At 43.2% G+C, this 47,842-nt stretch carries 27 protein-coding genes and 1 pseudogene; 11 read left to right on the top strand and 17 right to left on the bottom strand.

Annotated features, from left to right (window positions below):
* The 14 genes and pseudogenes from Q0502_RS03165 to Q0502_RS03100 all read right to left on the bottom strand — a co-directional run.
* Positions 1–344: pseudogene (locus Q0502_RS03165) on the bottom strand (DUF4961 domain-containing protein); the annotation flags it as partial.
* Positions 345–552: 208 nt separating this feature from the next.
* Positions 553–1,908 carry a DUF4185 domain-containing protein gene (locus Q0502_RS03160; protein WP_298647033.1) on the bottom strand — a complete coding sequence of 452 codons (1,356 nt, stop codon included), beginning with the start codon at positions 1,906–1,908 and terminating at the stop codon, positions 553–555.
* A gap of 79 nt (positions 1,909–1,987) precedes the next feature.
* Entirely contained in the window at positions 1,988–4,699 is a 2,712-nt protein-coding gene (locus tag Q0502_RS03155; protein ID WP_298647031.1) for a glycoside hydrolase family 2 TIM barrel-domain containing protein, read from the bottom strand.
* Positions 4,700–4,717: 18 nt separating this feature from the next.
* The gene (locus tag Q0502_RS03150) at positions 4,718–6,988 is read right to left on the bottom strand and encodes a GH92 family glycosyl hydrolase (RefSeq protein WP_298647028.1); all 2,271 of its coding nucleotides are present in this window, start codon (positions 6,986–6,988) and stop codon (positions 4,718–4,720) included.
* A 65-nt stretch (positions 6,989–7,053) separates the two neighbouring features.
* On the bottom strand, positions 7,054–9,420 hold the full coding sequence (locus tag Q0502_RS03145) for a GH92 family glycosyl hydrolase (protein WP_298647038.1): 2,367 nt from the start codon (positions 9,418–9,420) through the stop codon (positions 7,054–7,056).
* A gap of 11 nt (positions 9,421–9,431) precedes the next feature.
* Positions 9,432–11,990: a glycoside hydrolase family 38 C-terminal domain-containing protein gene (locus tag Q0502_RS03140; protein ID WP_298647025.1), complete on the bottom strand. Its 2,559-nt coding sequence runs from the start codon at positions 11,988–11,990 to the stop codon at positions 9,432–9,434.
* A 36-nt stretch (positions 11,991–12,026) separates the two neighbouring features.
* Positions 12,027–13,412, bottom strand: coding sequence for an SGNH/GDSL hydrolase family protein (locus Q0502_RS03135; protein ID WP_298647023.1), 1,386 nt, complete (start codon positions 13,410–13,412; stop codon positions 12,027–12,029).
* Positions 13,413–13,471: 59 nt separating this feature from the next.
* Positions 13,472–16,114, bottom strand: coding sequence for an alpha-L-rhamnosidase (locus tag Q0502_RS03130; RefSeq protein ID WP_298647021.1), 2,643 nt, complete (start codon positions 16,112–16,114; stop codon positions 13,472–13,474).
* 25 nt (positions 16,115–16,139) lie between these two features.
* Positions 16,140–17,552, bottom strand: a complete 1,413-nt coding sequence (locus Q0502_RS03125; protein ID WP_298647020.1) for a DUF5005 domain-containing protein — start codon at positions 17,550–17,552, stop codon at positions 16,140–16,142.
* A gap of 23 nt (positions 17,553–17,575) precedes the next feature.
* Positions 17,576–18,643 (bottom strand): DUF4361 domain-containing protein, encoded by a 1,068-nt coding sequence (locus Q0502_RS03120; protein ID WP_298647018.1) that lies wholly within the window; start codon positions 18,641–18,643, stop codon positions 17,576–17,578.
* A gap of 16 nt (positions 18,644–18,659) precedes the next feature.
* Positions 18,660–20,660, bottom strand: coding sequence for a RagB/SusD family nutrient uptake outer membrane protein (locus Q0502_RS03115; protein ID WP_298647015.1), 2,001 nt, complete (start codon positions 20,658–20,660; stop codon positions 18,660–18,662).
* A gap of 19 nt (positions 20,661–20,679) precedes the next feature.
* Positions 20,680–23,772, bottom strand: a complete 3,093-nt coding sequence (locus Q0502_RS03110) for a TonB-dependent receptor (protein ID WP_298647013.1) — start codon at positions 23,770–23,772, stop codon at positions 20,680–20,682.
* A gap of 18 nt (positions 23,773–23,790) precedes the next feature.
* Entirely contained in the window at positions 23,791–25,167 is a 1,377-nt protein-coding gene (locus Q0502_RS03105) for an IPT/TIG domain-containing protein (RefSeq protein WP_298647010.1), read from the bottom strand.
* 55 nt (positions 25,168–25,222) lie between these two features.
* Entirely contained in the window at positions 25,223–26,335 is a 1,113-nt protein-coding gene (locus Q0502_RS03100) for a glycoside hydrolase family 130 protein (RefSeq protein ID WP_366521743.1), read from the bottom strand.
* Between the two features lie 737 nt (positions 26,336–27,072).
* Here Q0502_RS03100 and Q0502_RS03095 point away from each other — a divergent pair.
* From Q0502_RS03095 to Q0502_RS03060, 8 genes are all read left to right on the top strand, one after another.
* On the top strand, positions 27,073–29,064 hold the full coding sequence (locus Q0502_RS03095; RefSeq protein WP_298647007.1) for a glycoside hydrolase family 97 protein: 1,992 nt from the start codon (positions 27,073–27,075) through the stop codon (positions 29,062–29,064).
* A 177-nt stretch (positions 29,065–29,241) separates the two neighbouring features.
* The gene (locus tag Q0502_RS03090; protein WP_298647004.1) at positions 29,242–29,778 is read left to right on the top strand and encodes an RNA polymerase sigma-70 factor; all 537 of its coding nucleotides are present in this window, start codon (positions 29,242–29,244) and stop codon (positions 29,776–29,778) included.
* 407 nt (positions 29,779–30,185) lie between these two features.
* Positions 30,186–31,112, top strand: a complete 927-nt coding sequence (locus Q0502_RS03085) for a FecR family protein (RefSeq protein WP_298647002.1) — start codon at positions 30,186–30,188, stop codon at positions 31,110–31,112.
* A 162-nt stretch (positions 31,113–31,274) separates the two neighbouring features.
* Positions 31,275–34,697, top strand: a complete 3,423-nt coding sequence (locus tag Q0502_RS03080; protein ID WP_298646999.1) for a SusC/RagA family TonB-linked outer membrane protein — start codon at positions 31,275–31,277, stop codon at positions 34,695–34,697.
* Positions 34,698–34,737: 40 nt separating this feature from the next.
* The gene (locus Q0502_RS03075; RefSeq protein ID WP_298646997.1) at positions 34,738–36,276 is read left to right on the top strand and encodes a SusD/RagB family nutrient-binding outer membrane lipoprotein; all 1,539 of its coding nucleotides are present in this window, start codon (positions 34,738–34,740) and stop codon (positions 36,274–36,276) included.
* A gap of 9 nt (positions 36,277–36,285) precedes the next feature.
* Positions 36,286–37,284, top strand: coding sequence for a metallophosphoesterase family protein (locus Q0502_RS03070; protein WP_298646995.1), 999 nt, complete (start codon positions 36,286–36,288; stop codon positions 37,282–37,284).
* Between the two features lie 244 nt (positions 37,285–37,528).
* On the top strand, positions 37,529–38,857 hold the full coding sequence (locus tag Q0502_RS03065) for a GntP family permease (protein WP_298646993.1): 1,329 nt from the start codon (positions 37,529–37,531) through the stop codon (positions 38,855–38,857).
* Between the two features lie 9 nt (positions 38,858–38,866).
* The gene (locus Q0502_RS03060; protein ID WP_298646990.1) at positions 38,867–40,249 is read left to right on the top strand and encodes a glycerate kinase; all 1,383 of its coding nucleotides are present in this window, start codon (positions 38,867–38,869) and stop codon (positions 40,247–40,249) included.
* On the opposite strand, the gene xylE is transcribed toward Q0502_RS03060, so the two are convergent.
* From xylE to Q0502_RS03045, 3 genes are read right to left on the bottom strand one after another with little or no spacing between them, the layout of a single operon-like run.
* A complete protein-coding gene (gene xylE / locus Q0502_RS03055) occupies positions 40,175–41,566 on the bottom strand; it encodes a D-xylose transporter XylE (protein WP_298646988.1) in 1,392 nt (463 codons plus the stop codon). The two genes, Q0502_RS03060 and xylE, sit on opposite strands and share 75 nt — an antisense overlap.
* Positions 41,567–41,588: 22 nt before the next feature.
* Positions 41,589–42,920: a xylose isomerase gene (gene xylA, locus Q0502_RS03050; RefSeq protein ID WP_298646985.1), complete on the bottom strand. Its 1,332-nt coding sequence runs from the start codon at positions 42,918–42,920 to the stop codon at positions 41,589–41,591.
* Positions 42,921–42,958: 38 nt separating this feature from the next.
* On the bottom strand, positions 42,959–44,431 hold the full coding sequence (locus Q0502_RS03045; RefSeq protein ID WP_298646983.1) for an FGGY family carbohydrate kinase: 1,473 nt from the start codon (positions 44,429–44,431) through the stop codon (positions 42,959–42,961).
* Positions 44,432–44,787: 356 nt separating this feature from the next.
* Here Q0502_RS03045 and Q0502_RS03040 point away from each other — a divergent pair, with 356 nt between their 5' ends.
* The 3 genes from Q0502_RS03040 to Q0502_RS03030 all read left to right on the top strand — a co-directional run.
* Positions 44,788–45,552, top strand: coding sequence for an NUDIX domain-containing protein (locus tag Q0502_RS03040; RefSeq protein WP_298646980.1), 765 nt, complete (start codon positions 44,788–44,790; stop codon positions 45,550–45,552).
* Between the two features lie 187 nt (positions 45,553–45,739).
* Positions 45,740–46,681, top strand: a complete 942-nt coding sequence (locus Q0502_RS03035) for a sugar phosphate isomerase/epimerase family protein (protein ID WP_298646978.1) — start codon at positions 45,740–45,742, stop codon at positions 46,679–46,681.
* A gap of 105 nt (positions 46,682–46,786) precedes the next feature.
* On the top strand, positions 46,787–47,842 hold a 1,056-nt coding region (locus Q0502_RS03030), incomplete at its 3' end, for a Gfo/Idh/MocA family oxidoreductase (protein WP_298646976.1).

Below are 47,842 nucleotides of genomic sequence, written 5' to 3'. Positions count from 1 at the left end.
ACAACACTTTTATCCTTATTTGTGAAATGAACCTGAATACCTAATATATCGTCATCTTTGGATAAACCAAAGAATTCTCTTGGGTAAATGTATTTCTGGAAAGAAGTCACTACGCCCAGATCACCCAGTGATTCCATAAGGGTTTTATCGGAAATCTCGTCCACGATCTTTTCTTTCTCTACTCCACCTTCTAGGTACTGTACCTTTGCATACAGATGAACATCGCCCTCTTTCAGACCGCCTTCGGTTACGTAGTTCGGTTCGTTATAGCGGATGGAGAATATATCGCCGAAACCGAAAGTAGCAGGAACGAAAGACATCGCAGGATCAGCAGTGAAGTTCATTTGAGGCTCATCACCACCCTCATCGTATTGGTAGACATGGAAAAGCCATAATTTATATCATAGTCAGATGGGTAATCTTATGATATTCTTGTCCGGTTATCATCTTTGCAACTCACGATGACGAACAAAACCGAAACTACTGTAAGTATCAATGCATATTTTTCATCATTTTAATTTTTAAGTTTATAAGTTATTATTTTTCAGTATATTAATCTATAATTTTATCTATATCGACCCAGAAGAACCGGGGGCGATAAGTACTTACATCACTGAACTGCTCCGCAAATACTTCAGTATTCACGTTGTAGCTGACAAGTATCATCCCGTCTTTCTCAAACTGCGGATGAGCCATGGCATTGTAAGTCAATAAATGGGGAATGTTCTGTTCGTAGGTACTGAATATGAGTTGTTTATTTCTCCAGGGCCCGGTAGGGCTATCGGCAACGAACGTGTATATCTCACCGGAATTAAAAGTTTTCTTTTGTGTAAGCAATACATACTTGCCCCGCAGTTTGAATACATTGAACTGTGACGAAACGGGTACAGTTGATAAGCCTTCCAGCTTCACGGCATCTGATGAATTTGCACTCCAACCCGAACCGTTGTAATATTGCCAGTTGTCGTATAGATTGCCTACGGCGGTCCGTGCAACCAGTACTTCGGTGATGGGATCCATATCATTTCGTACATCCACTTGCGCATAGATATAGTTATAATCGCCATCGTTGAGTGCAGCCATTCCGTAATGAATATCTGCTGAGCCGTTAAATGGTATGGGCGTTATCTTATTCAATTCTAAACCGGGGAGGTTATACTCCAGTATATGGGTGGTTTCATACATGAATCCCCACATACCCTCACCTCCCTGATACATCAGGGTTTGAAAAATGTACAACTTATCGCCATTCACAAATCCGTGTCCGGGCCAGTACCATTTCTGCTCGTCGGGATAATCGGGAGGTACTGCTGCAGAAGCATTCTTGTTGCCCCCGTAGCCGTAAATGGCACTCACCTTCCCATTGTCATATACAATATAGGTATTGCGATACATACGATCGGATGTTGGACGTTGTCCGCCTGTAACTATTCCTACGTAGGAGTCGCCCATCAGGAAGATACTCCTGCCATCGGGCAAGGCAATGGAATACATTCCATCGCCCGCGGTTACGCTTCCCTGGTCAGGAATGATAACGCCTGCAATCACCTTGTCGAGACCATCAATCTTTGCCTGGGTAGTATTGGAGCTTATAACTTCGTCGCCCTTCATCAATGAAAGAGTTACAGATACAGGTTCATTATAAGGCACATGGGTGAAATAGAACGTAGTTTCGTCTCTTCCTGCCGTTTTAGCTGTGGCCGGTTTGCTCAACTCAATACGATAATTATCAAAACTGACGTCCGGGTTGGTTAGTTCCCACGACAGGTATAGCGTATCAGCATTGAATGTAGTGGCGATCTTAATATAGGGATGGTCGCCATCAGGTTCAAAGGGATTCTTCTTTGTATGGTTATCACTGTCGGAACAAGAGACGAGGAGACAAAGTAAGAACGATAATAATATCATATGGTCATAATTGTTTTTTATACTAACTACTTGTAATTAATATGTTCTTAAAAGGGGCGACTCTGCAACCTTTATCACATTAAAAATGAACAGATAATCTCTTTTTCTCCTTGTGATTATATTGCTTAACGAGCAAATCAGCGCCATTCCTGCACATATCAAGATCTGCCTCAATAGTAATAACCTTCTCTTCACCGGGCATTAAAGTGAAATAATTATCGTTCATTATTACGGGAAGTATCCGCTCTCCACTTACGCTGTCTATCAATCTCAGGCGATTACCAAAGGCAACGGTCGGGGAATTGTTTATTATTGTCAGACTTACTATCCCATTGCTATCGTTTTCATTCGTTGTCTTGCTGGCTACATTCACTGAAAGGTCAGCTTCCGGAAGTTTGTTCAAATCAGTATAATCCAAATCATTCTTTCCGTTCCGCCAATAAAAATTCTCGGAGATCAAATTTCCTTCAGCATCACTCAATTCAAGAAGAATGAAATGAAGCGGAGTCAATACTGTACTGGAAGCAGAATCATCATTGAAATTCAAGCAAAAGGCCTCTTTCAGATCGGCAGCAGGCACATCCAACTGTACTGAATTGGCATACAATGGAATTTCTTTTCCATTCAGATCGAAAATGCGGACAGATGCCATAACCTGTTTCATATCCTCAGAAGAGGAATTTATCACCTTGACACTGTTACTGGAAGAATTCCATTGAATATGAAGTGGCTCACATGCTTTCTTGGCACCCCAGTAAGATCCCGTGGCATCATAATAATAGTCGTATGTTTGCCATACAAACGAGGGATAGGCCGACTGGCTCATCCAAATCAGGATTCCCGTGGCATCATTCCACATCTTGTCGTTCCAGGCCTCGTACATACCCTTCATCACTTCAATATTCAGGAACTGTGCCTTTTCACAAAACGTCTCCAGGTTATCGGATTCTCCAAACTGTTCATTCACCGCTTTCTTGTAATTGACAGGATTGGCGTTGGAGGCTTCTTTTCCAAAGAAATGCTTGTTCCATACAGTCTCGTCATCCTCCTTCAACTGTTCATCGGTAGGCAGCGGCCATAACTCGTTTTCAGGCATAAATAATTTCACACTTTCATACACCGGAAAAGTAACCGTACCAATCTCCGTGCGCAAACCATAGCCCCGGTCAGATCCGTACGGATAAGGAGGGTTGTTCCATGCGAGGTTACTGCCGGAAGTCTCAAAATGATGTCTGGGAGGTTGGTTACCCCACCATCCGCTACCGGACAAACCATCCTGGTTTGATGACGATTTATACATCCTATCGTTATGATCTTCCGATGCAACTATCCCTCTGAGATAATGATCCAGTTCAGGGGAAGGATAGGTCTCATTGGCACCACACCACAGCGCTATCGAAGGGTGATTTCTCAAACGCCTTACCTTGTCCAGTGCATTTTGTTTAAAATGTTCTTCATCCTCCACCTCATTATAGGCTACATAGAGCCAGAAATCATCCCACACCATTATTCCATACTGATCACAATACCTATAGAATGCATCATCGGTGACACAACCCGTCCACAATCGGATCATATTATAGTGCATATCTTTGTGCAGGCGAATCTTTTGCTCATACTCTTTATCGCTGGTACGGAGCAGATATTCACTCATTCCCCAGTTTCCTCCTTTGATAAAGAGTTTCTGTCCATTGATATAAAAAGTCAACACCGGCCAATCGATAGCATTTCGCTCGAAACGGTATTCATAATTCCGGATGCCAAAAGATATCTCCCGGCTATCGGTCACCTTTCCATCTACTTCGCAAGTCACTTCACAGCTATATAAGTTGGGCTCTCCATATCCATTGGGCCACCAGAGTTTTGGCTCCTTTACAATCAACTCCTCAAATTGTTTCCGGTTCATATACACCTTTCCGGTCTGTCCCGCATCAAGCGACATATTTTGAGAGACTTGAATATCACCCGGCTGTATTGTAATGGTCACCTTTGCCTCTTTCTTTTCCCGCGAGGTGTTATTGAGAGTGGTCTCAAAAGCCAGATAAGCAATATCATCCGATTCCAGTTCAGAACGAATCCAGGGGTCTTCCATAATGACCTCGCCGGTTACCCGAAGATATACATTTCCGGTGATACCATTCAACCTTCCCGGCACATAAGGCATCCAGTCCCATCCGGCAGCAGAAAGATAAGTAGGACTGGCCGATATGCCAAACCCCTCCTTGGCATCCCGGGTCTTTTTCTGATTAGCGTCGTAGATCAAAACGGCTATAGCGTTTTTCCCTGATTTGTTTATCAGGTCAGTAACGTCAAACTTCGAACGTAACATATGTCCACTCACATCTCTGGTGGATGTAGCAGTACCGGAAATCTTTTTGCCGTTAAAATAGAAGTCGGCATATCGGTTCGTGTTGTTAAAATGAAGCCATATACGCTCCCCTTCCTTAACGAATAATGGCGCTGTAAATTCCATCCTGTACCAGAAAGAACGATTATAAAAAGACTCATCTACCTGATAAATATTATCTGCGTAATTGGGATCTTTTTCCAGTCCGGCCTCTACATAAGCTGTAAACACAACGCCGGGGACAACCCCTTCCACATGATCTTTCATCTGAAAACCGGGTGTAGAAACTCTAAATCCTGACTGTTTCACTTCTGCTTCAGGCTTTAGTTCCCACCTGATATCGGGATTGGAACTGTCTAACGCGAACTCTCTGTTCTGCGCATGAGAGTTGAAAAACAAAATCGATATTAACCAGATTATAAGTGGAAGCGTTATCTTCTTCATAAAAAATAAGTATTTATTTTATTTACGAGATACAGAATAAGGGCGATCCTCGTGGAGGGTTCCTCGTTCCTTGTTGGGTTTGTTGCTCATCACGAATGTCAATTTTCCTCCCTCCACAATGTCGGAATAGGTGATCCAGTTCTTAGAAAATTCCTTGCCGTTTAATGAAGCTGACTCTATATAAACATTCTCTGCACTGTTATTCTTTGCTTCTATAATGAACTGTTTCCCATCCTCAAGTGTAATCGTCGCTTTTTGAAATAAAGGACTTCCTAACACGTATTGGTCGGTACCCGGGCAAACGCTGTAAATACCCAGTGCATTCAGTACATACCACGACGAAAGGCCGCCCTGATCTTCATCTCCCGGATACCCTCGGGGTGATGCGTTATAGAGTTGTGTCATCACTTTACGTACGCGCTCTTGCGTTTTCCAGGGTGCTCCCGCGTAGCTATACAGGAAGGGAACATGCTGGCAGGGCTGGTTACCGTGCGCATACTGTCCCATACCGGCAACAAGCATCTCTTTTATTTCGTGGATCACATCCGGATACGAGCCTTTATCGAACTCGTTTGTGCCGGTGAAGAAAGTATCCAGGCGGGTAATGAACTTTTCCTCGCCCCCCATTAATGCTATCAGGCCTTCCACATTGTGAAATACCGACCAGCTGTATTGCGCGGAGTTACCTTCGGTAAACGGATTTCCCCATCGATAGGGGTTGAAATCTTCAAATACCCAACTGCCATCGAGCTTTCTTCCTCGCATGTATTCCGTTTCAGGATCCCAAAGATTCTCATAGTTATCGATGAGCCGGCCGAAAATTTCTTCGTATTTCTTGTTGCCGGTCGTTTTTGCAAGATAATAGGCACACCAGTCATTATACGCATATTCCATCGTCTTGGCCGCGCTCTCACTCACGTCAAAAGGGATGTATCCCTTTTCAAAATAGTGCTCATGACCTTCCCGGCCGCTGGAACCTTTCCAAAATCCTACGTTGGTTATCTCGTGATAATAGAGTTCCAGCGTTTTTTCAGGATCGAAATTGCGGATTCCTTTTGCCCAAGCATCTGCCAACAACGAGATAGCATGATTCCCAATCATGATACCCGACATTCCCGGGCAGGACCAGGTAGGGAAAAAACCGCACTGTTCTTTGGCATCCAACAACGACTGCATATAGCGTCCTTGCATGGTTGGATGCAGGATATTGGTCAACGGGAACTGAGAACGGAACGTATCCCAGAATCCGTTGTCGGTATACATATAGCCCGGATACACTTTGGAATCATACGGGCTTCTGTAATAGGGCTCTCCTTCCTCGTTTATGTCATAGAACTTATGGGAGAATAGGTTGGAACGAAACAGGCAGGAATAAAATGTCGCTTTATCTTCCTCGCTACCGCCTTCCACTTTTATTCTTCCCAACAATTTATTCCAGAGCTGTCCGGCAGCATTTTTCACCTCGTCCAGATCCTCCAATTCACCCAACTCTTGATTCATGGTTAGCTGTGCTTGCTCAGGACTGATATAGGACATCGATATCTTAACCTGTACGGTGCTACCCGGTTCAAATTCAATGTAAGCCCCTTTTCCCTCTCCTTCATCGATACGATTTCGCGGGATGACTTCATCTTCATGATTTTCCCACGTACCATACGAGAGGAAGGGTTGATCAAAGGATAGGACAAAAAAACCTTTCATATCTGCCGGAAAAAGGAAGCCGCTGTGAACCCACCCGATGATCCTTTGTTCCTCGGGCAATATTTCGATACGACTCTTACCAATGTAACCATCCAAGACAAGGTAGGAGTTTTCCGATTCAGGGAAAGAAAAGCGCATCATGCCTCCTCGTTCCACGGGCGACATCTCCACGTACACTTGATTCTCCAAAGCTACGGCATAATAATGGGGGCAGGCTATTTCATTCTCATGCGAGAAACCAACGGCACGCTCTTCTTCATTTACCTTTAATACCCCGGTCTGGGGCATCAGGCTAATGGTCGCGTAATCCCTTACCCAGGGACTGCACTGGTGGGTTAACTGGAATCCCCGGATGGTGGTAGCCGAATACTGGTACTTCCATCCATCTCCATTCCTGCCGGTTTGCGCGGAGAACGCATGCATGGGATAAGGTACAGCCACGGTGGGATAGGTATTCCCGTAACTGAAGTCCGGTTTCGAATCGGTTCCTTGCAATGTATTCACGTAATAAACTAAATCTGCCTTCTCTTCCTTAAGAGGCGACCAAGCAAGTAAATTGATTAGGATCAATGCAATGATTATTCTCATTTTGTTTCTTTTTTAGTTAAGTTTCGTACGTGTTTCAAGAACTACACGTGAAAGTTCAGTTCTTATTATATCCCCCAATTCCGATTGGGTTCCGGCCCCATCTCTATCTCTAAAATTCCTCCGGAAGTAATTTCCTCATGATTGAGATAGCATCTCTGCAGTTGTTCTCCATTCAACTTCACACTTTGAATATAGATATTTTCTTTAGAATTATGGATGGTCTTTATTGTAAATGAATTTCCTGACGCATAGTCATCATCCAACTGAATGGTTATCTCTTCGAAAACGGGGCTGGTAATTTCATAGCGCAAGTCGCCCGGACAAACCTGATACAAGCCGATAGATGCCAATACATACCAGGCCGACATTTGTCCCACATCGTCATTCCCTACCAAGCCATTTACGCTGTTATTATATGCTCTGCGACATATTTCACGGCTCCATTTCTGTGTGAGCCAGGGATATCCCAAACGGTTAAACAGGAAAGGAACATGATGTACCGGTTCATTCGCGTGGTTATAGTAGTCATTCCACATCATATCCTCCGGCACGTTTTCGAAAAATTCAAGCAAATCGGCCAGCACCTTCTCACGACCTCCCATCAATGCTACCATCCCTTCCACATCATGGGGTACAAACCATCCCTGTTGATAAGGGTTACTCTCCACAGTACCGTACCCGTCCCGGAGGCGGCCTCTTGCCGGCCACTCTTTCCATGTACCGTCTTCATTCTTTGCCCTGAACCAACCCACCTCGGGATCAAACACATTTTTATAACTTTTGGAAAGCGCAAGATATTTTCCATAATCTTCCTGCTTGCCCAACTTCTCAGCCAATTGAGACATACACCATTCGGTATAACTCAATTCAAGGGTATTGGATATGGAAAAATCACCGACGGCATATCCCGCGCTTCCCGAATCGAGGGCATCACTACGAACAGTAAAACCAAGCTTCTCGTTGCCACTCCTTTCACTGGTATTAAGCGCTATCTGATACGCTTTTTCGATATCGTAATCATCAATACCCTTGAAGAAAGCGTCGACAAGTACCGATATGGCAGGATTTCCAATCATGCAGCCACTATACGCATTCAATAACTCCCATCTTTCAAAGTAACCTTTGCCACTCTCCTCCGCAAGCGTGACAAGCGACTGGACCATGTCGTTTACAAGTGTAGGATTGATCAGTGTCTGCAAGGGGAATTGTGTACGAAACACATCCCACCCGCTAAATACGGTTCTTTTGGTGAAATTATCAGATTGACGGATCTCGCCATCTCCTCCGATATAATTACCATTCACATCTTCAAAAGTTCTCGGGTCTATCATCGTGTGATACAGGGCAGTGTAGAATATCTTTTTCTCGTCGTCATCCCCACCCTTCACTTTTATTTTTTGTAATGCGCTGTTCCACGCATCATACGCCTCCTGATGTACCCGGTCGAAATCCCAATCCGGGATCTCCTTCTCCAGGTTTTGCCTGGCTCCTTCAATATCCACGAATGAAATACCCACTTTGAGTATAACCTCTTCATTCTCCTGGGATGCGAAATTGGTAAAGAATCCCAAGTGTTTGCCTTTTATCCCGGTTACTCCGTTTTCTATATTGGCATTGGACACCAATTCCCGATATGCATCTGATGTGACAACTTCCCGCTTACGCGACATACCATCCGGGATTTCGGCATTCCAAAAACCATAATCTTCGAGCGGCTTGCTGAATTGTGCATAGAAATAAACAGTGTAATCGGATTTACCGTCACCATTTCCCCAACCACCTCCTTCAGGAGGACATTCCATCCATCCTTCGATAGTATGATCGTCAACCATCTTTATAAACTGTCGCGTGGATGTTCCACCAACCCTCCGTGCCAGATCAATTTGAACGCGTGATTGTGGATTTTCAGGGAAAGTGAAGCGGTAAACACCACTATGTGTGGCTGCAGTAGCCTCCACTTTTATTTTATAGTCATCCAAAAGCACGGAATAATAACCTGCCGATGCAATTTCACTCTCTTTCGAATAACGGGAACGATAACCATCATCAGGATTTGCCTCAGTGCCGGCAACCGTTTTCAGTTCACCGGTCGTAGGCATGATCAGGAAATTACCCAAATCACCATACCAGCCAATACCGCTCAACTGGGTCATAGCAAACCCTTCTATGGTAGTATGTTCATAACTATAACCCGATCCGTTATCACCTCCGGTAATCGTGTTGGGACTACACTGCACCATCCCGAAAGGAGTAGCAGCCCCGGGAAAGGTCTTACCAAGGCCGTGGTAAGCCCCAGCAGCATCCACACTCGTACTTGCGCCGATAAAAGGATTCACATGCGAGGCATAATCATCCTCGCTTTTATTATTATTCGTGCAGGAAAAGTGTGTCCACACTAATAACAAGAGTATTACCGGGTAATATTTATTCATCATCATCAATTTTAGATTTGCACATCAATTAACCGCAATGTCACGAAGCCGAATTGGGGTATTGTTATTTTTGTGATTAACCGACCATCGGCTTTATAGGCGGGTGACAATTCACGGATAAGATCACCTTTCAGGTCCACCTGTTCTATTTTTCCCACACTACTGTTCCAGATTACTTCCCGCAGAATCTCCCGGGAAGAAGTGTTATAGATACGAATAAGCAGATGGCCGCTCTCTACGGTCATGGAAGATATCTCCAGATTGTCACCGACCGTTTCGAGTATGGATCTTTCCGGCAGTTCAGTAGAAGATGATGTAAGTTGCGCGACCATGGGCTCATTCCATTGGCCGCTCGCTTTTTCCACTTCTCCCCTCTCCCAGTCGCCGGAATGAGGCAGAAGCGCATACCGTATGTCTGTGGGTCTATGGATCCTGTAATTCCTTCCCCATAAAGCCCTGCCGGTATATTGAACGGTCAGTCCCAGCGGCAAACTGTCGGATTGCAGATAACTCGTAGTATGGTCTGAGAACAGTGCCACCCCGTAATCCCGCTCCCTTCCGGTAATATCTACCCAATTCAGGATCACGTTGTGTTTGATACTGTCCCAGCTTGAATAAAGTGTATTGTCAAGCTGGCTTTCAGTGACATCAAACGGTGCATTCTTATATATCTTCCGGCCTATATCATTGAACGGGAAACGCAGATGAAGTTTATAATCATCATTATAGAACGCCTTATTGCGGTCGGTGGCTTCATAATCATCGCTTTGATCATACGCGCCAATTCCCGGCTGTCCATTCCAATCGATATGCAAGGCGAAATCGATGCGGGGATTGTTCTTATAAAAAGTGATCAGTTTGGAGTAGCTATGCCCCGCAATCTGATTTTCAACCTTTATCCGGGTAAATATCTCCCCCTCTTCAATGATCGAGGCCATAGCCCGGTTTTCAGACCCCTGATGAAATCTGTCTTCCTGATAAAAAAAGCCTCTCAGGTCGTTCAGATATTTCCCGCTTTGTACCAACTGCCTGTTCCCGTTTTTTTTATCAATCAGGCTTGTGATCGTACCACCATGCGCAGGATCAACAATTACCGAATAGTAGTCTGTTTCTATGGTGAGTTTCTCTGAAGAAAGCTTAGTATCTCTTTCAGAGAGTAGTTTCTTGTCGCTGCATATCAACCGATAAGTAGCATAACCCATTCCCGGGACAGACGCCTCAAAGAACAGTTTCACATCACCGTTAGCATCTTCTGATAGTTGATGAGGAACAGGCTCTCCCTGAATGTTGAGGACTGCCACCTCCCGGCCTCGAATATCCTTCGGTAAAATCAGGGTCACTTCTTCCTTTCGTCCCGACCCCAGCGTATTATACACTCGGATGTATGCAGGATTGTCCGTACCGTCAAAGAGATTTGATATCTTATCGGATGCAATCTGGTTTGTGGCATCGGTCCACCGGACTACTTTATCGGCCCAGGTATCTCCCGGCCTGCCGTTATAAGGAACGATCCAGCAATCGTGGTGCTGGGCAAGCATCAACGTCCTCCATGCTTCGGCAAAATCCTTTTCCGGCCAACTTTCACGGTTGAACAGATAATCCATCGCTGCCATCTTTTCTGCCGTGACGAGCAGGTTCTCGCTCACGCGTACCTGCCGGGCAATTTCCTGCATTACCTGTGCCCCCCACACCAGTCCCGGTTTGATATCTTCCTGGGTGAAATGCCAGTCCTCAGGCTCCACCTTCCCTTTGATCATTTCACAATAGTTGGTCCAGGTAGTATAGTGTGTAGGTTTGTATTCACTGCCCCAAGGGCCTCCGTTCCATCCCGCATCCTGAAAACACATCCCTACCGGGTATTGTATACCATTGGCAAAGCACTTTTCGATGAAACGGTTGGAATTGGTCCACGACTCGGTCTGCCAGGTAGATTCCGTGGATAACTCCTCAATAGCATATCTCGGTACAGCCGGAATGGAAGTCCCGTCGGGTCCGATCCAGTTTACCAGGTCTTTTCCAAAAGCGCTGGTGTAACCTCCCCAACAGGTATTGGGGTTTCTCAATACCGCGTATTGAAAGCCAAAACCTTGTAAGATCTGCGGTAAACTACTCGTGAAACAGGGCTCTTCCACGGCATAAGTAAGGAAAGAGGCGCCCGGAAAATATTCCCGGGTCTTTGCCATACCATAATGGAATTGCCGGATGATGCTCTCGCCCAATATGTTATAACAGTATGGTTGCGACCAGGTCGGGTTTACAAACTCGATACGCCCCGACGTGCCTTCTTTTTCAAAATATGCCTGGAACGCTTTGAAGTTCTCCGCATCGGTCACGCTGATGGTATCCCAGGTCTCAGGTTCGATCTCCAGGTTGATCGCCCAGTGAGGATGTTTCTCCAACTGCTCTACCATGAACCGCGCCTGCCACTGCGGGTAATGGCCATACACACCACCATGATAACCATCCGCGAACCAGGCGGTTTGTGACAGAGCAGGAGCCTTCACTATTAAAACATACAACAAAATAAAGATAGATAACCTATACTTCCGGTTCAAATTTCCAAATGCCATACCATTCCTTTCCTCTTACACACTCATACAAACAAATCAGGTCTTTACCAGAACTATCTTTCTCTTTACAGGTTGATTTATCCCATAGATCTCCGAAACGATCATATCTATTTCCGCTTGCCGTATTTCACGAAACGACTGATGCATCATCCGGGCGTAGTTCTCCCTATGCATTCTCAGCCATCCGTTGTTACCCGTTTCCTTATCAAGTGCTTCAAGCGATGCCCTGTTATTGGCAAACAACAATCCCCTCTCCTGAAAAAAGCCGAATTGTATCCAGGCGTAATCCCGGAAATTCCTCTCAATCTCCCAACGCACTTCATTCAGATGCATAATCGACAAAGCCTGCTGGTATTGCGGCGTTTTTGTTTCTGCCGCCAGGTTCACCCCTTTGCTCAAATCCCCGGACGACCATACCCCGATCTCTTCTCCGTCAATGAACATTTTATAATCACCTTTCTCCAGATCCGTGACTTTAATTATCTCCCGGTTCATTTCTTCCATAAACGGTATATACTTTATCGCATCGGCTTGTGATTTTTTTGCATTCCAACCGCGTGGGACCGTATCTAACGGATAGGGCAACGAATAAGCCAGGTAATCAAAAGAGAGCGTCCCTCTGTTTCCCCTTACATTGGATATTTCGCAGTTTTCGGATCGGGCAACTGATTTTTTGGATGCATTGACCTCAAAGTCCGCTACCGCATTGGCATCCAATCCCTGCTCCCTGAGGAAAAGGTAAGCCATCACCATGTGTCCGTCATTTTCAGGGTGAATACGGTCAAGACCGCAAATAGTGAATCCCGGATCACTCGCCTGGAACTTCCGGTTAATTGCTATCATAGGGGCATTCAGGTCCAGAAATTCCCAGTTGTTCTCTTCCGCTGATTTCTTCTGAAATGCCACGATACGTTGCATCACGTCATTTTTCCCTCTCAGTGCGGTATTGTCTTCGATCTTTGCAGTTTCATCATAGGGAGAGCTCCCCATCATTACGATCTTCGTACCGGAAAGTCCTTTCAACCGTTCTTCCATCAGTTTAAAATTTTCATAGGTCTCCCGGTATTTTTTTTCCCCGAAGCTGGCACCGTCATCCCCGTTATACTCAAAATATCCGGAATCGTTCATTCCGAATGTAACGACCAGTGTCGTAGGATTTTTACTGAAGACATCCGCATCCAAGCGTTTATACATATCAAGGGCCGTGTTGCCGCCAATGCCCGCATTCATGATACGCAGATCCCTGTTCGGGAACCTTGTCATATAATACAACCAGATGAATGAATGATAATGTCCTCCATCCGTAATACTGTTTCCCAAAAAAACAACCTTTTCCCCTTCTTTGAAAACAGGAATAGCCTGAGAGTATATGCTATCCACTATGAGGGATAAACAAAAGCATAAGACTACAAATTTCTTCATTATATCAAATCCTTCCATTAAGTAAATATTCCAAATGACTAACTTCCATAAACTTGTTCTTAAAATTCGAATTGAATTTTGTAAGTACCTGTCCGCAATGCTAAAGATTGTCCATCAAAATCAATCTCCCTGTCATCAACAATACAACGGAGAGTTCTATTGGGTATGGCTACATTTGCCCGTACTCCTACAGGCAGAACTACATACATATTCTGCTTGTTATCGTTTATTTCCCAGTTCACAACGATTGTCCCATAAGGTGATTCCTTTGTAGTATGTGCCCATGTGACTCCGTCCGGAATTTGAGGTTCAATAAATACGTGCTGATAGCCCGGATTTTCTTCATCAAGCCTAATACCTCCTACTGCCTGATAGAACCAACTGCCGATTCCATTATAACAATTATGTACGCGGCTGCGTTCTCCACTCCAATACTCCCATGTGGTGGTAGCATTATTGTTGAGCATATATAAATAGCCCGGATAATCCTCTTGTTTTAACATCGAATACATAAAATCAACTTCCTTATTCTGGATAGTCCAATCTGTGAGAATGGGTGCTCCAACCAAACCTACCGCCAGATGACCATTATATTGTTCTTTCGTACGTGCTATTAATTCTCCTTTCACTTTATCATATAACTCTTCAGGGACAACTCCTATTAACATGGGATAAGACATATCAAGTTGCGAACCTGTGGAATAAACATTTCTCTCCGGATCATAAAAAGTTTTATGGATCAATCGATTCAATTTAGTTTTTCTTTCGGCAAATTCTCTGGCTTCTTCTTGTTTGTTCAAAGTGGTAGCAATCTTTTGTAATGTACTTAAACATTCACTAATGAAGCAATTGTTAACCAAATCTATGGAAGACTGTGCGCCGGTATCTACTCCTGCAGGTGCAAGCCAGTCACCTAAATACCAATCACGATACGGGGTATCCGGCCAACGTTTTAACAGTCCATTTACCGTATATTTATCCACATAACTCAGCCATTGCTTCATCGTGTTGTAATAACGGTCCAATAGACGAGGATCACCATAATTCACATAAGTCCTCCAGGGAGCCAACACGATGAATCCGCACCAGTAGGGGCCGCCACCACCTGCACCGGGGTTGGGAGCTACATGAGGCAAACTACCCCCTTCACGCATTACGTCTTTCCATGCCTGCATCCAATTCATGTAGGTAGGAGACACATCATACATTATTTGTAAAGCCTGTGTTGAAGAGTTACCGTCCCCACCATATCCGGTCCGTTCCAGATGGGGACAATCTACCATATAGCCGCTAAAAGTTAAGCAACGCAATGTATAACTAACCATATCATGTATGGCGTTCAACTCATTATCGGAGCACCTGAAAGTAGCGGCCGACTGATAATCGCCGTGTATGAGATAAGACTTTATCTGATTTTTCGAAGGTCTTATTGGCAGATTGGTTATTTTCACATAACGAAAAGCATGGTGGTTGAATTTATTACAGAACACATCATTGGTTTTGCCGGAAGCGATATAAACATCGCTCTCACCCTGTTCCTCAATGTATCCCTCTTTGGTCATATAATCACTGTAAGTCACCCTTATCTCATGCCCTTCAGGCAGCTGAGGAATACGCAATTCAAACCATCCTGTCAGTACCTTTCCCATATCAACCAGCCAGGAATTATTACCCAATGCTTCTATACTCTTAGGGATGAGTGCATCCTGTATTTTGTTTGGCTCACACATCTGTGGAGAGATTTTGTGATTGGGTATTTGAATGATTTTGACAGGCTCCCAGCTCAAATCATCCAATCCTTTTTCCATAAGATTATCAGGGAGCAAACGACCATCTATCCTTTCTCCCCCAAATTGAAGGGCTTGCCATGTTCCGGTATCAGAATACCCGCTTTCGCGCCCGGTCCATGTATTATCCGTAACAAGAATTGATTCCCATTTCCCATTTTGCATGGTATTCATTTCCGCCTTCACTACCGGCCCATCATGATCTGCACCAAAAGTAGTACTCTTATACCATCCTTGTCCCAACCATAGAATAATTTCATTCTGTCCCTGACGCAGATAAGGTGTTACATCATAAGTAACTACTAACGAACGTTTATTTAATTGAGATACTGCCGGAGATAATACATGATCATCGACCTTCCTGCCATTGATATAAAATTCATGATAACCTAATGAATTTACATGAAGGAAAGTTATGCCAAATTCATCGAGAGTAAATGATTTTCTCAATAATGGTGATCTGACGTCTCCGGTAGCCACCCCTATATATTCCCCTTTAAGTTCATCATTTTCTAAAACACCAATGCCAAAACGTTGAACAGGACTCCATGCGGAAGCGTTTCCATTTTTATCCCACACCCGAACCCGCCAATAGCATAACATACGGGATTCCAAGTCCCTTCCTTTATAAGGGACCATCACTGAAGCCGATGATTTAATTCTGGCAGAACTCCATAAATCAGCCCGATCATTTATCAATGGTAAACTGTCCGAAGCAACTTGAATTTCATAATACTGTTGCTCCATTGGAGTATTACTTTGAATCTTCCAACTAAAATGTGGAGAGATATTATCAATTCCATTGGGGTTTACCAAATTCTCACACCGCAAATCGACAAGATCTATTGAAGAAATGCTTAAGAGATTACAACAGAAAATAACTTTCAAAAGTATTGTCAATATTATTCTTTTCATAAATGACAGGGCTGATCATATGGATTTATTCATCCCGATAAACACTCTTCCAGTTGTAAACGCGATAAAAATAAGGACGATAATAATCGGCACTACCCGGCGCGTTGAAATTGTCAAAAAAGTCAGGCGCATCGGTGTTCGTGGAAAATACCAATTCTCCCTCTCTCGACAAACCTGTATGTAAATTGACCATATAAAGCGCGTTCCAGTATTGGTATCCGATCTTATCTATTGTTTTAGGCAATGAGAATAATACCTTCTCATCCCTGAAAGGCCCATAAGGTGTGTCACTTCGATAAATCTTCATATTAAGTGCACTAAATCCGGCCTGGGCAACCAAGTAGTAGGTACCTCCATCATGAAAAATCCAAGGCATTTCACAACTTGCATTATTCAGCAGAATATTTGAACGCATCATTTCATCTGCTGTCGGATAATCATCCTGCCATCCGAACTGGCCGCTCAGGTTCCGTATATAATACTCCCATTTACTTGACAAATCCCGTGTCTGAGTACGTGCAACCAACACAACTTTTTGATCCAATTTATCGCTCGGATTTGGACCTTGTGAAGTCGAAGTGTATAAATAAATATGGTTATCATCTTCTACTCCTTCGAGGATTGTTGAACCATATGTTGAGTTGCCCGGCATGAAGTCATGGTCTACCGTTTCAAGATTCATATAATCACCCGTATGAGGGACATAATCAGGAATATTTAAACCGCTATAGTAATCAGAGGGCATACTTCCACTCAAATTGTAAGTCGCTAAACATGTACTAACACGATTCATGTCTTTGTCTACACCGCCCCATAGTACTTGAAGTTTATTTGTTCCTTCTTTATTAATTACAGTAGCATCGCCTGCCCAATAAAGATAATCTGAATCAATTTCACCATTTTGGATTTGTTCCTCACTTAAAGATGCCCAAGGATGGCGGATATGGGTCCTCGCCTGAAAATATCTTTCTGAATCGGGATCAGTGCTGATATAATCCGCGAGCCACACGAGATCTGCAGGAGTTTCACCCCCGTTTTTCTGAATCATGATATTGTTTCGCGGGAAATTTGAACTATACCGTGATCTGTTTTCAGGGTTAACCCGACCATAAAAACTGTCATTGAAGGACCAAAAAATATTTCCTCCGGGAAGTTCTGTTGTCAAAACGCCATCACCTCCATTCCAACCGGTGGTTCGTTCAAATAATTGATTGTATTTATTATCCTTATAAACAAATACACCGTCTGCATTCTGTCCAATGTTGCGAATGGGAACTAAATTCCATTCCGGATTTATGTTTGGAGCAATAGGCTCTTCACTAATTTTTTCTTTCGCATTCTCATCGTACTCTACCGGTGTAATATCGTAGTCGTTACACCCCAGAACGATGATTGAAGTCAAAATTATACAAAATAACTTTATATAGTTCCTTCTCATCTTTTCTTCTTTTAATTGTTATGTTACTTTAATCTGACAAACTCTTCTCTCACTTTGTGCCACTTATCTGCCTCCACTCTGTTACCAAAAAAATCAAACGCGAATTTTTCATCAGGCATGCGATAGCAATAGTTTAAAACAAACATGTTATTTTTAGGATTGTAGTAACTCGGCAACTTAGTTGGATTATTTTGATCGATACCGTCTGATGCTTCCATAATTTTCACACTGGAATTACTATTCATGTAAGGAGATAAATTCACCTTATAACAAGGGATGGTAATACCCGTGGGTAAACCATCATCTCCCAGGCTATCAACTTGAATAATTTCCTGGGTGACTTCAACTTTAATCCCGGATCTGTTCAATACACCTCTGTCGCGGCTATTCATCGTTGCCGGCAGAATACGAATACTATTTTCAGAAATAGGTGTGACCAACTTAGTAGCATTGACTACGGTTGGATCAGTTGTGCCACAGTCGCCCCATCCAAAATATTCTCTTAGGTCGAGAATGGTTCCATTCATTGAATAATAGGTGTCTGTTTTGGTAGTAGCATAATCATTCTTGAAAAAGACCCGAAAGAGTACATCACTTTTTCTCTCGGAGAATTGATAATCAGAGACCGATTGGATACTGACCGGAATGTAATATCTTTCATCCGGCAACAAATCATTTATATTCACCCTAATAGGAAATAACGAGTAGGGATTTTCAGGTGTAAGCGTTACTTCCCAACCATCCGGTAATGAATAGGCATCTTCGGGTAGTTCCAAAGAATAGGCACTGTAATTGGTCCCATTCACTCTCTTGTTATACTCATTTAATATAGCCTCATTACGCTCCAACAACACTTTTACGTCTTTATCAACGGATATATTACCAGCCGCATATATAGACAAGAAGCCGTCAATTGCTTCTCCGAAAGTAAATTCCTGACCAAAAACATTATTGTTGTCACTTACAATATATATTTCTTTACGGTATTGTTCTTCCTCGTGGAATATCTTTTCACAAGCCGAAAAAGTGGACAGGATAACCAATCCCATTAAGACACTTTTCGCTCTATTCAATAAAATAGTGTATTTCATATTGCTTGATTTTTATTTAATACTCCCAACCGGGATTTTGGTCTAATGTAGCAACCCTTCTTAATTCATCTTTCGATATAGGCAAAAGGATCATCTTAGGCTGGAAATTACGCTCCCTAATTGTCTGGTAATTAATGATTGTAGGAGCGTAATATCCATTCCACTGTCCCATTTCAACATTGCATCCTGTAAGGGGTTCTCTTTCCAGGTTTTCAATTATTCCCCAACGACGTGTATCATAATAACGATGTCCTTCAAAGAACAATTCTATTGCCCGTTCTCTTTGGATTACCGTTTCGAGTTGGCTTCTATCGTTCAGTTCACCTTCCGTAAGACCGGGTAAACCAGCGCGGTAACGTATTAAATTAAAAGCGCCGGCTAAAGCTTCCACGTCACGGCTAACCTCCTCACCATCGATATTATGGGTGGTTGTCAGGTTGTTCAAGGCCTCTGCATACGAGAGTAGAACTTCTGCATAGCGGATAATAGGAAATGTTTTCGTTACCCGGATAGCTCCATTTCCACTACGTGCATCCCTGGGATGCACATACTTCTTAGCAGTGTATCCGGTAATATTGTACTTCCCATTTGACGGATTGCTCATACTCACATTACCACCCCGCCAATAATCAACAATTATATTTTTTCTGCTATTTTCAGTTGTGGAACTCATCCACCACTTGGAACCGGAGAAAGAGATATTAGCATAGAAACGGGGTTCACGGTTTGCATACGATTTATAAACTCCGGCAGGTAATTCATAAAATCCATCTGATATAATGACGGGGTCTGTAATGACACAATTCCTGTCATAAGGGCGATTTTCATATGGATATAAGGCACTGGAATTATAAATATCCCGCCCATCTGCCATATAGTACATATCAATCATTCTTTGAGGTACACAAAGGACATTCGTACCTCCATATCCATTGGGAAAGACGTATTCTGTCATTTCTTCAATATTGTCAGTTGTTCCCCAGATCAGTTCAGGATTGTTAGCTGCGATTGCTTCGCCGGTGAAATTGTCTGAATAGGAACGATAGGGGTCAATGCCTCCCGGTCCATTTGGATAATCTTCAACGCCAGAAGGTAAGAATTTTTCAGCATATGCCCCCCCGTCCTCAACCGTATAGAGCTCATATTGATTCAAATCCATCACTCTTTTAGCAGCCAATGCAGCTATAGCCCATTTTTTCTCATCATATTCCTGGGATATGTAATGTACACCATCCATCTTACGGGTAAAATTCCCATAATATCTTCGTGCCACATCTCCTCCATTAAAGAGGGGAGCCGCCGCGTTAAGTCTCAACCTGGCAACCAATGCCAATGCTGCACCTTTCGTAGGACTCGCGATCAAATCGATAGGTTGCTTCACGGGAAGATTTTCTGCCGCATACTCAAGTTCACTGCAGATATAATCTATGCACTCGTCGTATGTATTACGTGTCAATAGATAATCTGCCGGCGAACCATTTACTTCGAGAATTTCATCGTGCAGTATTATTACCGGTCCGTAATTCCTGATTAACCAAAAGTATGCATACGCGCGTACAAAACGCACCTTAGCTCTGAATTCCGTCCGATCGAAGCTGTTCATCTCCACTTCATCCAGGCGCGATAGAATGACATTCATTTTGCGTATAACTTTATAACATTCTCCCCAAATATTGAAGGACCAATCCCAGCCCCCCAGAGTTGTAAATGAAACTTTATCAGTCATTAACTCTGTTCCGGGAAAAGCTACAGGGACCACGCCATTTGAATATGTTTCAACTGATACCGCTTCATCTGAGCCTGTAACACCCGGTGTACTACCGCCTTTGAATATTTTCCCTTCTCGTGGAAGATAATCTACTGCTGCATTGAAATATCTTTGAATGTTGACTTGGTTGGCAAATATGGAATCTTCAGGAAAGGTATCTTCAAAGTAGCTGTCTACATTCAAGTAGTTGCATGAGCATAAAATACTCAGGATCATCACACATATTGAAAATTTTAATGTATTTTTCATAACTATATACTATATTTATTTAGAAATTTAGATATAATTGCAAGGAGTATCGTGCAGGAATAGGATATACCTGTCCGGTTCTATGGGCTTGTTCCGGATCAAATATCTTTACTGAATCCCAGACAGCCAAATTTTCACCCATTAATTGGATATCCATAGATTGTATTTTCAGCATATTCTGTAGTAAGCGTGAGTTCAACCTGTATGATAAACTCAATTCCTGGAGTCTCAGATAACGGGCATCACCCATCCAGAACGTGGAAGCTCTCGCGTTGTTTTCATTGTTTCCATAATACAAACGCGGAAACCGTGCATCAGGATTCTCTGTAGAAGGATCACCACTGTATTCCGATGAAATCCACCGGTTCCTGGGATCCGAGGCAATCTTAAGTACATTACCCTTCTGCCCGCTATTGAAAGGGATATACCCATCATAATTGCCGTATAAGAAGTGATTTTGGCCGGTTCCTCTTAACAAGACATTCAACGTGAAATCTTTATACTGTAAAGAACCGCCCATACCATACATCAATTGCGGCACACCCGACCTGGGGAATAACGGTACCCTGTCATCATCAGTAATAACCCCATCTCCGTTTATATCCTTGTATTTGATATCTCCGGGACGAACAGTACCAAACTGAGGAGGGCTCATTTCAACATCTCTTTGATCTTTAAAAAGTCCTATGGCTACCAATCCTCGTTCTACATCATGGGGATAACCATTTCTTTCAAGATAAGGATAAGGTTGTTCGTTCTCTTCCCAGTTTAAGATTTTATTTCTTGCAAGGGTGAAATTCCCCCGTAGTGTCAAATATAATTCACTTCCCAGTTTTTGATGAAACTCAATATTTCCATCACCCCCCCAACTTTTCATGCTTCCTACATTCCCATAGGGAAGACTGATAGCACCCACAAACTCGGGGACTTGTGTCCGTTGCTGAAAAATATTTTCACGCCTATCTATAAAATAATCAAAAGTGGCTTTAAACTTATCGTCTAATAAGTGAAAGTCAATACCAAAATCGATTTTTTCCGCCTTCTCCCATACCAGGTTGTCAGCTCCGACCTGACTTTCATCTAGCTTGCCAACAGCTCCCCAACGGTTTCTGGCAGAGTTTTCCTGTCCAATAATCGTCAGGTATGGAAAACGCCTGTCGGATATACGGTCGTTACCTACAACACCATAAGAGGCGCGGAATTTCAAAAATGACAACCAACTAAGGGATTCTTTCATAAAATCATAGGAGGTTGGCACCCAGCTTGCTGCAGCGGCAGGGAAGAAACCATACTGTTTCCCGGGTTGAAAGTTCTCAGACCCATTCAATCCAAAATTCAAGTCCAGGAAATAGGTATCTTTTAAGCCATACGTAAAACGACCGGACAGACTTTGGTATCGTCTCGGTATAGCATTCATACTACTGGAGGCTCCTGATTCCGCGGTGTCTTCAATGTAATAAAACAGTAAGCCTCCTATTCTATGATTACCAAATAGGCGGTCATAATTTATGCTGGCATCCATATAGAGTCTCCTCCAAAAGGAGGAATTATTCGCGTAATTTACTGTACGTTCTTGTACCCGTTCCGACATAATAAGCGAACCGTTAGGTGTGCGACCGGTCGCCATCCACAAAGAGGGCATCTTGTAACGGCTATCCCTGTAAACACTAATATTGTTTAATGAGGTTTGCACTTTTGCGGATAATCCCTCTGTGATCGAGGATAGATCCTGCTCAACGGCTATAGTCGCTAAATTATTTATATTCCTATCTTTAGAATTACCTGTATAATTTAACAAGACATAGGGAGATATATCATCTCCCTCGTCTGATGCGGGAAGGAATCCATTAGAATAGCGTAAAGGAAAAGATAAAGGAGTAGTTTTTGCCTGTGAACTCCAGAGCCAGTCTGTCAGACTAACACCTAATTCATCACTCCCCATACTGGGGCGGGTATTGTCTGACAGAAAGCCGGTGACACCCACGTAAATCTTGCTAGTATTTGTCATGTTAATATCGAGGTTCAGGCGATAATTATACGTGTTATAACCAACTCCATTATTATATTTACTATCCTGAGAAGCTCTATAAGCTGAGGATTCTCGCGACATTCCCAAACTAGTGAAATACTTTGCAGTAGAGCTACCTCCTTGTGCACTGATATAGTATGTCTGCTGGTAGGAGACCGGATTCAAAATTTCTTTTTGCCAATTTATATTGGGGTATAAATCCGGATCTAATTCATACCTAATAATCTCCAATTCAGTATCATTATATATAGAAGGGATACCTGAAGCTACCGCCGATTCATTTGCTAACTGCGCGTATTGATATGCATCCACATATTCAGGCAAGCGTTTCAATTGGGATACAGTATGATTGATACGCGCTGTAATTCTGAGCTTTTGCTCCAAACCTTTTTTTGTCGTAACCAATACCACACCATTTGCACCCCGACTTCCATAAACTGCAGTGGCTGCCGCATCTTTCAAAACAGAAAAGCTTTCAACATCAGCAGCATCAATTGAACTTAGCGAACCTTCCAAACCATCAATTAAAACCAGTGCCCCGCTATTCGCGCCAAATGTACCAATACCGCGTACCCAGAACTCAGAAATATTTTTACCCGGCTCCCCGCTTTGTTGTACCGCGATAATTCCGGCAACACGACCGGCTAAGGTATTAATTATATTGGTAGATGGCACTTCCAATTCAGCAGGCTCAATAGAAGAGATAGCACCTGCCAAGCTAATCCTTCGTTGTGTTCCCATCCCCACAACGACTACTTCATCCAGCGTTTCAGTCTCAAGTTCCAGTTGAACTTCTAAATTCGAGACTACCTGAGTTACACGATATTCATACAGCTTATATCCTATAAATGAAATTATTATCTGATCATACATGGTAACCCCTAATTCAAAATTTCCATTAATATCCGAGGTCGTACCGATGCCCGGACGATCTTTAATATATATGCTTGCTCCGGGGATAGGCTCACTCATTTCATCATAGACAATCCCTTTTAATACAAATTTGTTTTCTTCTTGTGCAATGAGAGTTGAAAAGGAAAACAGAAGCAATAAGGTAAAAATTATTATTCTATTTATGTACATAATATAAATATTTACAAATTATTCAACTGATATACGACGAATAGCACGATTTACAGCATCGCCAATGTATATTACACCTTCATTATTTACAGCAATTCCTACCGGTTCATTAAATCGTGCCACCTCATTGGTACCATCCCGGTATCCGGATTCACCGGGTATGCCCGCGACAGTAGACACATAGCCTGTACCCATTACAATTTTACGGATACAATGATTCATCCGGTCCGCAATGTACATGTTATAATCTTTATCAAAGCTAATTTGATTGGGACGATCAAATCTGGCTTCTCTTCTTTCGCCATCATAAAAACCGGCTTCTCCATTCTCAGATCCCGCGAAAACCGTTATTTCATCAGTAACAAAGTCGTATCGGTAAATACAATGTCTTTCATCCACTGAAAAGTATAAGATATTATCATCTGTCGGGTCAAAAGCAATTCCTCTACAGGTTCCGCTTTTCGTACCAAATCCTTGATTAGTATGTCTTCCCGTGATATTTTTCCCTTTTCCTGTTATAGGGTTTAAACTGGCGAAACTTCCTCCATTTATTCTGAAATAAAATTGGCCGTCACTTGGTCGCATGGCACAACTCTGTCTCGCGCTCCAATCTGCCCAACCGCCGGGTGCCATAGATTCGCCTTCCCATTCAGCTCTTCCAGCCATGTTCTTGGCAAAGTCATTTCTTTTATCATAGAACCAATATTCATTATTGCCTATATTAGCCTGAAACCGGAATATCTGGTCATTTTTAATATCATAACTGACAAAATTGGAATTTAACCACGCACCTGCATCGTTATCTATCAGCCTTAGTCGTTCCACTTCTTCGTTTATTACATAAACATGATCCTTATCCCCTCCGACATGAATACAAAAGTATATCTGCCCTTCGGAGTCAATTTGGATAATCCTTTCCATATTATTATTAAATTGGGCTTCAGATAATGGGACAGTACCTACCGGAAAAGAGGTAGATCCTCTATCACCACCTACTACCGTAGTAACATTTGTCTGGATAATGTAGTCAAATTCATCTTTAAATATGCTCTCCTGACCCCCTATACGAACTTTTATCCTGCAATTCTCTCCCGGTAATCGTGGCGCTAAAACAAGAAGTTTATCTCCTTTCGCCGAAATCACAGGTGCTTCCTTTTCATTAAAAAATACTTTTACACTGTCCGTATTGTAGCCAAAGTTTGAGCCATACAATATTATCTGAGTTGATCGGGCTCCAGTTGTGGGTGAAAAATAATCCACCACAATAGGTAAACGGGGGTCATGTCCCACAGTACCTTCATTGTCACTTTCATCATTACACGAAGTAATAGAAAATAACAAGAAGCATAAGGCAATGTAGATGCACATCTGCCTACTTCCTTTCATTTTTTTCATGATGTTTTGTTTTTTGAGTTTTTGTTGTGTTTTTAATACAGTCTAGTTAAAACCTCTATATAAATGGATCACACACAACGACCGAAACGCGAGAATCGGCGCTGCCGTAATACAGGAACCATTTCTTCTGAAAATAGACCAGGCCTTCTATAAATACAGTTCCCGCAGGATATTGCCCACTTTTCTCAAAATCCTCTTCGGGAATCAGGAAAGGTTTGTCGAGTCTTGTGATCAGTTTCGTAGGATCATGGGCATCGAACAGGGCCTGGCCGGCACAATAAGCATTGGTGACATAATTGGGATCCCCTTCCCCTACTTTGTTTTTTCCGTTATATAATAAGATGACCCCCTTTTCGGTCCAGATCGCAGGGGGGCCGCATTCTGTCAGATCACTGTCGAAATAGCCGTTCCGCGGTTCCATCAGTATTTTTAATTCATTCTTTTTGTCCAATATGGGAGTCCAGTTTACCAGGTCATCGGAAGTAGCCCCATAGATCACATATTCCCCCCAATACATGAAATATTTACCGTTTATTTTTTTGATGACTAACTTGTCATCTTTGAGCGTGGTTAAAATACTCGAAGCTTTTGACCATGTATTGAGAAAACGGCCGTCATACTCTTCCGCGAAGATAGGGCCATGTTTTTCCCAATTGATAAGATCCGTAGATGTAGCCACGCACAGCCGTGCCACTTCCCTATCCCAGGAGGTATAAAAAAGAGTGAACAGTCCCTCCTCAGTAACGGCAATACGGGGATCTTCACATCCTCCGGGCCATTCATACTTCGCGTTATTGTCGTTATCAGGGAACAGGACCGGTGCTGCTCTTCTTTCCATTGACAATCCGTCCGTAGATTCGGCCAGCGCTATCCTTGATACGCGTGAACCTATACCCGTAGCCGAATTATCTTCCGCCCGGTATAAAACATATATTTTCCCTTCTTTCACAACCGCCCCCGGATTAAAAGCATCGCTTTCCTCCCAGCGAACTTCACTCCCATTCATGGGGCAGTAAAAAACAGAAGAGGGATCGGGTGAAATAACGGGATTCACCGACACCGGGCGGATAAACTCACCTAAAGGAAAGGAAGGTTCATAATCCTTTTCCGCACTGCCACATGAAATGGATGCGAAAACGACCGCCGTCAGTATGCATATTTTGATCATTATACACCTCATCATTAGATCTTTAAGTTTATCGATATTGAATGTATATAGGTATTTAAATTAGTTTATTTATATTAGTTTACTTTTTACTCCGGTGTATGCAATGCTTGTGATAAGCTAACAGGCAGAGAATAAGTTTGCGTATGCTATGCCATAGCAGGCAACTATTTCGTTAAGTAAAAGCAGAATAATTCATTTACATTGTCGAACGTAGAATTGAAAATCGAGGAGCGAAGGCGACTCAATTAACAATCGAGGAGCGAAGGCGACTCAAATAGTCTAAAGCATTTGAAATAGTACACCATAAAACTTGAAATAGTAGAATAACATCTAACTTTAATGAACTCATGATACTCCATAAACTTATTAAATATGGTCTTGCAAATATAAAGAGGAAAAATATCTATTCTGATATAAAGTAAGCTTAAAAGTAAATGATCTTAAAATGAAAAAACACATAAATAATTGAATTAAATATACTTATAAAATAACCTGCTAGCTATCATAGTAAATCGATTAGAAATAAACAAGCCTGAAATTATGGGTATAAAGGAACAAAAATCACCCCAAAAAAAATCTAAAAACACAAAATTCATCATTTTTTCATCTTTTTTGCTAAAATAAAGATCCCCTATTATTATAAAAAATAAAGTGTTTATAAACTTTATTATTTATATTTGCACCTAAAGCTCATCTGCTTCAAAAAATAGCATTCATAAACTGAAAATAAATACATAATGAAAAAGATTCTTATAATAGTAGTTCTTTTTTGCTGTATGTCAGGATATAGCCACGCTCAAAAACAGTTTTCCGTGTCTTCACCCGATAATAAACTAAAAGTGAATATAACCGTAGACCAGGCGATTAGTTACACCCTAACGCATGAGAACGACCTGTTGATAGACACATCGCCTATTTCCATGACATTGGCATCGGGAGAGGTCTGGGGTGAAAAAGCCAGGGTACAGAACAGCAAAACAAATAAAAAAAGCGGAACTATTTCATCGCCTTTCAGTAAATCAGCAACAATTAAAGAGGAATATAACGAACTCACCATTCATTTCAGAGGTGATTGGGGATTGACATTCAGAATGTATGACGACGGAATGGCCTATCGCTTCGTTAGCCGGAAGAAAATACCATTTCAGGTAAAATCGGAAGAAGTGGCATTCCGTTTTCCTTCGGATTTCAATGCTTTTATTCCTTATGTGCGGGAGGATGCCAAAGATCCTTTCCAGAGTTCTTTCGAAAACACATATACCCATACTCCCGTTTCCGGAATAGATTCTGAGAAACTTATGTTTTTACCGATTCTTGTCGAAGCAAATAATGGTAAAAAGGTGTGTATCACGGAAGTCGACCTGGAGTCGTATCCGGGAATGTATTTAAGGAAAAGCACTGATACCGTAGCCGGGTTGCAGGGCGTTTTCGCCGGTTATCCATCCAAAACGGAACAAGGCGGACATAATAAGTTACAGCAACGCGTGCAGGAACGCGAGGGATATATCGCCAATATAAAAGGTTCAAGAGAGTTTCCCTGGCGTGTAGCCCTTGTTTCTACGGACGATAAACAACTAGCCGTGTCTGATATGACATACAAACTGGCTTCTCCGTCGCGTGTAGACGATACGTCATGGATAAAAACCGGTAAGGTTGCCTGGGATTGGTGGAATACCTGGAATGTTTACGGCGTGGATTTCAAAGCCGGTATAAATAATGAGACGTACAAATATTATATCGATTTTGCGTCGGAACACGGCATCGAATATGTGATCCTCGATGAAGGATGGGCCGTAAACCTCGAAGCGGATCTATTGAAAGTGGTACCGGAGATCGATTTGCAGGAACTCGTCGATTACGCGAAGCAACGCAATGTAGGCATCATCCTCTGGGCGGGTTACTGGGCGTTCGACCGCGATATGGAAAACGTATGCAGGCATTATTCGGAAATGGGCGTCAAGGGATTCAAAGTGGATTTTATGGACAGGGACGACCAACAGATGGTGGATTTTATTTACCGGGCATCGGAAACGGCTGCACGGTATAAGCTGATCCTTGATTTTCATGGGATGTACAAACCCGCCGGACTGCAACGCACCTATCCCAATGTCCTGAATTTCGAAGGAGTATTCGGGTTGGAACAATTGAAGTGGTCGCCTGAGTCGGTCGATATGGTGACCTACGACGTAACGGTTCCTTTTATCCGGATGGCGGCCGGACCTATGGACTACACGCAAGGTGCCATGCGCAATGCCTCGAAAGGAAATTACCGACCTATTAACTCCGAGCCGATGAGCCAGGGAACCCGTTGTCGCCAACTGGCGTTGTACGTTGTGTTTGAATCACCGGTGAATATGCTCTGCGACAGTCCCAGCAATTACATGAAGGAATCGGAATCCCTTGAATTTATTTCACAAATTCCTACCGTTTGGGATGAGTCGGTAGCATTGAACGGGGAAGTGGCAAAATACGTTACCGTCGCACGCCGCAAAGCGAATGACTGGTATATCGGCGGCATTACGAACTGGGAAAGCCGTGATATGGAAATCGACCTCTCTTTCCTTCCGGAAGGATACTATAGGGTAACGCTTTTCCGCGACGGCGCAAATGCCCATCGTAAAGGGATCGATTATGTGTGGGAAACCCGTCGGATCCATTCGGGAGAAACCCTTTCAGTTCATCTGGCACCGGGCGGCGGATTCGCCATAAAACTGGAAAAGGTGGAATAATTGTTCCATCATAAGCATGTAAAAAGACTCCGATAAGAAAACCGGAGAGATATCCCTGTTGTTGATCGTCCGTACAACAAGAAAGGTTATTTTAATCATGTTGGTTTCATACCAAACATGTCAATCCACCAATCGACACTGCGATAAAATCATCTCAAATTGAGTTCGTGTATCCCAATGGAAAGGTATTCCGACATACAAGCATTTAATCAATTGTTCAATGAATACTACTCCCGCTTTGTTCGTTTTGCGGTGGGATATGTAAAAGACAAATCCGTTGCCGAGGATTTTGCCTCAGAAGCATTTACAAGTTATTGGGAGAACAGGAAAGATCTGTCGCCGGACACCAACCCACTGGCCTACATCATGACCATCATTAAAAACAAATGTCTGAACCATCTGCAACACCAGCAGGTACAGCAACGTGTAGCCTCAGCGTTAAGAGATCATTCCGAGTGGATGCTTCGGACAAAGATCAGTACGTTGGAAGCGTGCGATCCCGACTTTTTCTTTTCGGGAGAGATACAGCAAATCATCGACTCCACATTGAATCAATTGCCGAAAAAAACACGACGGATATTTCTGATGAGCCGCGTCGAAGGGCTTTCATATAATGTGATTGCCGTAAAAATGGATCTCAGCCAAAAATCCGTAGAATATCACATCTCGAAAGCCCTCGACCTGCTGCGTGACTCGTTGAAAGATTTTATGTAAAAGACTTATTCACACCCATGGATTGTCTCCGCCCACCCCCATTTGGGCGTTATCCTCATTGATCCGGACAAAATCTTTTTTCTCTATACTGCCACTATGTTTTCTCTTTATGTCCTACGGAATGTAATCAATATCATTCTGTGAAAAATTCCAGGCCCTTGTGCTCAGCGGTTTTTCCCCTTTAATTAAATACCTTTTTCCATACTATCCAGAAAAGATAACCCTATCTACAGAAGAAACATAACCTCTATGTTTTTCCAAATAAAAAATAGAATAAGGATAATAATATGAAACAAAAGTAAATAAGCGCATATAACAAACCCTGTATAATTTAAAAAAATTTATTCATTCTTTTAGGGTAATTGAATGCTGAAATGTTATATAATATATAAGAACATTTTTAAGCAATGAACAGAGATTTACTATACCGTTTTTTTAAAGGTAATACGAGCTTTGAAGAAGAAAAGCAGATCAGGCAATGGATGGGAGCTTCCGAAGCGAACAAAATCACTTTCATGCAGGAACGTAAAATATACGATGCACTATTGCTCACTTCTCCCGATATCTCAAAGCCGAACCGAAAAGAACAAACTATTTCATGGCATGGTATCGGCACGGTAGCCGCTGTTCTGTTACTCCTTATTGTGAGTATATTGTATATGCGCACCCTGATATATGAAAGTAACACGCCTGAAGAATATAATACGCTTGTTGTCCCCGCAGGACAGCGCATCCACCTGATCCTTGCTGACAATACCGACATCTGGCTGAATGCCAATAGTACGTTCCGCTACCCTTCGGAATTCTCTAAAAAAAACCGGACTGTTTATTTAGACGGGGAAGCATTTTTCGATGTAAGTAAAGACGATAAAAAACCTTTCGTGGTAAAAACGGCCCCGGGAGATATTAAGGTAACCGGAACATCATTCAATGTGGAAGCCTATTCAAAACAGGGAGGTTTCGAGGCCAGTCTGTTCGAAGGCAGTGTAGAGATTTACAGGGATGAGGCAAAGTTGGCCTCTTTACGACCGAACGAAATAGGTGTGATGACTGACAATCAGATTACCATCACCCCAATCTCCGATACCGATAAGTATCTCTGGCGCAAAGGACTGATCGCATTCAGCGACAAAAAGCTGGAAGAGATTCTTCTCACATTTGAAAAATATTTTGCCGTAGAAATTCAGATCAATACAGAGCAACTACCCCAACATACTTATACCGGAAAATTCCGGCAGTCCGATGGAGTGGATTATGCTTTAAGAGTCCTGCAAAAAAGCATCCGGTTCTCCTATGAAAGAGACGAGGAGACAGGGATAGTTTACATAAAATAAACACCATCCAAAAAATGAAAAGCCTATGATGAATGAGATAAACGATTGAATTATCACAGAAAGCAAAAAAGACCGGCAGGCGCTGCAACGCTCACCGGTCGGATGTTTTCGTCGACACAACCTGAAATTATTTATGTATCAACTTAAAACAATTACAAATGTATGAAGAAAAACGACTCAACGGGTAACAATTTAACCGAAAAAGTACCCATTAAACATTTTTTATTGATTATGCGAGTAACTATTATCCTATTATTTGCCAGCGTCTTCTGCGCTATGGCCGAAACAGGCTATGCACAAAACGCCAGAGTTACGATCAACAAGCGTAATGGAACCCTTAAAGAGGTGCTAAACGAAATTGAAAGTCAAACCGACTATCTTTTCATCTACAACAATGAGGTAAATACAAATAAGAAAGTATCGGTAAGAACAAAGCATAAAGCAGTGTCTCAGGTACTCAATTCATTGTTGAAAGACAACGATATCCGTTATTCCATGGAAGGGAACCATATTATCCTGTCTGCCGGCAAACCGGAAGATAATCAGGAAGGGATTGCCACAACTATTGCTCAGCAACAGAAAAAACGAGTAACCGGAACAGTGGCCGATGCCTACGGCGTACCTATTATCGGGGCTAATCTTATAGAAAAGGGAACAATAAACGGAACTATAACGGATGTGGACGGAAACTTTTCATTACAGGTGGAAGACAATGCAAGCCTACGTGTTTCCTATATCGGTTACTTATCACAGGAGATCAACACTACAGGCAAAACCAGTTTCTCAATTGTTTTACAGGAGGATACGAAAACTTTGGAAGAAGTGGTGGTAACGGCATTGGGTGTAAAACGCGAGGAAAAATCGTTAGGCTATGCGGTGCAAAATGTTTCCGGTTCTTCTTTACAGACCGTGAAAGGTGTGGATATGACTGCTTCATTAACAGGAAAAGTAGCAGGTCTTACCATCAAGAATTCAACAGAGTTCAATGCACGGGCAGGCATTGAAATGCGTGGAGAAACACCGCTTTTAGTAATCAACGGCGTACCTTACGGAAATATGAGCCTGCGCGATATCCCGGCAGACGAAATTGAAGATATCACGACACTTAAAGGAGCCACCGCTGCGGCATTATACGGTGCACGGGGTTCGGCCGGAGCCATTATGATCACCACTAAACGGGGAAAAGAAAAAGGCCTTTCCGTGGAATTCAACAGCAATACGATGTTCAGGGCCGGATGGGTTGCCATCCCTAAGGCGCAAACATCATACGGACACGGACTCAACGGAGAGATTGCAGACGACTATGTGTGGGGGCCGAAGCTGGATGTTGGAAACACAGCCCTTCAATGGAATCCGGTTACCAAACAAGAGGAAGAAATGCCCCTCGTGTCAAGTGGAAAAAATAATTTCCGCAACTTTCTCGAATCGGGATTAATTACCAACAACAGTGTCAGTGTTACCCAAACAGGTGAAAACGGTTTTTTCAGGACCAACCTCAATTACGTATATAATAAGGGACAATATCCCAACCAAAAGTTAGATATGTTCAATTATACCTTGAGCGGGGAGATGAAATTGGGTGATAAATTTTCAGTAGAAAGCCAAATGGGATATATGCGCTCCACCGCACCCCAAATATGGGGTGGAGGTTACGGTAACCAGGGATATATTTATCAGATACTGATGTGGACAGGTCCTGATTACGATATCCGTCAGTACCGCGATTATTGGATAACTCCCCACGAAAAACAAAATTGGTTGTATTCTGCATGGTATGATAATCCTTACCTGATTGCGCATGAGAAATTAGTGGGTCTGGAAGAGAACAAGTTAAATGCCAGCCTCACCATGAACTATAATATTCTGAAAGATTTAAAACTCATTTTCAGGAATGGTTACGATTTTTACAAGAATGAAGACGAACTCAGAAACCCTGCCGGGGTATACTCCACAAGAGGCCCTTCCGTCAGCGGTGTGTATTGGGATTGGAGTGGTAAAGGCATGTATGGAATGAATCAAAGATGGGGATACAGCCTTAACAGCGATCTCATGCTCTCTTACAATAAAACGGTCGGGAAATTTGATTTTGACCTGCTAGGCGGAGGCAGTATTTATTATTATCAGGACAGGAACCAGGGAGCAAGAACCGTAAACGGATTGGCCGTGCCCGGCTGGTATTCCCTGGCGAATGCCATTCCGTCTACTGCTGTCGGCGTAAATTCCATACAAAATATTTACGGAACATACGCAAAACAGGTAAACAGTGTATATGGGAAATTGTCCGTAACATGGAACAGTGCAGTATATCTCGATGTAACAGGACGCAACGACTGGAGCTCAACACAACCCCTCGAGGAACGCTCTTATTTTTATCCTTCGGTAGCCGGAAGCGTTGTATTATCGGAATTCTTCAATGCACCTTCGTGGCTTGGAATGTGGAAGGCAAGAGGAGCCTGGACGATTGCCAAATCGCCGCTCGGAGTCTATGATAATAACCTTCCTTATAGCATCTCCAACTCCTGGGGATATCTTGCTGCATCTTATCCCTCTAATTTAATGGGCGCTAACTTATTGCCATCGGAAAGCCGTACCTGGGAAATCGGATCCGCCGCCTATTTCTTCGGAAAAAGATTGTATGTCGATTTTGCGTATTTCGATAAATTGTATTACAACCGGCAGATTCAACAGGATATCGCTCCTTCCTCAGGCTTTGGCACTACTTTAATCAATACAGCCGAAACCTATGCCCGTCGTGGTGTGGAAATTACGGTATCAGGCGATATTATCAGCAATAAGGATTTTAATTGGAATTCCATGCTGAACTATTCGTACCAACACCGTTATTATGTAGATATCGATCCCGTATATTCTAAAAAAGATCAATGGACTCAACCCGGAAAACGATTGGATTACTATGCACAAACCGAAAAAGCGCTCAGGGATCCGCAAGGCAATATCATCCATTCCGCCGATGGGAATGTTTGGTTAAGTGAGTATAATCAATTATACGGATACAGGGATCCCAATTTCACTTTCGGATTTATCAATACGCTGACCTATCATGACTGGACTTTGAATATCAGTATCGACGGACGCGTAGGGGGATTGATGGACAACTACATCTATGGGAAAATGTTTGATACCGGATCTGCCCCTGAAACCGATACGCAATACCGTTACGACGAAGTGGTGAACGGAGCGAAATACGTCGGTAAAGGAGTAAAAGTAGTAAGCGGATCGGTTTCTTACGATACCGACGGCAACATCATTGAAGATACCCGCCAATATGCACCCAACGATATTCCGGTAAGTTATCAGGAATATATGCGACTTTGGGGAAACTCATGGGAAGGCCGTATTCACGACCAGACGTTTATAAAACTGAGAGAATTATCGGTTACCTACAATCTCCCGGCAAAACTGATTCACAAAACATTTATAAACAATGCTTCTGTAGCCTTAACCGGACAAAATTTATTTTTGTGGACAAAAGACTTCAAATATTCCGATCCCGATGTCGGTTCGGAAGATATGAATGCTCCTTCTCAGCGTATGATCGGGTTCAATATTAAACTTGGGTTTTAATTCAACTGACAAATTTTGTCAATCATTAAAATAGAAAATTATGAATAAGAGTTTATTCAATATAATAATAGCTTTATTTGCCATCCTTACTGTCGGTTGCGATAATTTCGAGGAGATCAATACCAACCCCGATAAACCTTCGCAGGCAACCGCACCATGGCTTGCCACAACGATGATTAGGGAAATAACATCCACGGCTACTGAATCGACCAAAGGTTTTACCGTTCCGTACCAACATGGAAAATATTTACTCTTCACGGAACGCAAAGAAGGGTCCCAATATAATAATTTGGGAAGAGCCAGTTTTTCAAATCATCTCACAGGTTTAAAAAATGTCGATCCCATGATCGAATATGCAACTGCCTTAAGCCCTGAACTCGCAAATTCATACCGGGCTTTAGGACATTTTATCCGGGCATGGCAGTTTTTTCAACTTTCCATGCGGGTAGGCGACATCCCTTATTCCGAAGCAATTCAAGGTAATAAGGGCGTCATTAAACCCAAATACGACTTGCAAAAAGATGTATTCAAAGGTATATTGGATGAATTGGATCAGGCAGATGATTTATTTTCGAAAGGCGCCGATATATCAGGCGATTTTATCTATGGCGGCAACGTAGATAAATGGCGCAGACTCGTAAACAGTTTTGAGTTATATGTGCTGATAAATTTGTATAAAAAAACTTCCGATAATGATCTGAATGTTGTAAATAAATTCAAAGAAGTTGCCCAACGTCCGTTGATGAGAGATTATAACGACAATTTTGCTATTACTTACAACGGGACCAAGGGTTATTGCTATCCATGGAGTAATACGGCTGCCGATTTGAATCCGTTTACCCAATATACAATGTTGTCGACCACGTATATTAACTTGCTGAAAGAAAATCAGGACAGGCGTCTGTTTTATGTTGCCGAACCGGCCGAATCGTTATTGGCAGAAGGAAAAATAGAATCGAATTTCGATGCATATATCGGTGTAGAACCATCAGATGAGTACAGCAGCACTATCGATAAAAAAAGTAAAAAGGAATACAGCGACCTGAATAAGCGCTATGTGGATTTGGCAACAGCCGAACCCTTAGGCTTGTTTTGTCATTGGGATGTGGAATTTCTTTTAGCCGAAGCAGCAGTGAGAGGATGGCTCGATAACGATGCCCAAACGCATTATTCCAATGGGATCAAGAGTTCCATGCGTTTTTATACTAATTTTGTATCAGCAAATTATACGCATGGAGCAATGATAGATGAAGCTTACATCAATTCATACCCTTCTTCGGTGGCGCTTAACGGCACTGTGGAGAACAGGATAAAGCAAATCATCCATCAAAAGTATATGGCAGGATTTTTCCACAATGGATATTTGGCCTGGTTTGAATTCCGGCGTACGGGATACCCCGAATTTGTGCTGAATCCCAATTCGAATATGAATCCTACCGACAACACCAAATTCCCCACAAGATGGCAATATCCGCAAAATGAAATTAATTACAATACAGATAATCTTAACGAAGCCGTTCAGCGTCAATATAACGGCCGTGACGATTTTAACGGAATTATGTGGATACTAAAAGACTAAAAGAGAATTATGATGAAACTAAAATGGAGCATTATTTTGCTGCTCGGTGTGATCCCTTTCTCGGTAAATGCCCAAAAGCTTTCCTTTAAAAAAGACGGGACATTCAAGATTGTGCAGTTCACCGATACGCACTATAAGCATGGAGATATGAAATCAGACACCACGTTACTGCTCATCTCAAGGGTACTGGACGCTGAAAAGCCTGATATGGTAGTATTTACCGGAGATATCGTAACCGGAAGGCCGGTGCGGGAAGGCTGGGATGCCGTAACGAAATTCGTGATCGACCGCAAGATACCGTTCGCCGTAACGTTGGGTAATCACGACCATGAACAGGGCGTGACGCGGGAAGAGATCGCCGATATCATCACCGACTACCCTTTCAATATCAACAGGTTGTCTGAAGTTAGCCGGGGCAGAGTAATGGATAATGTGATCCCGCTGTATAGCAGCCAAAAGCCCCTGAAAGAGGCAGCCCTAATATACTGTTTCGATACCGGCGCTTATTCCACAATAGAGGGGGTGAACGGTTACGATTGGATGACAACGGATCAGATACAATGGTACAGGGAGCAAAGTTTACATTATACTATCAGGAATAATTTTCAACCGCTACCCGCTTTGGCCTATTTTCATATCGCTTTGCCCGAATACCGGCTGGCATTCAACGATGAGAAGAATGTACGCTATGGGGAAAGAAAGGAAGACGAATGTCCTCCCGAACTCAACTCGGGTATGTTCCTCTCGATGCGGGAGATGGGAGATGTCATGGGCACCTTCGTGGGGCACGACCATGTGAATGATTATATAGTAAATTATCACGGAATTGCCCTGGCTTACGGTCATTTCAGCGGATGGAAAACCACTTACACCCCTGAAATCAACGGTGTCCGCGTAGTGGTGCTCAAGGAGGGGAAACGGGAATTCGACACCTGGCTCCACCTACTGGACGGAACCATTCGGGATAAGGTTTCCTATCCGGCAGAATTTACCAATCCGGGAAAATAGTTTTTTCATAAAAGAGATACTTATTCGGTGGCAGAATTTATTTTCTGTCACCGAATTTATTGAAGCAAAGTCCTTTTTTGTATCGTACACCATATTTCATTTGAAATAATCTATATATATCATTTGTAATGACGTATATAGGATATTGGGAATGATGTATCTGCTTTGTCTGAAATTTATTTAACAAATACTGGGAATATTGTTCAGTTAAAGTTATATCTGTAACAATTTCAGGTCGAATAAAATGAGTATTGTTACACTTTCTATCCTGGTTCTGCTGAGCATCGTACTTATCGTGATACTCACTTCCGTCACGAAACTAAACGCGTTTGCTTCGCTGTTTATCGTGGCGCTATTGTTAGCCATGATTGCCCTTCCCGATAAAGATGTGGTTCAAATTCTTAAAGAGGGGTTTGGGAGTACTATGGCATCCATCGGGTTTCTGATTATTTTCGGGGCGATTATTGCTGTGGTGCTGGAAAAAACAGGCGGTGCCATAAGCATCGCTAATTATATTCTGTCGAAGACAGGACACGGTAAAGCCGCGTCAGCAATGGGCATTACGGGATTTGTTGTAGGATTGCCCATTTTTTGCGATTCCGGATATATTATCATGAGTGGATTGGCAAAATCATTCAGCACGAAGGCTAAAATTGTATTGCCCTTTATCGCGTTTGTTTTGGCTACTTCGCTATATTCGGTGCACTGCCTCACTCCCACGCACCCGGGAGCATTGGCCGCTTCGGGAATTCTAAACGCGAATATCGGCATGCTGATATTGCTGGGAACACTTTTTGCCATTCCCGCTGCCGTAGCCGCATTTTTTTGGATTAAATGGCAAACAAGGAAAGATACCTACAAAGAAACAGAACCCTCCAAAGGTGAAATTGGGAACGAAGAACAATTACCGCCGGTTAGTCTTTCGTTATTACCTATCGCCACACCGCTTGTTCTTATAGCAATTGGCTCTTTACTCGCGATAATGAAAGTGCCCGAAGGTAATTTTGTATTGAAAGGATTGGCATTTATAGGACAACCTATTATTGCCCTGCTGATTGGCACATTTTTATCGCTGTTTTTATTGAAAAACAGGGCGGTGAAAAGTATCAATTCAATCCTTGAATCCGCCATAGAAAAAGCAGGCCCGATCCTTATCGTAACCGGTGCGGGCGGAATGTTTGGCCTGGTGATTAAAGAGACCGGCGTGGGCGCTTATGCCGGAGAGTTTTTTCTGCAAACAGGATTAGGTCTTGCTGTTCCCTTTCTGATTGCTTCTATACTGAAAACCGCGCAGGGTTCATCAACAGTCGCGATCATTACTGCGGCATCGTTCGTTGCACCCATGTTATCTGCACTGGAATTGGATTCCGAAACCGGAAAACTCCTGGCAATGATTTCGATAGGTGCCGGCTCAATGATGGTGTCTCACGCTAATGATTCTTATTTTTGGGTGATTTCCCGATTTTCCGGAATCAATTCTAATACCACCTTAAAAATCTATTCTACCACTACTATCGTGATGGGAACCGTTACATTCCTGTGTGTATGGTTGACTTCATTTTTTATATTGTGATAAAATAAAATGAGAAAGAAAGCCGAAGAAATATTTCTCGCCGGAGTTGAAAGTGTTTTACCTGAAAAGTTGATTCAAACACGAATAAAACGGAGTGGTGATGTACTGCAAATTGCCGGTAAGTCGTACCTGTTATCCGGATTCAGGCATATTTACGTTTTGGCAGCCGGAAAAGCAGCCGCTTTAATGGCGAAAGAAACCGAACGAATTTTAGGCGACAAAATAACAGGGGGGCACGTTGTTACCAAATACGGGCACGAAACAAATTTAAAATACCTGAAACTCACCGAAGCAGGACATCCGATACCGGACGCCGAAGGCGTGAAAGGGACACGAAAAATGCTGGACATTGCCCGGCAATCCGGTGAAGATGACCTGGTTGTCTGCCTGATATCGGGCGGTGCATCAGCATTGATGGCGGATTTCCCTGAAGGAACCACGCTCGATGACCTGAGATATGCGAATGAACTGCTGGTAAAATGCGGTGCCGATATTACCGAAATAAATGCCGTGCGCAAGCATCTTTCGAACGTGAAAGGCGGACAACTTGCCAAAATGCTTTATCCGGCAACAACAGTTTGCCTGATTTTATCGGATGTTACCGGTGGCCGCCTCGATGTCATTGCTTCCGGCCCTACTCTTGGAGACGCTAGTACATTTGCCGACGCATGGGCGGTCATCAAAAAGTATTCGCTGGAAAATTCTTTCCCGTCTCCCATGCTGAACCATTTGAAAAAAGGATTGACCGGTTTAATTCCCGAAACACCCAAGCCGGACGATGCTATTTTCAGGAACGTCCAAAATTACATAATCGGGAATAACTTACTGGCACTTGAAGGTGCGTCGCGTAAAGCACAGGAACTTGGTTTTAAAACCCATATCGTTACCGACAAGCTAAAGGGAGATTATACGAATGTAGCCGATTTTATTTTGAAGACAATCGAAAATTATCAACAAGCTACCGGTAAAAAGCCCGTTTGCCTGCTTTTTGGGGGTGAACCGACTGTAAAAGTTTCGGGAAATGGATCAGGCGGACGCAATCAGCACCTGGCCTTGTATTTATCTACTAAAATTGATCACGAAAAACACATCACCATCTTATGTGCAGGAACAGACGGTACAGATGGACCGACCGATGCCGCAGGAGCCGTTGTTGATAATGAAACGATAGCTACTGCGGTAAAGAAAAATATCGACCCCCGAATTTTTCTCCAAAATTCCGATTCTTACCGTTTTTTTCAACAAACCGGTGGTCATATTATCACCGGAAACACACGGACGAATGTAATGGATATGGTAGTAGTCGTGATGGAAGCTTCACCGCTTCCACAATTTTTCCATCTCTTCAAGCGATTTACCTTTGGTTTCAGGCACCATCTTCCATACGAATAATGCTGAAATGACAGCCATAAGTCCGTAGAAGCCGTAGGTCAACCCACTACTGAATTCCATCATGGCAGGATAAGTAGAGGATATCAGATAATTGGCGAGCCATTGGAAAGCAACGGCTACCGCTACAGCCTGTCCACGAATTTTGTTCGGGAAGATTTCCGATATCAGCACCCAGCAGATCGGTCCCCACGACATCATGAAAGAGGCGGTGTAAACAATAATAAATATGAGTGTACCCATACCTATAACGTTGTTAAATGCTAATGCCGATATGGCAAACATGCCTGTTGCCATCCCTATCGATCCGGTAATAAGAAGAGGTTTCCTACCCCATTTGTCAACCGAAAGGATGGCCACAACCGTAAACACCACGTTCACAAACCCCATGACAATGGTCTGTAACATAGATGCATCTTTGGCGGCCCCCATACTTTCAAAAATACGCGGAGCGTAATAAAGAGCCACATTGATCCCTACAAATTGCTGAAAAACCGATAACAGGATGCCGATAATTATCACTATTTTCCCGTAAGAGAACAGCTTTGCCCGCTCGGTTACCTGTCCTACAGACTGCTTTATTTCAGAAAAAATGGTTTGTGTTTTCAGTTTATCCGTATAAATTTTGTTCAGCACCGACATAGCCTGCTCGTTTCGGTTTGATAGCACCAAAAATCTCGGCGTCTCAGGAACCAAGAACAATAAAATTCCAAATAATGCGGCAGGAATAGCTTCCGATGCAAACATATACCTCCATCCTATATCATTTATCCATTCTATACTGTGGCCATAAGCAATCGCCCAATTCACGAAGTAAACCACCAACATTCCCAGAATAATGGCAAACTGGTTGAATGAAACCAGTCTGCCCCGAATATCAGCAGGCGCTATCTCGCTGATATACATGGGAGATACTGCTGAAGCAAGGCCAACTCCAATACCGCCGATGACACGATAAAAATTAAACATCAGCAGTAATCCTATCGATGGTTCTCCCCGGGTAAAGAATAAGGCTTCCGGATAACCCGATCCCAGGGCAGAGAGAAAGAACAGTACCGAAGCGAACAACAATGTTTTCTTGCGTCCCAGACGGTTCGAGAACAATCCCGACAGAATTCCTCCTATTATACACCCGATCAATGCGCTCGATACCGTCGCCCCGTGTATCAGGGAATTCAATCCCAACGGCCTGATAAGATAGGCTTCGATAGATTTTTCCGCTCCCGAGATAACCGCCGTGTCATATCCGAAGAGTAATCCTCCCAGGGTAGCCACCAACGTGATACCGAACAAATAAGGTTTATTATACTGTTTTGTCATATGCCGAAAAATAATTCATATCTTAGAGATACATATTCACTATTGCTTCGTATAACTCCTGTTTGCCGCTGATCTGCTCAGGCTCTCTATCCAGGCCCAGCGCATATTCTCGCAGGTCTTCCAGGGAGAGTTGTCCCTTCTCGAATTCTTTCCCCTTACCGCTGTCGAAAGAAGCGTATCTCTCTTTCCGCATTTTGGTATAGGGCGATTCCTCAAGGATTGCCGCTGCCGCTTCCAATGCGCGTGCGAAAGCGTCCATACCGGCAATATGCGCGATGAAGATATCTTCCAGGTCGGTGGAGTTCCGGCGGGTCTTGGCGTCGAAGTTTGTTCCGCCTCCCTGTAACCCTCCGCTTTGCAGGATGACCAGCATGGCTTGTGTCAGCTCGTACACGTCAATCGGGAACTGGTCGGTATCCCATCCGTTCTGGTAATCGCCCCGGTTGGCATCGATAGATCCCAGCAAACCGGCATCTGCGGCGCACTGCAGGTCGTGTTCAAATGTATGGCCCGCCAACGTAGCGTGATTCACTTCAATATTCAGTTTAAAGTCACCATCCAGATCATGCGCACGCAAGAAACCGATAACGGTTTCAGCATCATAATCATATTGGTGCTTGGTCGGTTCCATCGGCTTCGGTTCGATAAAGAAAGTGCCTTTGAATCCTTTTGCCCTGGCATAGTCGCGCGCTTTGGCCAGCATCACGGCCAGATGCTCTTTTTCACGTTTCATATCGGTGTTCAGCAGGCTCATATATCCTTCGCGTCCACCCCAGAATACGTAGTTCTCACCTCCCAGTTCAATGGTGGCATCCAGGGCATTCTTGATTTGCGTAGCGGCATAAGCCACACTGTCGAAGTTGGGGTTGGTAGCCGCGCCGTTCATGTAACGCTTGTGACCGAAGACATTGGCCGTACCCCAAAGCAGTTTGATGCCGGTTTCCGCCATTTTCTGCCTGACATACGCCACGATGGCCTTCAGATTGGCCTCATACTCTTCCAGCGAATTTCCTTCATCCACCAGGTCTACATCATGGAAACAGAAATATTTGATACCTACTTTCTGCATGAATTCGAAGCCGGCATCTACTTTCTTTTTGGCTCTTTCAACCGCATCGCTGCCGTTGTTCCACTCGAAATCTTTGGTCTCCCCTCCAAACGGGTCCCTCGCTTCGGCACAAAGGGTATGCCAGTAGGCCATTGAAAATTTGAACCAATCCTTCATTTTACGTCCGTAAACCACTTTCTCGGCATTATAATGCCGGAAAGCCAACGGATTACGGCTTTCTTTTCCCTCAAATTGGATTTTCCCTATACCCGGAAAAAACTCCCTTGTTGCTTTTTCAGTTTCCATAATTTATTTATTAAAATATTGACAGATGATTATTTATATTAAAGGCATGATTTCCAGCGTTGATATGCTTCCAGATATTGTGCTTTGTTTTTATTGTCCGGTTCCACGGTCATGATCTTCTTCAAAGAGGAGAACGCCTCTGTATGGGAAGCATATATTCCCGCACCGATACCCGCCGCTTTCGCCGCGCCGGCAGCTCCGTCGGTATCGAACAGTTCGATGACCGCGCCGCTTATTGAAGCAAGCGTTTCCCTGAATAACGGACTGAGGAACATATTGGCATTTCCCGCACGGATGATCCGGATATCCATCCCGATCTCCTGCATGATCTCCATCCCGTACTGAAAAGCGAAGACAATCCCTTCCTGGGCTCCACGTAACAGATCGGAGAGGGAATGAATATTGAAATTGATACCATGGAACGAGCAGTCCGTATTCCGGTTTTCCAGTACGCGTTCCGCACCGTTCCCGAAGGGGATCACTGAGATACCCCTTGCACCGATGGGCGATTGTGCCGCAAGTGCGTTCATCTCGTTGTACCCCCTCTTCTCCGGTATCATATTTTTCTTTATCCATGAATTCAGGATACCTGTGCCGTTGATGCAAAGCAAAACACCCAATCTCGTCAATTCCGGTGTATGATTGACATGTGCAAAGATATTCACCCTCGAAAGGGGGTCATATTTCACTTCATCCAACACCCCGTAAACCACACCCGATGTACCGGCGGTAGAAGCGATCTCTCCGGGGTTGAATACATTCAGGGAAGCCGCATTGTTGGGTTGATCCCCTGCCCGGTAACTGACGGGTGTCCCGGGATACAGCCCCAGTTCCCTGGCAGCGGAATCCGACACCCGGCCCTGTATGCCGAATACGGGCGTTACGGCGGGAATCAGCTCTTTTTCGAACCCGAAATAATCCAGAATATCCTGCGAGATTCTATTCCCTTTAAAATCCCAGAATATGCCTTCGGACAATCCTTCCACGGTAACTGATATCTCGTCCGTCAATTTCATGGCAATATAATCGCCCGGGAGCATGATCTTGTAGATACGTTTATACTTTTCCGGTTCGTTCTCCTTTACCCATGCCAGTTTTGAGGCGGTAAAATTACCGGGTGAATTCAGCAGACGGGATAACACCTTCTCTTCACCTATCGCATGGAAAGCTTTCTCACCAAAAGGTACCGCCCGGCTGTCGCACCAGATGATGGACGGGCGCAACACTTCCCTGTTTTTGTCCACCATTACCAGCCCATGCATCTGCCAGGAGATACCGATGGCTTTGATATCCTGTGGATCTGCTTTCGATTGTGCGAGTACCGCGGCATTGGCCAGTTTCAGGTTAGTCCACCACATCCCGGGATCCTGTTCGGCCCATCCCGCCTGTTCGGCGTACATCGGCATTTCCATCTTGGGATAAAAATCAGATGCCACGGTTTTTCCGGTCTCAATTTCCACCAAAGCAGCTTTTACCGAAGAACTGCCTATGTCATATCCTAATACATACATAATTCATTATTTTCTGATCATTTTTGTTTTTTATAGTAAGTATATGGAACTTTTCAGAACCAAGACTATTAGAATCAAGATCCGGTTTATTTCCTTCACGTACTTTTTACAATAATAAAATATTTTCCACATTTATTTTCAGTATATTAAACTCAACATAACAAGACATCATATCATACAAAACATCTCATCTTATTGTATAAAATACATATATCATATATTTTATAATTTGCAAATTTATTCATATTTTTCAAATAATGATTAAAATGAGAGAAAAAATAACTTATCGAAATAGTTTCTATATTTGTAATTCTTTTTCCCGCATAAAGAGAATATATTTTGAAAACAAGAATCTTATGGCAAACAGTAAAGCGTCACAGGAGACACACCATACATTAGCATACAACCCACACGTCTCTATCGACTGTGTGGTGTTCGGTTTCGACGGAGAAAAATTAAAAATACTATTGATCGAGCGTACAATCAGTGAAGTGAACGGAAACTACAGTGATAAAAAACTACCCGGAAGTATTATATACCAGGACGAAGATCTTGATACTGCCGCAACACGGGTTTTAAATGAACTGACGGGTCTGAAAAATATTTTCCTGCATCAGTTCCACAGTTTCGGAGATCCCAAAAGGACCAGCAATCCCAGGGATAAAAACTGGCTGGAGAAAACTACCAATATGAAAATCGGACGTATTGTAACGGTCGGTTATCTGGCGTTCATTAAGATCAGCCGGAAGATTATTTTCGAATCCGAAAACACTACCGCCCGTTGGTACGATGTAGGATCCCTTGCCAATATGAAGCTTGCTTTTGACCATAATCAGATCGCAGAAGAAGCATTGAAACATATACGTCATCAAGTGATGCTTCAGCCTTACATGCTTTTTGAGTTACTACCCCGGAAGTTTACGATGACGCAACTTCGTAGTTTATACGATCTTGTACTTGAAACAAAATCCGATGTCCGCAATTTTCAAAAGAAAATGTTACTGATCGATGGGCTGGAACAACTGGATGAAGTGCAAAAGAATGTGCCTTACAGAGCTCCCAGATTGTATCGGTTTAATAAGAAAAAAGCAAAAACAGATAAATTTAAACCCGGGTTCTGAAACAGATTGACTTTAGACTGAAATCCAAAACAAACCGGCGGCAACAATTATTTTCACAAAAGCTTCGGGAGTTTACATCCTTTACTCCCGCGGTTTTTACTTTTTTGGAAACCTTTTTTACGCAAATAAAGATCATGTTTATTAAATATTTAATACCTTTACAAAATATAATCATCTACTATCTGATATGAACAAACGGGAATTTATCAAATCGGCTGCCGTTATTGCAGGTGCAACAGCAGTCAAACCTTTATCTTCAGCTGTTATCCCTTCAGCGTCGCTGTCTGTTTCACAAGACAAATCCCGACAGGAAGTAAGGGAAGTAACCTTAAAAAAGAGTTTAGGGTTGGGAATGATCAATGAAGAGTTGTCTTTGACCGACAAATTCAAACTTATCAGGGATCTGGGTTTTCACGGAGTAGAACTCAACAGCCCGGTAGACTACCCCATAGCGGAAATCCTCAATGCAAAGGAAAAATCGGGGATCGAACTCCCCTCGGTTGTCAATAAAGATCACTGGAGTTCACCGCTTTCCGCTCCCGATCCGGAAGTAAGAAAGAAGTGTATTGAATCGGTGGCCGCTTCGCTCCGTGAAGTGAAGGAACTGGGTGGGGATACGGTGCTGGTGGTGCCGGGAGTTGTCAACGAAAAGGTGCCGTATGAACAGGCTTATATCAATTCCCAAAATGCCATACGCGAACTGATACCTTACGCTGAGGAAACCGGGATGCAGATCGCCCTGGAAAATGTATGGAACAACTTTCTGATCAGTCCCGTGGAAGCCAAAAGGTATGTCGATGAGATCAACCATCCGCTGGTGGGCTGGTATTTCGATATCGGCAACGTGTTACGTTACGGCTGGCCGGAACATTGGATCAAAACACTGAATCGACGGATTATGAAACTCCATATCAAGGAATTCAGCCGTGAACTGATGAATTCGAAAGGGCTATGGGAAGGCTTCAAAGTCGATCTGCTGAAAGGGGACAACAACTGGCCGGTAGTCATGCAGGCGGTCCGGGAAATCAACCATACCGGCGGATGGCTTACAGCAGAGGTTCCGGGCGGAGACAGGAATCATTTAAAGAAGATCTCCGTGCAAATGGATGAAATTATTTCCTACTTATAAAATAATACTCGTTTTACATCGACAAAACCGATAAATACAGGTTATAAGTGCAGATCTGCGTCATCCGCATTTCTCTATAAACTCATCAATCTAAAATATAATCCAATGCAATTAAACGATCCCTTATTATCACGAAGGAACTTTCTGAAAAACTCGGCCACAATAGGCACGGTAGGTATAATGGGAGGAATTCCCCTGTTAAGTTCCTGCTCATCGCAGCAAAAAGGAAAAGGAGAAGAATTACAACTACCCGCATTACTTGATCAGGCACCCGACGGAAAAGTGCTCAAAGCAGGCCTGATCGGATGCGGAGGCCGGGGTACGGGAGCCGCGGTCGATTTTCTGAATGCCGGCCCTAATTTGCAGATAGTAGCGCTGGGTGATGTTTTTCAGGATAAAATGGATGCATGCAGGGATATCCTGAAAAAACAAAAGAACGTAGATATACCCGACGAGAACTGTTTTATCGGGTTCGACAGCTACGAAAAGGTGATCGATTCGGGGGTAGACGTCGTACTGCTGTGTACTCCCCCGCATTTCAGGCCTGCGCATGTAGAAGCCGCAGTAAATGCAAAAAAGCATATCTTTATGGAGAAACCCATTGCCGTGGATCCGGCAGGTGTGCGCAAAGTACTGGCTTCAATGAAGAGAGCGGAATCCATGAAACTGAATGTTATCAGCGGAACCATCCGCCGTTCGCAAAAAGATTATATGGAAACGCGACGCAGAGTGCTGAACGGGGAAATTGGAGACATTACGGGTGCGCATATTATCCGGAATGGCGGCGCTTTATGGTTTCGCAGCAGAAGGCCGGAATGGTCGGACATGGAATATATGCTGAGAAATTGGGTGAACTTCTGTTGGTTATCCGGGGATCATATTGCAGAGCAATTTATTCATGAGATAGATGTGATGAACTGGTATCTCGGCGAATATCCCCTACAAGCCAGCGGATGGGGTGGACGCCAGAGAAGGGTGACCGGCGATCAATATGATTTTTTCAGTATTGAATACCTGTATGAAAACGGGATGAGAACCCACTGCGCAGCAAGGCAAATCGACGGCTGTTCCAACGGAAAAGTCGAGAAGATCAATTGTACGCAGGGCTATGCCGACGCAGCGGGAAAATTATACGACCTAAAGGGTAATATGATCTGGGAG

The sequence above is a fragment of the uncultured Proteiniphilum sp. genome (assembly GCF_937873925.1).
Lineage (GTDB): Bacteria > Bacteroidota > Bacteroidia > Bacteroidales > Dysgonomonadaceae > Proteiniphilum.
Note: the sequence above shows the minus strand (reverse complement) of the source record. Positions and strands in the feature narration are given on the sequence as shown.

Excerpts from the sequence above, each read along its gene's own strand:
- Q0502_RS03155 (WP_298647031.1), bottom strand. The coding sequence starts at position 4,699 with ATGAAGAAGATAACGCTTCCACTTATAATCTGGTTAATATCGATTTTG.
- Q0502_RS03070 (WP_298646995.1), top strand. The coding sequence starts at position 36,286 with ATGATGAAACTAAAATGGAGCATTATTTTGCTGCTCGGTGTGATCCCT.
- Q0502_RS03125 (WP_298647020.1), bottom strand. The coding sequence starts at position 17,552 with ATGAGAAGGAACTATATAAAGTTATTTTGTATAATTTTGACTTCAATC.
- Q0502_RS03120 (WP_298647018.1), bottom strand. The coding sequence starts at position 18,643 with ATGAAATACACTATTTTATTGAATAGAGCGAAAAGTGTCTTAATGGGA.
- Q0502_RS03080 (WP_298646999.1), top strand. The coding sequence starts at position 31,275 with ATGAAGAAAAACGACTCAACGGGTAACAATTTAACCGAAAAAGTACCC.
- Q0502_RS03115 (WP_298647015.1), bottom strand. The coding sequence starts at position 20,660 with ATGAAAAATACATTAAAATTTTCAATATGTGTGATGATCCTGAGTATT.
- xylA (WP_298646985.1), bottom strand. The coding sequence starts at position 42,920 with ATGGAAACTGAAAAAGCAACAAGGGAGTTTTTTCCGGGTATAGGGAAA.
- Q0502_RS03140 (WP_298647025.1), bottom strand. The coding sequence starts at position 11,990 with ATGGCATTTGGAAATTTGAACCGGAAGTATAGGTTATCTATCTTTATT.
- Q0502_RS03060 (WP_298646990.1), top strand. The coding sequence starts at position 38,867 with ATGAGAAAGAAAGCCGAAGAAATATTTCTCGCCGGAGTTGAAAGTGTT.
- Q0502_RS03065 (WP_298646993.1), top strand. The coding sequence starts at position 37,529 with ATGAGTATTGTTACACTTTCTATCCTGGTTCTGCTGAGCATCGTACTT.
- Q0502_RS03075 (WP_298646997.1), top strand. The coding sequence starts at position 34,738 with ATGAATAAGAGTTTATTCAATATAATAATAGCTTTATTTGCCATCCTT.
- Q0502_RS03085 (WP_298647002.1), top strand. The coding sequence starts at position 30,186 with ATGAACAGAGATTTACTATACCGTTTTTTTAAAGGTAATACGAGCTTT.
- Q0502_RS03035 (WP_298646978.1), top strand. The coding sequence starts at position 45,740 with ATGAACAAACGGGAATTTATCAAATCGGCTGCCGTTATTGCAGGTGCA.
- Q0502_RS03145 (WP_298647038.1), bottom strand. The coding sequence starts at position 9,420 with ATGAATAAATATTACCCGGTAATACTCTTGTTATTAGTGTGGACACAC.
- xylE (WP_298646988.1), bottom strand. The coding sequence starts at position 41,566 with ATGACAAAACAGTATAATAAACCTTATTTGTTCGGTATCACGTTGGTG.
- Q0502_RS03135 (WP_298647023.1), bottom strand. The coding sequence starts at position 13,412 with ATGAAGAAATTTGTAGTCTTATGCTTTTGTTTATCCCTCATAGTGGAT.
- Q0502_RS03160 (WP_298647033.1), bottom strand. The coding sequence starts at position 1,908 with ATGATATTATTATCGTTCTTACTTTGTCTCCTCGTCTCTTGTTCCGAC.
- Q0502_RS03105 (WP_298647010.1), bottom strand. The coding sequence starts at position 25,167 with ATGAAAAAAATGAAAGGAAGTAGGCAGATGTGCATCTACATTGCCTTA.
- Q0502_RS03130 (WP_298647021.1), bottom strand. The coding sequence starts at position 16,114 with ATGAAAAGAATAATATTGACAATACTTTTGAAAGTTATTTTCTGTTGT.
- Q0502_RS03095 (WP_298647007.1), top strand. The coding sequence starts at position 27,073 with ATGAAAAAGATTCTTATAATAGTAGTTCTTTTTTGCTGTATGTCAGGA.
- Q0502_RS03045 (WP_298646983.1), bottom strand. The coding sequence starts at position 44,431 with ATGTATGTATTAGGATATGACATAGGCAGTTCTTCGGTAAAAGCTGCT.
- Q0502_RS03150 (WP_298647028.1), bottom strand. The coding sequence starts at position 6,988 with ATGAGAATAATCATTGCATTGATCCTAATCAATTTACTTGCTTGGTCG.
- Q0502_RS03100 (WP_366521743.1), bottom strand. The coding sequence starts at position 26,335 with ATGATCAAAATATGCATACTGACGGCGGTCGTTTTCGCATCCATTTCA.
- Q0502_RS03040 (WP_298646980.1), top strand. The coding sequence starts at position 44,788 with ATGGCAAACAGTAAAGCGTCACAGGAGACACACCATACATTAGCATAC.
- Q0502_RS03110 (WP_298647013.1), bottom strand. The coding sequence starts at position 23,772 with ATGTACATAAATAGAATAATAATTTTTACCTTATTGCTTCTGTTTTCC.
- Q0502_RS03090 (WP_298647004.1), top strand. The coding sequence starts at position 29,242 with ATGGAAAGGTATTCCGACATACAAGCATTTAATCAATTGTTCAATGAA.